The 41541-nt window shown below is 66.6% G+C and carries 47 protein-coding genes and 2 tRNA genes; 41 read left to right on the forward strand and 8 right to left on the reverse strand.

The genetic code is table 11. The features are described 5' to 3' along the window. Positions 1-101 precede the first annotated feature (101 nt). The gene (locus RDU24_RS12605; RefSeq protein WP_308736124.1) at positions 102-686 is read right to left on the reverse strand and encodes a TIGR00730 family Rossman fold protein; all 585 of its coding nucleotides are present in this window, start codon (positions 684-686) and stop codon (positions 102-104) included. A gap of 168 nt (positions 687-854) precedes the next feature. Between RDU24_RS12605 and xseA the strand changes: the two genes are divergently transcribed. The 4 genes from xseA (at position 855) to dxs (ending at position 5665) form a co-directional block, all read left to right on the forward strand. Next, positions 855-2372 (forward strand): exodeoxyribonuclease VII large subunit, encoded by a 1518-nt coding sequence (gene xseA, locus RDU24_RS12610; protein WP_308736125.1) that lies wholly within the window; start codon positions 855-857, stop codon positions 2370-2372. 101 nt (positions 2373-2473) lie between these two features. Then, entirely contained in the window at positions 2474-2731 is a 258-nt protein-coding gene (gene xseB / locus RDU24_RS12615; protein ID WP_308736126.1) for an exodeoxyribonuclease VII small subunit, read from the forward strand. Next, positions 2728-3672: a polyprenyl synthetase family protein gene (locus RDU24_RS12620; protein WP_308736127.1), complete on the forward strand. Its 945-nt coding sequence runs from the start codon at positions 2728-2730 to the stop codon at positions 3670-3672. Before xseB ends, RDU24_RS12620 begins: the two co-directional genes overlap by 4 nt. A 79-nt stretch (positions 3673-3751) precedes the next feature. After that, a complete protein-coding gene (dxs, locus tag RDU24_RS12625) occupies positions 3752-5665 on the forward strand; it encodes a 1-deoxy-D-xylulose-5-phosphate synthase (RefSeq protein ID WP_308736128.1) in 1914 nt (637 codons plus the stop codon). A 163-nt stretch (positions 5666-5828) separates the two neighbouring features. Here dxs and RDU24_RS12630 read toward each other — a convergent pair whose 3' ends face one another. Continuing rightward, a complete protein-coding gene (locus RDU24_RS12630) occupies positions 5829-6569 on the reverse strand; it encodes a phosphoadenosine phosphosulfate reductase family protein (RefSeq protein ID WP_308736129.1) in 741 nt (246 codons plus the stop codon). 93 nt (positions 6570-6662) lie between these two features. Between RDU24_RS12630 and RDU24_RS12635 the strand changes: the two genes are divergently transcribed. From RDU24_RS12635 to RDU24_RS12655, 5 genes are all read left to right on the forward strand, one after another. Further along, the gene (locus RDU24_RS12635; RefSeq protein WP_308736130.1) at positions 6663-7166 is read left to right on the forward strand and encodes a pyridoxamine 5'-phosphate oxidase family protein; all 504 of its coding nucleotides are present in this window, start codon (positions 6663-6665) and stop codon (positions 7164-7166) included. A 17-nt stretch (positions 7167-7183) separates the two neighbouring features. Continuing rightward, positions 7184-7259: transfer RNA gene (locus tag RDU24_RS12640), tRNA-Arg, on the forward strand. Between the two features lie 149 nt (positions 7260-7408). Continuing rightward, the gene (locus RDU24_RS12645) at positions 7409-7810 is read left to right on the forward strand and encodes a surface-adhesin E family protein (protein WP_308736131.1); all 402 of its coding nucleotides are present in this window, start codon (positions 7409-7411) and stop codon (positions 7808-7810) included. A gap of 51 nt (positions 7811-7861) precedes the next feature. Beyond that, positions 7862-8053 carry a hypothetical protein gene (locus RDU24_RS12650; RefSeq protein WP_308736132.1) on the forward strand — a complete coding sequence of 64 codons (192 nt, stop codon included), beginning with the start codon at positions 7862-7864 and terminating at the stop codon, positions 8051-8053. Between the two features lie 216 nt (positions 8054-8269). Further along, positions 8270-8668 carry a bacteriohemerythrin gene (locus RDU24_RS12655; RefSeq protein WP_308736133.1) on the forward strand — a complete coding sequence of 133 codons (399 nt, stop codon included), beginning with the start codon at positions 8270-8272 and terminating at the stop codon, positions 8666-8668. Positions 8669-8749: 81 nt separating this feature from the next. Here the strand turns inward: RDU24_RS12655 and RDU24_RS12660 are convergent, their stop codons facing one another. Further along, entirely contained in the window at positions 8750-9949 is a 1200-nt protein-coding gene (locus tag RDU24_RS12660; protein ID WP_308736134.1) for an aminopeptidase, read from the reverse strand. 336 nt (positions 9950-10285) lie between these two features. Between RDU24_RS12660 and RDU24_RS12665 the strand changes: the two genes are divergently transcribed. The 12 genes from RDU24_RS12665 to pheT all read left to right on the forward strand — a co-directional run bounded on the left by RDU24_RS12665 (position 10286) and on the right by pheT (position 20550). Beyond that, a complete protein-coding gene (locus tag RDU24_RS12665) occupies positions 10286-10474 on the forward strand; it encodes a ferredoxin (protein WP_308736135.1) in 189 nt (62 codons plus the stop codon). 283 nt (positions 10475-10757) lie between these two features. Further along, entirely contained in the window at positions 10758-11741 is a 984-nt protein-coding gene (locus RDU24_RS12670) for a YkgJ family cysteine cluster protein (RefSeq protein WP_308736136.1), read from the forward strand. Positions 11742-11744: 3 nt separating this feature from the next. Next, positions 11745-12125 (forward strand): hypothetical protein, encoded by a 381-nt coding sequence (locus RDU24_RS12675; RefSeq protein ID WP_308736137.1) that lies wholly within the window; start codon positions 11745-11747, stop codon positions 12123-12125. Between the two features lie 4 nt (positions 12126-12129). Then, positions 12130-12762: a tetratricopeptide repeat protein gene (locus tag RDU24_RS12680; protein WP_308736138.1), complete on the forward strand. Its 633-nt coding sequence runs from the start codon at positions 12130-12132 to the stop codon at positions 12760-12762. Positions 12763-12780: 18 nt separating this feature from the next. Next, positions 12781-13509, forward strand: coding sequence for a DVU0298 family protein (locus RDU24_RS12685; RefSeq protein WP_308736139.1), 729 nt, complete (start codon positions 12781-12783; stop codon positions 13507-13509). A gap of 67 nt (positions 13510-13576) precedes the next feature. Next, positions 13577-13653: transfer RNA gene (locus RDU24_RS12690), tRNA-Val, on the forward strand. Between the two features lie 125 nt (positions 13654-13778). Continuing rightward, positions 13779-15713 (forward strand): threonine--tRNA ligase, encoded by a 1935-nt coding sequence (gene thrS, locus RDU24_RS12695; RefSeq protein WP_308736140.1) that lies wholly within the window; start codon positions 13779-13781, stop codon positions 15711-15713. Next, positions 15700-16245 (forward strand): translation initiation factor IF-3, encoded by a 546-nt coding sequence (gene infC / locus RDU24_RS12700; protein WP_308736170.1) that lies wholly within the window; start codon positions 15700-15702, stop codon positions 16243-16245. Before thrS ends, infC begins: the two co-directional genes overlap by 14 nt. Positions 16246-16309: 64 nt before the next feature. Further along, complete coding sequence (gene rpmI, locus RDU24_RS12705) at positions 16310-16507, forward strand: 50S ribosomal protein L35 (protein WP_308736141.1); 198 nt, start codon at positions 16310-16312, stop codon at positions 16505-16507. A gap of 86 nt (positions 16508-16593) precedes the next feature. Further along, positions 16594-16938 carry a 50S ribosomal protein L20 gene (gene rplT, locus RDU24_RS12710; RefSeq protein WP_308736142.1) on the forward strand — a complete coding sequence of 115 codons (345 nt, stop codon included), beginning with the start codon at positions 16594-16596 and terminating at the stop codon, positions 16936-16938. Positions 16939-16951: 13 nt separating this feature from the next. Then, positions 16952-17995, forward strand: a complete 1044-nt coding sequence (gene pheS / locus RDU24_RS12715) for a phenylalanine--tRNA ligase subunit alpha (protein ID WP_374989775.1) — start codon at positions 16952-16954, stop codon at positions 17993-17995. A 128-nt stretch (positions 17996-18123) separates the two neighbouring features. Beyond that, positions 18124-20550, forward strand: a complete 2427-nt coding sequence (gene pheT, locus RDU24_RS12720; protein WP_308736144.1) for a phenylalanine--tRNA ligase subunit beta — start codon at positions 18124-18126, stop codon at positions 20548-20550. 105 nt (positions 20551-20655) lie between these two features. Here the strand turns inward: pheT and RDU24_RS12725 are convergent, their stop codons facing one another. Continuing rightward, positions 20656-21480 (reverse strand): mechanosensitive ion channel family protein, encoded by an 825-nt coding sequence (locus RDU24_RS12725; RefSeq protein ID WP_308736145.1) that lies wholly within the window; start codon positions 21478-21480, stop codon positions 20656-20658. 208 nt (positions 21481-21688) lie between these two features. Here RDU24_RS12725 and RDU24_RS12730 point away from each other — a divergent pair, with 208 nt between their 5' ends. The 9 genes from RDU24_RS12730 (at position 21689) to RDU24_RS12770 (ending at position 29276) form a co-directional block, all read left to right on the forward strand. Next, positions 21689-22294 (forward strand): hypothetical protein, encoded by a 606-nt coding sequence (locus RDU24_RS12730; protein WP_308736146.1) that lies wholly within the window; start codon positions 21689-21691, stop codon positions 22292-22294. A 104-nt stretch (positions 22295-22398) separates the two neighbouring features. Next, positions 22399-22887, forward strand: coding sequence for a MerR family transcriptional regulator (locus tag RDU24_RS12735; RefSeq protein ID WP_308736147.1), 489 nt, complete (start codon positions 22399-22401; stop codon positions 22885-22887). A 32-nt stretch (positions 22888-22919) separates the two neighbouring features. Next, the gene (locus RDU24_RS12740) at positions 22920-25058 is read left to right on the forward strand and encodes an AsmA family protein (RefSeq protein ID WP_308736148.1); all 2139 of its coding nucleotides are present in this window, start codon (positions 22920-22922) and stop codon (positions 25056-25058) included. A 39-nt stretch (positions 25059-25097) separates the two neighbouring features. Further along, on the forward strand, positions 25098-25895 hold the full coding sequence (locus RDU24_RS12745; protein WP_308736149.1) for an NYN domain-containing protein: 798 nt from the start codon (positions 25098-25100) through the stop codon (positions 25893-25895). Positions 25896-25919: 24 nt separating this feature from the next. Further along, positions 25920-26450 carry a GNAT family N-acetyltransferase gene (locus tag RDU24_RS12750; RefSeq protein WP_308736150.1) on the forward strand — a complete coding sequence of 177 codons (531 nt, stop codon included), beginning with the start codon at positions 25920-25922 and terminating at the stop codon, positions 26448-26450. A 59-nt stretch (positions 26451-26509) separates the two neighbouring features. Beyond that, a complete protein-coding gene (gene cysK / locus RDU24_RS12755; RefSeq protein ID WP_308736151.1) occupies positions 26510-27439 on the forward strand; it encodes a cysteine synthase A in 930 nt (309 codons plus the stop codon). Positions 27440-27454: 15 nt separating this feature from the next. After that, positions 27455-28417 (forward strand): serine O-acetyltransferase EpsC, encoded by a 963-nt coding sequence (gene epsC, locus RDU24_RS12760; protein WP_308736152.1) that lies wholly within the window; start codon positions 27455-27457, stop codon positions 28415-28417. Between the two features lie 119 nt (positions 28418-28536). Further along, on the forward strand, positions 28537-28953 hold the full coding sequence (locus tag RDU24_RS12765) for an HIT family protein (RefSeq protein WP_308736153.1): 417 nt from the start codon (positions 28537-28539) through the stop codon (positions 28951-28953). A gap of 26 nt (positions 28954-28979) precedes the next feature. Then, a complete protein-coding gene (locus tag RDU24_RS12770; protein WP_308736154.1) occupies positions 28980-29276 on the forward strand; it encodes an integration host factor subunit alpha in 297 nt (98 codons plus the stop codon). Here RDU24_RS12770 and RDU24_RS12775 read toward each other — a convergent pair. The 4 genes from RDU24_RS12775 to RDU24_RS12790 form a co-directional block, all read right to left on the reverse strand. Continuing rightward, entirely contained in the window at positions 29260-29805 is a 546-nt protein-coding gene (locus RDU24_RS12775; RefSeq protein ID WP_308736155.1) for an SPOR domain-containing protein, read from the reverse strand. The genes RDU24_RS12770 and RDU24_RS12775 overlap by 17 nt on opposite strands. A gap of 184 nt (positions 29806-29989) precedes the next feature. After that, positions 29990-30454 carry a LysM peptidoglycan-binding domain-containing protein gene (locus RDU24_RS12780; protein ID WP_308736156.1) on the reverse strand — a complete coding sequence of 155 codons (465 nt, stop codon included), beginning with the start codon at positions 30452-30454 and terminating at the stop codon, positions 29990-29992. 61 nt (positions 30455-30515) lie between these two features. Beyond that, a complete protein-coding gene (locus RDU24_RS12785; protein WP_308736157.1) occupies positions 30516-31286 on the reverse strand; it encodes a hypothetical protein in 771 nt (256 codons plus the stop codon). Between the two features lie 3 nt (positions 31287-31289). Then, positions 31290-33785, reverse strand: coding sequence for a Lon protease family protein (locus RDU24_RS12790; protein ID WP_308736158.1), 2496 nt, complete (start codon positions 33783-33785; stop codon positions 31290-31292). A 235-nt stretch (positions 33786-34020) separates the two neighbouring features. Between RDU24_RS12790 and RDU24_RS12795 the strand changes: the two genes are divergently transcribed. The 11 genes from RDU24_RS12795 (at position 34021) to phoU (ending at position 41458) form a co-directional block, all read left to right on the forward strand. After that, positions 34021-34290: an AtpZ/AtpI family protein gene (locus RDU24_RS12795; protein ID WP_308736159.1), complete on the forward strand. Its 270-nt coding sequence runs from the start codon at positions 34021-34023 to the stop codon at positions 34288-34290. Positions 34291-34328: 38 nt separating this feature from the next. Next, on the forward strand, positions 34329-34769 hold the full coding sequence (locus tag RDU24_RS12800; protein ID WP_308736160.1) for an ATP synthase subunit I: 441 nt from the start codon (positions 34329-34331) through the stop codon (positions 34767-34769). 3 nt (positions 34770-34772) lie between these two features. Next, entirely contained in the window at positions 34773-35459 is a 687-nt protein-coding gene (atpB, locus tag RDU24_RS12805) for a F0F1 ATP synthase subunit A (protein WP_308736161.1), read from the forward strand. Positions 35460-35514: 55 nt separating this feature from the next. After that, positions 35515-35841, forward strand: a complete 327-nt coding sequence (locus RDU24_RS12810; RefSeq protein WP_308736162.1) for an ATP synthase F0 subunit C — start codon at positions 35515-35517, stop codon at positions 35839-35841. A gap of 97 nt (positions 35842-35938) precedes the next feature. After that, positions 35939-36577 carry a redox-sensing transcriptional repressor Rex gene (locus RDU24_RS12815; protein WP_308736163.1) on the forward strand — a complete coding sequence of 213 codons (639 nt, stop codon included), beginning with the start codon at positions 35939-35941 and terminating at the stop codon, positions 36575-36577. Positions 36578-36670: 93 nt separating this feature from the next. After that, a complete protein-coding gene (locus RDU24_RS12820; protein ID WP_308736164.1) occupies positions 36671-37183 on the forward strand; it encodes a chemotaxis protein CheD in 513 nt (170 codons plus the stop codon). Beyond that, the gene (budA, locus tag RDU24_RS12825) at positions 37180-37974 is read left to right on the forward strand and encodes an acetolactate decarboxylase (RefSeq protein ID WP_308736165.1); all 795 of its coding nucleotides are present in this window, start codon (positions 37180-37182) and stop codon (positions 37972-37974) included. The genes RDU24_RS12820 and budA overlap by 4 nt, the downstream gene beginning before the upstream one ends. Then, the gene (locus RDU24_RS12830) at positions 37971-38960 is read left to right on the forward strand and encodes a glycosyltransferase family 1 protein (RefSeq protein WP_308736166.1); all 990 of its coding nucleotides are present in this window, start codon (positions 37971-37973) and stop codon (positions 38958-38960) included. The genes budA and RDU24_RS12830 overlap by 4 nt, the downstream gene beginning before the upstream one ends. A gap of 71 nt (positions 38961-39031) precedes the next feature. Next, the gene (locus RDU24_RS12835) at positions 39032-39859 is read left to right on the forward strand and encodes a hypothetical protein (RefSeq protein WP_308736167.1); all 828 of its coding nucleotides are present in this window, start codon (positions 39032-39034) and stop codon (positions 39857-39859) included. A gap of 165 nt (positions 39860-40024) precedes the next feature. Then, complete coding sequence (gene pstB, locus RDU24_RS12840; protein ID WP_308736168.1) at positions 40025-40783, forward strand: phosphate ABC transporter ATP-binding protein PstB; 759 nt, start codon at positions 40025-40027, stop codon at positions 40781-40783. A 9-nt stretch (positions 40784-40792) separates the two neighbouring features. After that, on the forward strand, positions 40793-41458 hold the full coding sequence (gene phoU, locus RDU24_RS12845; protein WP_308736169.1) for a phosphate signaling complex protein PhoU: 666 nt from the start codon (positions 40793-40795) through the stop codon (positions 41456-41458). Positions 41459-41541: the final 83 nt, after the last annotated feature.

Here is a 41541-nt window from a genome sequence, read left to right on the forward strand (position 1 = left end):
CCTGAAACAGCCCTTTCGGCGCAAAATGGGGGTTCGGGGGCCGCTGGCCCCGACCGCCGGGGGCTCGTCTCGCGGCGGCGGGCGCTGTTCGTGGTCGTCGACTAGAGCGCCTGGGGCTTCGTCACCCACTTGGTGACGGTGGGGGCCTGGTAGTTGGCGAAACGGTCGAGCAGGGCTGCGGGGTCGGCATCGGAGAGCAGCATGCCCCGGTGCGCGGCCATGACGAAGCCCTCGACGACGGCGTGGTCGAGAAACGCGCAGAGCGGGGCGTAGTAGCCGTCAACGTCCAGCAGCCCGCAGGGCTTCTTGTGGAAGCCGAGCTGCGCCCAGGTCAGCACCTCGCACAACTCCTCCAGCGTGCCCAGGCCGCCCGGCAGGGCGATGAAACCGTCGGCCAGCTCGGCCATGAGCGCCTTTCGCTCGTGCATGGACGACACGACCTTGAGGCTGGTCAGGCCTTGGTGGGCCAGCTCCTTGTCGCGCAGGGCCTCGGGGATGATGCCGATGACCTCGCCCCCGGCCTTGAGGGCGCTGTCGGCCAGCTGGCCCATGAGGCCCACGTTGGAACCGCCGTAGACGGTGGTCAGGCCCCGGCGGGCGATTTCCGTCCCGAGGGCGCGGGTGGCGGCCAGGTAGTGCGGGTTGGTGCCGGGGTTTGACCCGAGGAAGACGCAGATGCGGCGCATGGGGAGCTCCTGGTGGAAATGGTGGCGCGAGCGTGGTGGGCGGCGCGTTGCCCCGGATGATTAGGGCGCGGCGCGGATTATTGCAAGTCCGCACGGAGGCGGAGCGTTTGCCCGCCGCCCTGCCCCGGTTTTGGACAGCCGGGAAGTTTCGGGGTATGGGTCCTGACCATGTCGCACATCCTCTCCGTCACCGATCTCACCCAGGCCCTCAAGGACGTGCTTGAGGCCGAGTTCCCCTTCGTGTGGGTGCGCGGTCAGGTGACGAACCTCGCTCGACCGGCCTCCGGGCACATGTATTTCACCCTGTCGGATTCCGGCGCGGCGTTGCCGGTGGTCTGGTTCAAGAACAGCCAGGGGCGCGGGAGCAAGGGAGCCGGGGGAGCGCAGGGCGAGGAGGCCATCGACCCGCTCACCGGCGAGGTGCTGGAGCCGGGGCGCGACGTGGCGGCGAGCCTGGACGACGGCCAGGAGGTGCTGGTGGCGGGCCGCATCACGGTCTACGCCGCGCGCGGGGCGTACCAGCTGGTGGCCGAGCTGGTGCAGCCAAGCGGCGTCAGCGACCTGGCCCTGGCCTTTGAGGCGCTGAAGCGCAAGCTTTCCGACAAGGGATATTTCGACGAGGCGCGCAAGAGGCCCATCCCGGCCAACCCGGCGCGGGTGGCGCTGGTCACCTCGCCCCAGGGCGCGGCGGTGCGCGACTTCCTGCGCCTGGCCGAGGCGCGCGGCACGGGAACCTCGCTGCGCATCTACCCGACCCTCGTGCAGGGCGACGCCGCTCCGGCCCAGATCGCCGCGGCGCTCGACGCGGCCAACGCCGATGTCTGGCCCGGGGGCGGCACGGCGGAGGTCATCGCGCTCATCCGCGGCGGCGGCAGCCTGGAGGACCTCTGGGCCTTCAACACCGAGCCCGTGGCCGAGGCCATGGTGCGCTCGAAGATCCCGGTGGTGACCGGGGTGGGGCATGAGCCCGACGTGAGCATCGCCGACTTCGTGGCCGACAAGCGCTTTCCCACGCCCTCTGCCGTGGCCTCGGGGCTGTGGCCCCTGCGCGCGGACCTCATGCAGGCCGTGGACGGGCTTGAGGGCGAGCTGTCGCGGGCCTTCGAGGCGCTTCTGGAGCGCAAGGCCGGGCGGCTCTCCGAGCTGCGGCGCGGCCTGTCCTGGCTTTCGCCCGCGCGGCGGCTGGAGCGCCTGGAGGAGTCCTGGCGCGAGACCTCGCGGCGGCTGGAGGCGGCTGGCGGGCGCATGCTCGGCGCGCGCCGGGAGCAGCTTGCCGGGGCCGTGCGCGATCTTTCCCGCGCCTTTGGGCCTGTCGCGGTGGAGGCCCGGCAGGAGCGCCTGGCAGCCACCCTGCGCGACCTGGCCCGCGCCTTCGGGCCTGCGGAGCTCTCCGCGCGGCAGGACCAGGTGCTCGCCCTGCGAGAGCGGGCGGCCCTGGCCGTGGACATGGCCCTGGGGCAGGCCGGGCGGCGGGTGGAGGTGCTCTCTGCGCGGCTGGCCGGGCTCGACCCCGAGGGGCCGCTGGCGCGCGGGTACAGCCTGGTGCGCATCGAGCGCACGGGCCGGTTCCTGCGCTCCACGGCGGAAGTGGTGCCCGGCGACCGCCTGGGCGTGCGCACGGCCGACGGCGAGGTGGCGGCGGTGGTGTCGACGGTGGTTTCTGGCGAGCCCGGCGGCGAAGCCTGAGTTCCGACGTTTGGGAGCGCGGCTGGCCTGTGGACCCCGCGCCGCTCTTTCTGTATGATGCGATCCCATAAGCTGCGGCAAACGCCACGGGAGCGATGAAGATGGCCAAGGACAAGAGCAAGGAAAGTTTCGAGAAGCGCCTGGAGCGCCTGCGCGGCATCGTGGACGCCCTGGAGCGCGGCGACCTGCCCCTGGAAGAGGGCCTGGCCCTGTACAAGGAGGGGCTGGTGCTGGCCGGGGATTGCGGACGCCAGTTGGAGAGCGCCAGGAACGAGGTCAAGCTCGTGCAGGAGGGGTTGCTCAAGGAGTTCGCCGCACTGGACGCCGCCAGGGATATCCCCGGAGGAGACGGCCAATGAGCGGGACCGCCGCAGCCAAGCCCTCCAAGGGCGGCGTCGACGTGAAGGCCGCCTTGCGCCAGCGCGCGGCGGAGGTGGAGGCGCATCTTGCCGACTGCCTGAAGGACCGGGACATTCCCGAGCGCCTGCTCGCCAGCATGGAGTACAGCCTGCACGCCGGGGGCAAGCGCCTGCGGCCGGTGCTGCTGCTCACCTTCGCGCGGCTGTTTGCCGGAACCGGCACGGGGCTTGGCAAGCGGGTGCTGCCCTTTGCCGCGGCGCTGGAGCTCATCCACACCTATTCGCTCATCCACGACGACCTGCCCGCCATGGACGACGACGACCTGCGGCGCGGCAAGCCCTCCAACCACAAGAAGTTCGACGAGGCCACGGCCATCCTGGCGGGCGACGGCCTGCTCACCGAGGCCTTCACCCTCATGCTGTCCTGCGCGGACGACGGCGCCATCCCGGCGGAACGGGTGGCCCGCGCGGCCCGCGCCGTGGCCGTTGCCGCCGGAGCGGGCGGCATGGTCGGCGGCCAGGCGCTGGACATGGAATACACCGCCAAGCAGGGCGTGAGCTTCGAGGAGCTGCGCGGCATGCACGCCATGAAGACCGGCGCGCTCATCACCGTGGCCTGCGTGGCCGGGGCCGTGCTGGCCGGGGCGGGGCTGCCCGACGTGCACCGCGCCCGCGAGTTTGGGGCGGCCGTGGGCCAGGCCTTCCAGATCGCCGACGACATTTTGGACGTGACCAGCGACACCGAGACCCTGGGCAAGCCCGCGGGCAGCGACGAACGCCAGGGCAAGACCACCTATCCGTCGCTGCTTGGCCTGGACAAGAGCCGCCGGATGGCGCATGAGCGCGCCGCCGAGGCCGTCTCGAACCTGACGCCCTACACCGGCGCCGAGGCGGACTTTCTGCGCGCCCTGGCCCGGTATATCGTCGAGCGGGTCAACTGAAACCATGCCCGGAATCGTGGCGCCAGCCGTGGCGAAAGCCATGGAGACCCAGCGCACCTGCGCTTAAGGACCCTCGCACATGACAGACATCCTCCCCACCTCCCTTCTGGCGCAGGTCAGCCGCCCGTCCGACGTGGCCCGCATGAGCCTGGACGAACTGGCGCACCTGGCCGTGGATCTGCGCCGGGTCATCATCGACCAGTGCTCCGAGGGCGGCGGGCACCTGGCGCCGTCGCTGGGCGTGGTGGAGCTGACCCTGGCGCTCTACAAGGCCTTCGACTTCGAGCGCGACAAGCTCATCTGGGACGTGGGACACCAGGCCTACGCCCACAAGCTGCTCACCGGGCGGCTGCCGCGCTTCCACACCCTGCGCCGCCTGGACGGCGTGAGCGGGTTCCCGCGCATGAGCGAGAGCCCCTATGACCACTTCGGCGTGGGCCATTCCAGCACGTCCATCTCCGCCGGGCTTGGCATGGCCATGGGCCGCGACCTGGCCGGACTGGACCACCGTGTCGTCTCGGTCATCGGCGACGGCTCAATGACCGCCGGACTGGCCTACGAGGGGCTGAACCAGGCGGGCGACATGGGCCGCAAGATGGTGGTGGTCTTGAACGACAACGAGATGAGCATCTCGAAGAACGTGGGCGCGCTCTCGCGCTTCCTCTCGCGCAGGCTCTCCCGGCCCGCGCCCCAGCGCTTCAAGCGCGAGTTCGAGTCCTGGCTCAAGAGCATTCCGCGCATCGGCAAGGACCTGGCCATGTATGCCCGCCGCAGCGAGGACTCGCTGAAAAGCTTCTTCACGCCGGGCATGCTGTTCGAGGCCTTCCGCTTCACCTACGTCGGACCCATCGACGGGCACGACACCGCCAGCCTCATCGACGTGTTCGAGCAGACCAAGGGCATGGACCGCCCGGCGCTGGTGCACGTGCTGACCAAGAAGGGCATGGGCTACAAGCCCGCCGAGACCAACCCCACCTACTTCCACGGGGTGGGCAGCTTCGAGCCCGAGACCGGGCTGGCCCCGGCCAAGCTCGGCGTGGGGCGCAAGTCCTACACCGAGGTGCTGGGCGAGACGCTGTGCCGCCTGGCCGCCGCCGACGACAAGATGGTCGCCATCACCGCGGCCATGCCCGAAGGCACCGGCACCGACTGCTTCCGCCAGAATTACCCGGAGCGCTTCGTTGACGTGGGCATCTGCGAGCCCCACGCCGTGACCTTCGCCGCCGGGTTGGCCACCCAGGGCTTCAAGCCCGCCGTGTGCATCTACTCCACCTTCCTGCAGCGGTCCTACGACCAGATAGTGCACGACGTGTGCCTGCAGAACCTGAACGTGAATTTCTTCCTCGACCGCGCCGGGCTGGTGGGCGAGGACGGCGCCACGCACCACGGCGTGTACGACATCGCCTACCTGCGCCACGTGCCGAACCTGACCCTCATGGCCCCCAAGGACGAAGGCGAGCTGGCCCGCATGGTGGCCACGGCCCTGGATCTGCCCGGTCCGGCGGCGGTGCGCTACCCGCGCGGCGTCGGCCCCGGCGTGGCCGTGCCCGAGACCCCGGAGGGAGTGGAGCCGCTGGCCGTGGGGCAGGGCGAGCTCTTGCGCGACGGCGCCGACGCGGTGATCATCGCCCTGGGCTCGCGCGTGTACCCGGCGCTGGAAGGCGCGCAGGAGCTGGAGGCCGAGCATGGCCTGTCCGTGGCGGTGTTCAACGCCCGGTTCGTCAAGCCCCTGCCCGAGGCGCAGATACTGGAGCTTTCGCAGCGCTTCGACCGCATCGTGACGGCGGAGGAGGGCTGCCTGGCGGGCGGCTTCGGCTCGGCGGTGGTGGAGCTGTTGGCCGACCGCGGCCTCCTTGCGGGCCGCACGGTCAAGCGCGTGGGCATCCCCGACGCGTTCATCGAGCACGGCACCTCAAAAGAGCTGCGCGCCAAGGTCGGCATCGACAAGGCCGGGATCAAGGCCGCGGTGCTGGCGGCGGTGGGCAAGGCCTAGCAGGCTGTTGAAAAACGGCAATCTGCTGCGTCGCCGCAAAAAGTTCGAACCCTCACGTACGAGAAGTGCGCTTCGGCCTTGAACTTTTTTTGCTCCTTGCATCTCACCATTTTTGAGCAGCCTGTCTTTCCGCCATTCCCGACGGGCTGTTGAGCGGAGCGCCCTAAAAATACCCCAGGCTCTTCAGCGTCTCCAACTGCCGCTCCTTGTCCGGGTCGCGGCCCGCGCGCTCGCCCGAGTCCGCACCCGCAGGCTTCGTGCAGGGCACGCAGCCGAGCGACCGGTAGCCCTCCAGGTACAGCTCGCAGAACGGCAGCCCCTCCCCCGTGATGAACGCCCAGATGTCCATTTCCGTCCAGTCCAGGATGGGGTTCACCTGCCAGTGCTCCGGGCAGCCGCCTGAGGCGGCCCGCAATTCTGCGTATTGCCGCGCCTGGCGCGAGGGGTGCTCGTCGCGCCGGATGCCCGTCAGCAGCGCCTGCGTGCCGGTGTCCGCCAGGGCTTGGCAGAGCGGGAGGATTTTGAGGTCGCGGCAGCAGGAGACCTTGTCCACGGCCACGGGGTAGGCCCCCAGGTCCACCCCGGACGGGCCGCCTTGGGGCCGGGCGATGGTCAGCTCAACGTTCCAGTCCGCGCAGAGTTTGTCGCGGAAGGCCATGACCTGCGGGAACTTGTGGCCTGTGTCGATGGATATGGCCCGCGGCGGGCCGCTTCCGGCCAGCGCCTCCTTCCATAGATACAGCGCCACCCCGGAGTCCTTGCCGCCGGTGTAGGCCACGGCGATCCGGGCCGGGTCGAGGCGCGGGGCCAGGGCGGCCAGGAGCTGGCGGCTGCGGGAGAGCTTGTCCGCCAGGGGCGCGGCGGGTGGCAGGGGGCAGTGGGCGTTCAGTTCGGCGAGGGGCACGGCGTCTCCTTGTGCGCAACGGGCGGCTTGCCGGGTCGGTCGGGAATCCGGTACAGTGGGCCGGACGCTGAACCCCGGAGGCTTAAAAAGCGCATGCCCATGCTGAAGAATATCGCCGAACTTGTCCAGGCCCAGGGCCACCTTGTGCTGGCCACCTGCGCTCCTGGCGGCAGGGGCGGCCAGCCCCACGCCTCGCTCATGGCCTATTGCCCGTCGCCGGACGGGGGCGAGTTCTGGCTGGCGACGCTTAAGGAGACGCGGAAATACGCCAACCTGCGGGCCAACCCGCGCGCCAGCCTGCTGCTTGATGACAGGGTGGGCGACAGGGTGGGCGACAGGGGCGGCCAGGGGGGCGGGGCGCCCGGCCAGGCCCTGACCGTGGACGTGGAACTGGCTGCTTTCGCCGACGCGCAGGCCGAGGCCTCGGCGCGCCGGGCGCTGCTGGCGCGTCACCCGGAACTGGCGGATTTCATGGCGCTTCCGGGGGCCGTGGTGCTGCGCCTGGTGGGCTTGCGCTACCAGCTTCTGCACGGCCTCACCGAGGTTTTCGTGTGGAGCCCGCAGAAAAACCTTGACGGCGCTGGTCGTACCGCTTAAATGTTCCTTCCTCGCGTGGGCTCGTAGCTCAGTGGATAGAGCGCCGGACTACGAATCCGTAGGTCGCAGGTTCAAATCCTGCCGGGCCCACCACGCATGACCAAGGGGTTGCTGTCGAAAGACGCAGCCCCTTTTTTTGCGCCGCGCTCCCAAAGGGCGGGGCCGAGGCGCGTGGGCATATGGCCCGCCTCTTGCGCCGCCCGCCGCTTCGGGTGTATGGCGGGACAAAGAGAGGTACCCTTATGCGCCACCTGACCGCCCTTGCCATCGCGCTGTGCGTGCTCGCCAGTCCGGCCGTGTCCGCCGGGGAATCGTGGAAGCAGCTCTCCGGCGACATGTTCATCGACACCAGCTCCATCGTCCGCAGCTTCAAGTCCGTGCACGCGGACGTGAAATACCTCTACGACAAGGCTGACGGCGCGCGCCTGCAGAAAACCTTCAGGTCCAAGCTCATGCCGCAGCACTCGATCCAGCGGAAAAACTTCTACTGCAACAACCGGGAGGTCTCCACCTCCGCCTACAAGTATTTCGCGGCGGACGGCACGGTGCTGGCCACCGGGTCCATCAGCGAGCAGAAGAAGACGCCGGTGGTGCCGGAATCGCGCATCGAGGTCGTGTTCGACTACGTGTGCCAGCAGCGCTAGGGCATGAGCCTGCGCCTGGACATCCTGCCACGGCGCTGCTAGGGGGTGCGCATGAAAACAATCACCGGCTCCCTGGTCCCCGGCAAGGGCGGCATGCTGCGCCCCATTTTCACCTGCGGCTGCAAGCAGGTCATGGAAGACTACACGATGGCCCCGGTGGTCGAGGTGACCTGCCCCAAATGCCAGGCCACCAAGACCTTCCGCATCGCCGAGTTCGCCCCGAGGCAGTGGCGCATCAAATAGCCCCGCCGCTTTCCACTCTGTCCTGAAGCGCGTTCTGGCGCGCACGCCGTTCCCGGCCCGCCATGCGGAGCCGGGCTTTTGGCATTGGTGCGCGGCGGCAATCGTGGGGCTTGCGCTTCTGTTTGCGTTGTCGCTTGCTTCTGGCTGCAAACTTCTGGTATGCTCATCCTGCCGGGCACTGCCCGGCAGATGGCGCAACATCTCAAGGGAGGGACCATGCCGCTTTTCGAATGGGACGGATCATTGGCTTTAGGGCATGAACTCATCGACGCACAGCACAAGAGCCTCGTCGAACTCGTTGACCAGTTGCACGGCGCCTGCCTCGACGGGGCTGAGGGCAGCGATCCCCGGTCCGTGCTGATGGCGCTCTACAAATACACCATGTTCCACTTCAGCGAGGAAGAGCGGCTCATGAAGCAGGCGAACTACGCGGAGTATGCCGAGCACAAGGCGGAACACGACACGTTCGTGAGCAAGCTGGACGCTCTGGCCGTTCAGGCCAAGCAGGGCCGCGCCGACATCGGGCAGGAGACTCTCAAATGGCTTGTGGCCTGGCTGCTGAACCATATCTCTGTCGTGGACAAGCGGCTGGCGGCCTGTCTGCCCAAGGGGTGACCGGCCCCGCCGAGGCCACAAGGAAAGGGCTGCCGTCTTGCGATGGCAGCCCTTTTGCGTTGGCGTGTTAAGCCGCCCGGCTTACAGGTCGAACTCGCCGCTCTTGTAGATGACCTTCTTGCCGCCGCCGCCGAGCGTGGCGGTGACGGTCTTGTCCTCGGTGTTCACCAGGTCCCAGTGCAGGGCCGAATCGTTGAAGCCGAGCTGCTTCTTGAGGTCGGCGTCGAGCTTCGACTGGTCGCCGGAGTAGGTGTCGGAGTAGCTGGCGCCCACGGCCACGTGGCAGTTGCCGAAAGGCCCGCCGAAGTTCTCGTCGAAGAGCGTGTTGGCCATGAAGGCGTCGATGCGCGAGTGGCGGCGGTCGGTGAGGGAGAACTCGCCCAGCTGGGCAGCGCCCTCGTCCATGGCCAGCTGCTTCTGCACGAACTCCTGGCCCTCCTTGGCGGTGACGGAGACCGCGCGGCCGGTCTTGAACTCCAGGCGCACGCCCTCCACCCGGTTGCCCGAGCGGTAGCTCGGCTGGTCGGCGAAGTACACGCCCTCGGTGCCGCGCCAGTCGGGCGAGAGGAAGATCTCGAAGCTCGGGATGTTGTGGCCCGACACGCCCAGCCAGCGGCGCGACTCGCCGGGGCACACGGTGAGGTCGCAGTTGGCGGACTCCACGCGCAGGCTCTGGATGTTCAGCGCGGCCAGGGACTGCTTCACGCGCTGCACGTCGGCGAAGACCTCGCTCCACCGCGCGACCGGGTCGGCGTCGTCCAGGAAGCAGGCGCGCTTGATGACCCGGGCGTATTCCTCGACGCTGACGCCCGCGCACCGGGCCTGCTCCGGGGTGGGGAAGGCGCACAGCGTCCAGCCGAAGTCGCCCGTCTGCTCGCGGCCTTCCATGATCTCGCGCAGGAACTTGCGGGCCACGGCGGCCTGGCCGATCTTGGACGGGTCCGTGCCGGCCAGGTGCGTGAGCGAGGCCGGGGCGATGAGCGAGATGAGTCCCGAGAGGTTCTGCATCAGCTCACGGTCGCCGGGGGGCACGGTCTTGATCTGCGCCTCGGAGCCTTTGCCGTAGAACGAGAGCTCCATGTTGCTGGTGAGGTTCTGGCGTACCACGGGCACCATGCCTTCCTCCATGAGCAGGTCGAACACGGCTTCGGCGAGCGGGGTGGCCAGCTGGTCGAAGCGCAGCAGGATGAGGTCGCCCGGCTTGTAGGGGCTGGTGCGGGCGGTGGTGAGGCCCCACCAGAGGGTGCGGGCGTATTTCTTGAGTTCGTCGGTGCTGAACATGGGGACTCTCTTTGGTGCGGAATTTCCGGGCTGGCGTTCCCCTGGGCCGAGGCGGAACCTGGGCGGAGGCGGGGCCGGAGCGGATGAACCCAGCATAGCCCATGCTTGCTGGAAGCTCAACCGGTGCAGTTTTTACGAGTTCTCACAGAGAGCTGCGCTTTGGCTTGACACCAAGCGTGAGGTAGCGCTATCAGCAACCCCGGAGCCTGTGCGCTCGGTTGCTTGCCTACATTGTGCGAGGAGAACGGCGCCTGGCCCTTCGGACCTCTTCCCAGTCGGGGAAAAGGCCGGAATGGGCTGACGATAAATCCTATTTTTACACACTTGGAGGGTACAATGGGCTACAAGGTTACTGTCGACAACGACAAGTGCATCGGCGACGGCGAGTGCGTGGACGTTTGCCCCGTCGAGGTCTACGAGCTGCAGGACGGCAAAGCCGTTCCCGTCAACATGGAAGAGTGCCTGGGCTGCGAGTCCTGCGTTGAAGTTTGCGAGCAGGACGCCATCGTCATCGAAGAAGAATAGCATTTTTAAGCTTCGGCTTGATCGGGCGGGGGCGGCCACACGCCGCTCCCGTCCCTTTTTCGCACCGCACCACCTGCCCGCCCTTTACGGGGCCGAAGCCCTGGTGCAGCGCGCCCGCCTGCTGGTGGCGGCCCTGGCGCCGGGTGAACCCCGGTTTTTTTGTATGCGCCGGACCCCTTTACTAATCCCCCGCGCGTACCCATATTTCCAAGACGCTTCCGGCCCGAAGGCTGCCCGCCGTGGCAGCGTGCCCGCACGGCGAAATCTTTTGAGGAGTCCTTGAATGGCCTTTGACTTCAGCGAATTTTTCACAAAATACGAATCCATCATCTCCGAGGCCGACCAGGTCTTCAACACCGTGCGCGCGCGTTTCTCCGAGAATGTGCGCTGCGAAAAGGGCTGCTCCGACTGCTGCCACGCCCTGTTCGACCTGACCCTGGTGGAGGCCATGCGCGTCAACGCCGCCTTCAACGCCCGCTTCAAGGGCAGGGACCGCACCAGGATCCTCAAGCGCGCCGACGATGCCGACAGGCTGGTGCATCGCCTCAAGCGCGACGCCTTCAAGGCCGTTAAGGATGGGCAGAACGCCCAGGAGATTCTGCTGGAGATGGCCAAGGTGCGCGTGCGCTGCCCGCTTCTGGACGACGACGGCCTGTGCGAGATGTACGACGTGCGGCCCGTCACCTGCCGCATCTACGGCGTGCCCACGGCCATCGGCGGGGAGGCCCACACCTGCGGCAAGTCCGCCTTCGAGAAGGGCAAGCCCTATCCCACGGTCTACCTGGACCGCATCCAGGACCGCCTCTACGCCCTGAGCCACGAGATGGCCTCAAGCATCCCCACGCGCTTCAAGGGCCTGGGCGAGGTGCTGGTGCCGCTCTCCCTGGCGCTGTTGACCGAGTATACCGAGGACTACCTGGGCATAAAGAAGCCCAAGGAAGAGGCCAAGGCCGCCCCGGCCGGGAAATCCGCCGGCATGGCCGCCAGACTCGCGGCAGGCAAGGCCAAGGGCAAGGGCCTGGCCGAGTGCTCCGGCTGCTCGCCCGAGACCAAGCAGGGCGGCTGCTCCGGCTGCGCGCCCAAGAGCTTCACCATCGGCCAGGCGCCCGAGCGCCCTGCCAGGAAGCCCGCCGCCAAGAAGCCCGCAGCCGCCAAGAAACCCGCCGCGACAAAGGCCGCAGCCGGCGAAACGGCCAAGCCCGCCGCGAAGCCCGCCGCCGCCAAGAAGCCTGCGGCCAAGAAAACGGCCAAGCCGTCCAAGGACTAGTCAATGGAGCAGATGTACACCCCGGCCCAGGTCGAGGAGCAGAAGAAGGCCATGTACGAGCGCATGACGCCCCGGCGTCGGCGCTTCGTGGACCGCATCGGCTACGAGAACTGGGACCCCTTCCAGGCCCCGTTCGATCCCATCGACATCCGCACAGACGCCATGGGCTTTACCTCCCATGACCTTTTGAACAAGTATTTCAAGACGCTGCCGAGCATTCCGGACCCGGACTACATGCAGACCCTGTCCGAATTCATGGTCATGCTGGTCATGAACATCGAGAAGGTCCGGCCCATCCTGGAGTTCAGCGACTGGTACAACAGCATGCTGAGAGAGCGCGGCATATCCTTAACCAACAGCGCCCAGGCGCAGTCCGGAGAATAAAGCCATGAGCGAAGAGAAGAAGTTCAACAACGTCGACGAGTACATTGCCGACCTGAAGCAGAAGCTGGTCAGCGCCCCGGAGTGCGGCAACACCCACTACAACCTCGGCGTGGCCTATCTGTCCAAGCGCGAGTACATGGACGCCGAGCACTGCTTCCGCGAGGCCATGGCCAACTCGCCCAAGATGGCCGAGGCCTATGTGCAGATGGGAGGCATCTGCCTGGAGCGCGGCGACCTGGAAGGCTGCCTGAACTTCAACCGCATCGCCACCCAGCAGCGCCCGTTCTTCGCGGTGCCCTGGGGCAACATCGGCTTCGTGCTCATGCAGCTGGGCGACTCCGAGAAGGCCATCCCGGCCCTGCAGAAGGCCATCAAGTATGATCCGGGCTTCGTGCAGGCCCTGGCCACCCTGGGCAGCGCCTTCTTCTCGCGCGGTCAGCTCGACGACGCCCTCGCCAACCTCAAGAAGGCCGTGGAGCTGCAGCCCATGTTCGGTCCGGCCTGGAACAACCTGGCCCTGGTGCAGGCCGAGATGGGCGATTGGGCCGCCGCGGCCGCATCCGTGAAGAAGGCCCAGGACACCGGCTACGAAGTGCCCCAGGCCTTCCTGGACGAGATCGCCCAGAACAACAAGTAGGCCGGACCGGAGGGGGACATGCCCCGCTACCGCGACCTCAAGCGCGACCTGCGCGACCTCCTGGCCGATGACGGCTGGGCCGCGCGGTTGCGGGAACTCGACGCCGTTCCGGCGCGCCGTCTCATCGGCCCGCTGTTCTCCCTCTTGCTCGACAAGTCCGAGGCCGTGCGCTGGCGCGCGGTCTCGGCTTTTGGGCGCACCGTGGCCCGCATGGCCGACGGCCAAGAGCCCGGCGAGGGCCTGGAGGCCGCCCGGGTGGTGCTGCGCCAGTGCCTTTGGCGGCTGAACGAGGAGTCCGGAGGCGTGGGCTGGGGCGTGCCGGAGGCCCTGGGCGAGACGCTTTTTCAGCACCGGCGGCTGGCCACCGAGTTCCACCGCGTGCTGGCCTCCTATGTGCGCGAGGAGCAGCACGGCGAGGGCAACAGCCTGGACCATGTGCCCCTGCGCCGGGGCGTGTATTGGGCGCTTGGGCGGCTGGCCCAGGCCCACCCGGACCTGCTGGCCAATGAGGTCTCGACCTTGCTGGCCGGGCTGGCCGAGGACGACGGGGCCTGCCGGGGGCTGGCGGCCTGGGCGCTGGGCATCCTGGGAAGCAAGGGCGGCGCCGGGGTCGGGCAAGCGGTGGCGGCGCTCGCCGCGCTTGAGTCCGACGCCACGGAGATCGTGCTCTTCCACGACGGGGGCTTGCGCCACGCCACTGCCGGGGCCCTGGCGAGCGAGGCCCTGCAAGGCCTGCCCGGCATTTGAAATTTGGTGCAATTCTTTGTTGACAACCAGGATGCCCTGGCTTAAATGAATCTCCCTTGAGCAATTTAGGCGCGTAGCTCAGTTGGTTAGAGCACTTGCTCGACACGCAAGGGGTCAGGAGTTCAAGTCTCCTCGTGCCTACCATAATTACCGGGAAGGGAGGCCACAGCCTCCCTTTCCACTTTTCGCCGTCCGACGGGTTTCGCTCTGGCGGGCCAGGCGGAGGGCAGAAGGCCTTTACCCAAGGCAAGTCTAAAGGAGAGTTCGCCGTGCAAGTCACCGTGGCCGGTCAGGACATTTCCGCCGAAGCAGGCGCCACCATCGCCGAAGTCTTCAAGCAGGCCCTCTCGGGCAAGCAGTTCAAGAACACCGTGCTCGCCCGCTGCGGCGAGACCCTGCTCGACCTCACCGCCGCCGTCCCGGCGGACTGCACCGCCCTTGAGCCCATCTCCGCCGACTCCCCCGAGGGGCTGGTGGTCATTCGCCACTCCACCGCCCACCTCATGGCCGAGGCGGTCAAGAAGCTGTTCCCCACCGCCAAGGTCACCATCGGCCCGGCCGTGGAGCACGGCTTTTACTACGATTTCGACTTCGAGCGCCCGTTCACGCCCGAGGACCTGGAGGCCATCGAGGCCGAGATGGTCCGGAGCGTCGGCGCGGACAAGCCCTTCGCCTGCGAGGTGGTCACCAGCGCCGCCGCGCGCGAGCGCTTCGCCAAGGAGGGCGAGACCTACAAGGTCGAGCTCATCGACGACCTGGGCGTGCCCGAGGTCTCCATCTACACCCACGGCAGCTTCTCCGACCTCTGCCGCGGGCCCCACGTGCCGCGCACCGGCCTGCTCAAGGCCTTCAAGCTGACCAGCGTTGCCGGGGCCTACTGGCGCGGCGACGAGAAGAACCCGCAGCTCCAGCGCATCTACGGCACCGCCTGGGCCAACCCCAAGGACCTGAAGCAGTACCTGGACCGCCTGGAGGAAGCGCGCAAGCGCGACCACCGCAAGCTCGGCGTGGCGCTCGACCTGTTCAGCTTCCACGAGGACGTGGGCGGCGGCATGGTCTTGTGGCACCCCAACGGCGCCCTGGTGCGCGCCATCCTCGAGGACTTCGAGCGCAAGGAGCACCTGAAGCGCGGCTACAAGTTCGTGCAGGGCCCGCTGATCCTCAAGCGCGAGCTGTGGGAGAGAAGCGGCCACTACGACAACTACCGCGAGAACATGTACTTCACCGAGATCGACGAGCAGGCCTACGGCATCAAGCCCATGAACTGCCTGTCGCACATGCTCATCTACAAGAGCAGGCTCAAGAGCTACCGCGACCTGCCCCAGCGCTACTTCGAGCTGGGCGTGGTGCACCGCCACGAGAAGAGCGGCGTGCTGCACGGCCTGCTGCGCGTGCGTTCCTTCACCCAGGACGACGCCCACATCCTCTGCCGCCCGGACCAGCTGCGCGAGGAGATCATCGGCGTGGTCAAGTTCGTGCGCGACATCATGGACATCTTCGGCTTCAATTTCACCGCCGAGATAAGCACCCGGCCCGAGAAGAGCATCGGCAGCGACGAGGACTGGGAGCGCGCCACGGACTCGCTGAAGGACGCCCTGGACCACATGGGCATGGCCTATGAGATCAACGCTGGCGACGGCGCGTTCTACGGCCCCAAGATCGACATCAAGATCAAGGACGCCCTGGAGCGCAGCTGGCAGTGCGCCACCGTGCAGTGCGATTTCACCCTGCCCGAGCGCTTCGACCTCTCCTACATCGGCGAGGACGGCAACAAACATCGCCCGGTCATGCTGCACCGCGTGATCCTGGGCTCCATCGAACGCTTCATGGGCGTGCTCATTGAGCATTTTGCCGGGGCGTTCCCCGTGTGGCTCGCGCCGATCCAGGCGCGCATCCTCACCGTGACCGATGCCCAGAACGCTCATGCCGAAAAAGTCTTGCGGTTTTTGCAGGAACAGGGCATACGCGCCGAAGCGGATCTACGGAATGAGAAGCTCGGGTACAAAGTGCGCGAGGCGCAGCTTGAGCGAATTCCGTTCATGTTCGTCATTGGAGACAAGGAAGTGGAAGCCGACAGCGTCAACGTGCGCGTGCGCGCAGGCGCTGATGTCGGGCTTGTGCCGCTTGCCGAGGCTGCCCGGATTGTCCGTGAGGCGGCCCAAGAACCTTTCAAGCGCGGAGGGATGAGCTATAGCTTTTCCTAGAAGGCAGGACCAGCATCCCAAGGATGATGGCGTCCGCCGCAACGAGCGGATACGTATACCTCAGGTGCGCGTCGTCGACGACGAAGGCACGCAGTTGGGGATCATGGCGACTTCTGAGGCCTTGGCCCTGGCTATGGGCAAGGGTTTCGACCTTGTCGAGGTCTCGCCCAACGCCGACCCGCCCGTCTGCCGCATCATGGACTATGGCAGGTTCAAGTACGAGCAGCAGAAGCGACAGCAAGAAGCGAAGAAGAAGCAGACGGTCATTCAGATCAAGGAAGTCAAGTTCCGGCCCAAGACCGATGAGCATGACTACCAGACCAAGCTGAAGCACATCCGCCGCTTCCTCGAGGAGGGCGACCGCTGCAAGGTGGCCGTGTTCTTCCGGGGCCGCGAGATAGTGCACAAGGACCGCGGACAGATCATGCTTGACCGGGTGGTGGTCGACACGGCGGACATCGCCAAGGTCGAGCAGCCGTCCCTGGCCGAAGGCCGTACCCTGGTGATGATGCTGACTCCGGTCAGGAAATAGCGCCAGTCGGAAATAATGACAGACACCGCGCCCGCAAAGCGCGTGTTGATTTCAGGAGGAAACCATGCCCAAGATGAAGACCAACCGCAGCGCCGCCAAGCGTTTTGTCAGCAACGGCGCCGGCAAGTTCAAGCGTCGCCGCCAGAACCTGCGCCACATCCTGACCAAGAAGAGTGCCAAGCGCAAGCGCCGCCTCGGTCAGGGCGCCATGGTCGACGCTTCCAACCTCGACGCCGTCAAGCGTCTGCTGCCCTACGGCTAGCCTCAACCATTAACCGTTTTACGCCAACGAGCGTGCCGCGCGGACATTGAGCCGGGCGGCCTGAAACGATTCGGAGGGACCTAGATATGAGAGTTAAGCGCGGAGTTGCCGGCCACCGTCGGCACAAGAAATTCCTGAAGATGGCCAAGGGCTACATCGGCGCGGGCTCCCGCCTGTACCGCACCGCTCGCGAACGCGTCGAGCGCGCCCTGTGCTTCGCCTTCCGCGACCGCAAGCAGAAGAAGCGCGACTTCCGCCGCCTGTGGATCGTGCGCATCAACGCCGGCGCGCGCCTGAACGGCATGTCCTATTCCAAGCTCATCAACGGCCTGTCCAAGGCCGAGATCGGCATCAACCGCAAGATGCTGGCTGACCTGGCGGTGCGCGAGCCCGCCGTGTTCGCCCAGATCGTCCAGGCGGCAAAGGCGTAGGTCTGTGAACGAGATGCTGAAGTCCTTCCTGGAAGGACTCGATGGCCTGACCCTGGAGTGCGAAGCGCGCCGGGGTCAGGCTTGCAGTTTAAAGGATCTGGAAGCCCTGCGCGTGGAGTTCCTTGGCCGCAAGGGCAAGCTCGCCGGGGCCATGGTCGCCCTGGCGCAGATGGGGCCAGAGGACAAGCCCGCCGCCGGCAAGAAGGCCAACGAGGTCAAGACCGCGCTCACCGCGCTGCTTGAGTCCCGCCAGGCCGAGCTGGAGGCCGAGAGCGCCCAGGGCGCGCTCGCCGGGTTCGACCCCTCGCTGCCCGGCCGCCGCCCGGCCCCGGGATCGCTGCATCCTGTCACCCTGGCCATGCAGGAGATCTGCGAGGTCCTGACCGGCCTCGGGTTCGAGGTCGTGGCAGGCCCGGAGGTCGAGAACGACTGGAACAACTTCGAGGCCCTGAACATGCCGCCGGACCATCCGGCCCGCGACATGCAGGACACCCTCTACGTGTCCGAGAACATCGTCCTGCGCACGCACACCTCGCCCCTGCAGGTACGCACCATGATGAGCCGCAAGCCTCCGGTGGCGGTCATCGCGCCGGGCAAGGTCTATCGCCGCGACTCGGACATCACCCACACGCCCATGTTTCACCAGATCGAGGCGCTGCTGGTCGACACGAACGTTAGCATGGCCGACCTGCGCGGCACCCTGACCGCCTTCGTGCGGCAGCTCTTCAGCCCCGACACCAAGGTGCGCTTCCGCCCCAGCTTCTTCCCGTTCACGGAGCCCAGCGCCGAGCTCGACATCTCCTGCGTGCTCTGCGGTGGCGAGGGCCACGTCGCGGGGGCGCCCTGCCGCGTGTGCAAGCGCACCGGCTGGGTGGAGATCGGGGGCTGCGGCATGGTGGACCCCAACGTGTTCCGCCAGGTGGGCTACGACCCCGAGACCGTGACCGGCTTCGCCTTCGGGCTGGGCGTGGAGCGTGTGGCCATGCTCAAGTACGGCATCGGCGACCTGCGCATGTTCTTCGAAAACGACGTTCGCTTCCTCGAACAGTTTTCGTAAATCGCTGCCCCGCCCCAGGTCAGTGAGGCCCGGCACAGCCGAGCGCAGCAGTGACCTGGGAGCGGGGCGTTTTTCCATCACCGGGGCACCCCATCCGGGGCAGGCCCGCAAGGTTTGGCGAGGCGGATATGTTCATCAGCTTGCAGTGGCTCCGAGAGTTCGTGCCCTACACCGGCACAGTCCAGGATCTGGCCGATCGCCTGACCATGCAGGGCCTGGAGGTCGAGGCCATCCTCGATCCCTTCGCGTCCATCGCCAAGATCGTGGTCGGGCATGTGGTCGACCGCGCGCAGCACCCCGAGGCGGACAAGCTCTCGGTCTGCACCGTGGACGTGGGCGGGCCTGAGGCGCTTCAGATCGTCTGCGGCGCGCCCAACGTGGCCAAGGGCCAGAACGTGCCCGTGGCGCTGATGGGCACCACCATGCCCGGCGGCATGGAGATCAAGAAGGCCAAGCTGCGCGGGGTCGTGTCCTGCGGCATGATCTGCTCCGAGCGCGAGCTGGGGCTCTCCGAAGAGCACGCGGGCATCATGGTCCTGCCCGCCGAGTTCAAGCCCGGACAGTTGCTCGTCGATGCCCTCAAGCTGGAGCGCGAGGTCATCGAGGTGTCCATCACCCCGAACCGCGCCGACTGCCTGTCCGTGCTCGGCATCGCGCGGGAGGCGGCGCTGGGCTTCGGCCTGCCCCTGTCCATGCCCAAGCTGAACCTGGTCGAGGACGAGGGCGCTGGCGACGCGACGAAGGTTGTCCGCATCGACATCGCCGACGGCGAGCTGTGCCCGGTGTACCGCGCGCGCGTGCTGACCGGCGCCAGCATCGGCAAAAGCCCGGACTGGATGCGCTACCGCCTGCTGGCCATCGGCCAGCGGCCCATCAGCAACATCGTGGACGTGACCAACTACATTTTGATGGAGCTGGGCCAGCCCCTGCACGCCTTTGACCGCACCCTGCTGAAGGGCGACGTCATCCGCGTGGCTCCGGCAAAGGACGGCCAGAGCATCACCACCCTGGACGGGGCGGAGCGCAAGCTGCTGGGCAGCGACCTGCTCATCTGGGACGCCGAGCGCCCGGTGGCCCTGGCCGGCGTCATGGGCGGCGCCAACTCCAGCATCTCCGACGCCTCCACCGAGGTGCTGCTGGAATGCGCCATCTTCCGCCCCGGCACCATCCGCAAGACCGCCCGCCGCCTGGCCCTGCCCAGCGAGGCCTCCTACCGCTTCGAACGCGGCGTGGACCAGGTGGGCTCGCTGTTCGCGCTCAACCGCGCGGCGCAGCTCATGGCCGAGGTCTCCGGCGCCAGGGTGCTCAAGGGCATCGCCTGCGCCGAGCCCAAGCCCTGGGCCGACCGCTCGCACATCTTCCGCATCGACCGCTGCAACGCGCTGCTGGGCCTCAACCTGACGCCAGAGTTCTGCCGCACCACGCTGACCGGCCTTGGCTGCGGCGTCGATTTTCCCAATGAAGGCGCCGACCCCGCCTGCTGGCAGGTGAGCTCGCCCTCGCACCGCCTGGACCTGGAGCGCGAGGTGGACCTGTTCGAGGAATGCGGACGCGTGCACGGGCTCGACCGCATCCCGGCGGTGCTGCCCAAGATCTCCAAGGCGCTCGATTCCGTGCAGCTCTCCGACACCGAGTTCGGCTTCCTGCAGGGCCTCAAGGCCTGGGCCGTGGGCGCGGGCCTGCGCGAGGCCGTGAACTACAGCTTCGTCGGCACCGATGACCTGGACCGCCTGAACCTGCCGGTGGAAGGCCGCATCATGATCGCCAACCCGCTGTCCGAGGACCAGAACGTGCTGCGTCTGGAGATCGCGCCGGGCCTGCTCAACAACGTTCGCCACAACCTGAGCCAGGGCAACGCGAGCCTGCGCCTGTTCGAGGTGGCCAAGGCCTTTGTCGCCGACCCGGCCTCCGACACCAGCGCCCGCGAGAACTCGCGCCTGGGCCTGCTGGTGCACGGCGCCCGCCACAGCCAGGAATGGCCGTGGGAGCAGGGCGAGGCCGACTACCTGGACGCGAAGGGGCTGGTGGAGAACCTGCTCACGCACTACCGCCTCGGCAGCGCGGACTACGTGCTGGAGCCTGGACACGCCTATCTGGAGCCCTGCGTGCGCGTGGAGCTTCCGGGCAAGAACGGCCCGACCCTGATTGGCCGCATCGGCCGGGTTCAGCCCAAGATCGCCGACGCCTACCACGCCCGCAAGGACATCTGGCTGGCGGACCTGGACGCGGATCTGCTGCGCTCGCTCACCCGCGCCACCAAGCCGGTGTTCAAGAGCCTGCCCAAGTTCCCGCCCGTGCGCCGCGACGTGACGGTCATCTGCCCGGCCACGCTCAAGGCCAGTGAGGTGGAGGCGGCCATCCGCGAGCTCAAGCCCAAGCTGCTGGAGAGCCTGGCGCTGGTGGCGGTTTACGCGCCGGAGGGCTCGCCGGAGCGCAACCTGACCTTCCGCCTGACCTACCGCCACGCCGAGCGCACCCTGGTGGACAAGGAAGTGGACAAGGAGCACGGCAAGGTGCTCGGCGGCCTGCCGCAGAAGCTGCCGGTCAGGATCTAGCAGAAGGCACAGCGCAGCCCGCAAAGGGCAAGAAGAAGGGGAGTCCGGTGGGGCTCCCCTTTTTTGTGGCGCCCGGCTCAGGCGACGGTCTCAGGCGCGCGGGGATCAGGTGTTGGTGAGCATCCGCACCTCCCGCTGGGGGAAGGGGATGGCGATGCCGCGCGCGCGGAAAGTCTCCAGGATCGCCTTGTTCAGCTCACCCGTGGCGTCCACGTAGTCCGGCACCTTGACCCACGGAGCAGCGCGCAGGGTTACGCCGGAATCCGCCAGGCGCGACACGCCCGTCACCGGCGCGGGGTCCTGCAGCACGCGCGGATTGGCGCGCAGGATGCCGTCCACGATGGCCAGGGCGTTGTCCACGTCGGTGTCGTAGGCCACGTCCACGGCCAGGTTCAGCTGGCGTATCTTGCCGCAGTTGTGGAGGATTTCGCCCACGATCTTGCGGTTGGGGATCACCACCATGGAGCGGTCCGCGTGGCCGAGCGTGGTGCTGAACAGGCTGATGTCGAGGATTTCGCCTTCCTCGCTGGCGATGGAGATGTAGTCGCCCACGTTGAAGGGCCGGGTGAAGATGATGGTCAGGCCCGCCGCCACGTTGCCGAGGATGCCCTGCATGGCCAGGGCGACGCCCGCGCCGGCGACGCCGAGGCCGGCGACCAGGGGCAGCAGCTCCACGCCGAGGTTTTGCAGCGCCATGATGACGAACATGCCCACCACCAGGACGCGGGCGGCGCGCACCAGGAGCGTGCGGATCGGCAGTTCCAGGTTCAGGCGCAGGAGCAGGTGGTCGAGCAGTCGGCCCACCCAGCGGCCGACCATGTAGCCGATGCCGATGATGACGAGCGCGACGAAGAGCTTGGGGCCGAAGCGGACGGCCATGTCCAGGGCCGAGGCCCGCACCTGGTCGATGGATTGCAGCGATGGTTCCATGGCGGCGTGTGCTCCTTTGGTGGCGATGCTGCTGGAAATGTTAGGTCAGATGCGGGCAGGATGTCCAGCCTTGGGCGTCGAAAGCCAGAGCCCGGCGGCAGATTCTGGAAGATCGACCTGTACTCGTTCCCAAGCCCATCCGCAGTATGTTACCCTCAACCCGACGGCAGCCCGCCGCACAACGGCCACCAACGCACCGGGGCGGAGCATGAGCAGAGTTGACGACATCCTGAACAGGATCGAGGCGTTGGAAAAGGAGCTGGTGGAGGAACTGCGGCAGGTCGAGCCCAAGCTGCGCTACACCATCCAAGACAAGAAGGTGCGCTTCAGCGCCGAGGTGAAAAAGCGCCAGAAGCTCCTGGTCAAGCGCTGGTTCAACTACGTCTACGACTCCGGGTTCATGATCGTGCTGACCGTCCCCATCGTCTGGTCGGCCCTGCTGCCCACGCTGGTGCTGGACGCGGCCATCTGTCTGTACCAGCTCATCTGCTTCCCGGTGTACGGCATCCCCTTCGTCAAGCGCCGCGAGTACATCGTGCTCGACCGCCATTATCTGCCCTACCTCAACATCATCGAGAAGGTGAACTGCACCTACTGCGCCTATTTCAACGGCGTCCTGGGCTACCTGCGCGAGGTGGCCGCCCGCACCGAGCAGTACTGGTGCCCCATCCGCCATGCCCGGTCCATCAAGCCCACCCACAGCCGCTACCGGCATTTCTTCCGCTACGGCGACGCCGAGGGCTATCGCAACGGCCTTAAGGACGCGCGCAAGCGCTTCGACGACGTGCGGCCCAAGGACGATGCCGACGTGTAGGCTCGGGCCCAACCGCGTGGCCGCGCCCCTGCCCGGGCCGCCTCTTCCCCCCGCAGAAAAGCTCTGCTATAGCTTTAAAAATGGAGACAGGCACGCGAGAAAAAATGTATAAAATCGGGCAGGCTGCGAAACTGCTTGATGTGAAGCCCTTTGTGCTGCGCTTCTGGGAGAGCGAGTTCAAGGACGTGCTGGTGCCCGTGCGCACGCCCGCGGGCCAGCGCGCCTACACCGAGCAGAACGTTAACACCGTGCGCGAGATCAAGCGCCTGCTCTACGACGAGGGCCTGACCATCGAGGGCGCCAAGAAGCGCCTGAGCCAATTGCACGGGCCCGTGGTGCGCACGTCCATCGGCAGCCCCGCGCCGGCCAGCCCGGAGCAGTCCGGCATCGCCTTCACAAGTGTTGGGGCGGCCGCCAAGCCTGCTCAGACCGTCAAGCCTGCTCTGGCCACCGACCCGTCCTCCCCCCTGCTGGCGTTCGAGGCCGCCCCCGAGGTCGCCACCAAGGCCAGCGCCGAAGCAAACGCCCTGCGCGGCATCCTGCGCGACGTCGAGCGCGAACTCCTGCGCATCCGCGATCTCCTGGGCGCCTGACGCCCGGCCACCTCAGCCAAACTGGAGGGCTCATGCGCTATCTGGTCATCATCGGCGGCATCGTCGTCGCCTTGTTTGTCATCGCCGCCGTGCTGCTGGCCGTCATGGTGGATCCCAACAAGTACAAGGGCGACATCGCCAAGCTGGTGAAGGAGAAGACCGGGCGCGAGCTGGTGTTCGAGGGCGACGTGAAGCTCTCGTTCTTCCCGCGCCTGGGCGTGCAGACCGGCGGCGTGCGCCTGAGCAACCCGCCGGGCTTCGGCGACAAGCCGTTCTCGCGCCTGGATGCCGCAAGCGTCAGCATCAAGCTCCTGCCGCTGCTGACAGGGCGCGTCGAGGTGGGCCGCGTGGCGCTGGATGGCCTGGAGCTCTTCATGGTGCGCGACGAGCAGGGCCGCGCCAGCTGGGCCGACTTCACCGGTCCGGACGAGACTGCGGCCGAGGCCCGGAAGCCCGCCGACTCCGGCCCGTCGAGCCTCACGGACCTGACCCTGGACGGCCTGGTGGTCAAGGACGCGCACGTCTATTGGGAGGACCGCCAGACGAACAAGAGCGTCAACGTCAGCGACCTGAGCGTGGACGTGAAGGCCATTCACCCTGGCGAGCCCTTCGACTTCACGGGGCATTGCAGCCTGGAGTCCTCTGCGCCGGAGTTCAAGGCGGCTTTGAAGATTTCCGGCACGGCCATCCTGAACCTGCCAGGGCAGCGGCATGCGCTGTCGAAGCTGCTGGTGGCGGCCTCGGCCCAGGGCAAGGGCGTGCCCGGCGGGCGCGGCGAGTTCTCCCTCGGCCTTGCGGAGCTCAAGCTCGACATGGAGAAGCAGACCGCCCAGGGCATCGGGCTGGTGCTCGCGGCATATGGGGCCAAGGCCACAGGGCAGTTCCAGGCGACGAACCTGACCGCCGGACCGGAGACCAAGGGCCGCATCGAGATCGCGGACTTCAACGGGCGGGAGCTGACCACGGCCCTCACGGGCAAGGCCCCGGACACGGCGGACGCCGGAGCCTACCAGCATATCAGCGGCGTGATCGAGTTCAAGCATGGCCGGGGCTACACCGAGATTCCGGAGTTCAAGGCCAGCCTGGACGAGGCCCGGGTGGAAGGCCGCCTGCGCCTCACCGGCATCGAGAAGAAGTCGGTGAATTTCAACGTGCGCATCAACGGCCTGGACGCCGACCGCTTCCTCCCCGCCAAGGAGGACGGCGAGGCCGCTGCCAAGGAAGAGGCCAAGGGCACCGAGTTGGACCCCGCAACGGGCCTGCCCCGGAAGGACGAGCTGTTTGCGGTGGACACGCTGCGCGGCTTGAGCCTGGAAGGCCAGTTCATGGCGGAGCGCTTCAAGATCAAGGGCCTGCGCTTCGCGTCGCTCAAGGTGCCCATGGCCGCGCAGAACGGCGTGCTGGAGGTGGGCCAGGTGGAGGCGCGGCTGTACGAAGGCTCGCTCAAGACCTCCCTGCGCGTGGACGTGCAGGGCGGGGAGCCCGTGGTCACGCTGCACGCGGTGGCGGAGAGCGTCCAGGCGAGGCCGCTGTTCACCGACCTGAACGGCAAGCCCAGCGGGCTGGCGGGCGCGCTGTTCCTCGACACCGTCTCGCCGCTGGTGTGCCGGGGCAACAGCGCCCTGGCGCTCAAGCGCTCGCTGCTTGGCCGGGCCACCTTCGCCATCAAGGACGGCGTGTTCCCCGGCGTCAACGTCATCGCCAGCGTGAACGAGGCCACCGAGAAGGCCAAGCAGGCTTCCACAGGCGTGGAGGCGGGCTCGGAAAAATCAACCAAGTTCGGCAGCATCACCGGCACGGCGGTCATCACCAACGGGGTGGCGACCATCAACGACCTGGACGTGAAGGCACCGTTCCTGCGGGCCGCTGGCGCCGGCACGGTGAACCTGGTCAGCAAGGAAGTGGACTACACCCTGAATGCCCGCGTGGTGCCGAGCAGCGAGGGCCAGGGCGGCAGCTCGGGGCTCATCGGGCTTGTGGTGCCCATCCGCGTCACCGGGCCGTACGACAATCCCTCCTACGGCACGGACTACCTGCGCGCCCTGGGCAAGGGCGCCCTCAACGCCGTGGGCGGCGTTGTCACGGGCGTGGGCAACGTCATCACCGGCAAGAAGGACAAGACCGGCAAGCGCTCAGGCGGCCTGCTGCAAGGGGTCAAGAATCTGTTCTGATGAGTGTGCTAATTCATATCGCTAAAAAATGAGGTACTCATGCAACGTTTCGCCTTCTTTGTCGACGGCTCGAACCTCTACGGTTCGCTGCGCACCATGAACCTTGAGATCAACAACTACTCGCAGCTTTACGCGCACATCTACCGCGAGGCGGTGAAGACCTGGCATGAGGTGACCCTGCAGGACTCCCCGGCCTGTGCGCAGCTTCGGCGCGTGTATTGGTACGCCGTGGGCGGCATCGACGACTGGGACCTGCAGAACCCGCAGTCGCGCTCGGCCCTGCGCCAGGCCTTTGCGCGCGATGCAGAGATCCGCGCCCTGTGGATGACCCGGGTTGCCGCGGGCAATCAGGCCATGTCCGAGGGCGAGCTGGAGGAGGAGGCCTGGCAGTCCTGCTACTCCGACTTTCGCGACTGGTACCACGCCAAGATCCGCGCCATCGACGGCATGCGCCGGTTCTACGCCGGGGTGCGCGCCTCCTCGGACCTGATCGACATCCGCGAGGCCGGGCACTGGAAGGTCAACTTCCTGCACAAGTGGGTGGAGGAGAAGGGCCTGGACACCGCCCTGGCCGTGGACATGGTGGCCCTGCAGGACAACTACGACGTGGCCGTGGTGCTCACCGGCGACGCCGACGCCATCCCCTCCATCCGCCACCTGAAGGAGCGCGGCAAGCACATCGCCGCGGTGGAGTTCGTGGGCGGCGGCGCGGCGGATACGCGCGGCCGGGCGTTCTCCTCCCGGCTCAAGGTTCACGCGGACTTTGTGCTGCGCGTTTTCGAGAAGGACCTGGTGCACCTGGACCACCGCAACAAGGGCATGAACGGGTCCGCGTAGGGCGCCGCCGGGCTGGGCAGGGACATGAGCCAGGGCGCCGCCGTACCCGAAGTCGAGCTGGCGGGCTACGTGCCCGGGGCCATCGGCCGCCTGGCCGAGCTGCACGCGCGCTACTACAGCCGCCACTGGGGCTTCGGGCTTGAGTTCGAGGCCCTGGTGGCCGCAGGGCTGGCGGAATTCCTGCCGAGGCTCGACCCGGCGCGCGACGGCTTCTGGACCGTGAGCCGTGGCGGGCGCGTCCTGGGCGGCCTGGCGATTGACGGTGGCAAGGGCGGCGGAAAGGGCCAGGGCGCGCACCTGCGCTGGTTCATCGTCTCTGAAGAGCTGCGCGGCCAGGGCTATGGCGACCGGCTCCTGCGCGAGGCCGTGGCCTTTTGCCGCAGCGTCGGCCATCCGTCCGTATTTCTCTGGACCTTCAAGGGGTTGGACGCGGCCCGGCATCTTTACGAGAAGCACGGATTCCGGCTGGCGGAGGAACGCGAGGGCCGCCAGTGGGGAAATCTTGTGCTGGAGCAGAAGTTTGTGCTTGCCCTGGACGGAATCCGCCTTATCTGATTAAGATTGTTCACCACCACCAGATCAGCCCGCCTGATGAGAGCGGCAAGGAGCAGCACATGGCGATCGCAGCAAGCATGGCCGAACTCATCGGCAAGACCCCGCTGGTGCGGCTGAACGCGCTTTCCCAGGGCCTTGGCGCCACCCTTGTGGCCAAGCTGGAGTCCATGAACCCCGGCGGGTCCGTGAAGGACCGCATCGGCCGGAGCATGATCGAGGCGGCCCTGGCCGATGGCCGCATCACCAAGGGCAGCGTCATCATCGAGCCCACCAGCGGCAACACGGGCATCGGCCTGGCGCTCCTTTGCGCCATCAACGGCCTGCGCCTCATCCTGACCATGCCCGACTCCATGAGCGTGGAGCGCCGCAAGCTGCTCCACGGCTACGGGGCCGAGCTGGAACTCACCCCGGCCACCCTGGGCATGAAGGGCGCCATCGCGCGCGCGCTGGAGCTCGTGGCCGCGACGCCGGGGGCCTACATGCCCATGCAGTTTGAGAACCCGGCAAATCCAGAGGCGCACCGCGCCACCACGGCGCTGGAGATCTGGGGCGACACCGCCGGGCAGGTGGACTGCTTCGTGGCGGGCGTGGGCACGGGCGGCACCGTCACCGGCGTGGGCCAGGTGCTCAAGGCCAGGAAGCCCGGCGTGCGCATCGTGGCGGTGGAGCCTGCGGACTCCCCGGTGCTCTCCGGCGGCGCGCCCGGTCCGCACAAGATCCAGGGAATCGGCGCGGGCTTTGTGCCCGGCGTGCTCGACACCGGCATTTACGACGAGATCATCAAGGTCGGGGCCGAGGACGCCTTTGCCACGGCCCGCCGCCTCATGCGCGAGGAGGGCATCTCCTGCGGCATCTCCTCCGGGGCCAACGCCTTCGCCGCCATGCAACTGGCCGCGCGCCCAGAGATGGCGGGCAAGATGATCGTGTTCATCGTCTGCGACACTGGCGAGCGCTACCTTTCCACTCCGCTGTTCGCTGAAGCCGACTAGGCCGGGAGGGCCGCCATGATAGACCAGACGCCGGTTCTTGTGAGCCTTGACCGCGACGCCGTGCTGACCGAGACAGTGGAGAACCTCTGCGCCCAGGACGCCTGCGAGGCCTCCTGGCATCGCGTCAGCCGCGACCAGCCCCTGCCGTCGCTGGACGCCCTGGCCGAGGTGGTGAGCCTGCTGCGCGCGGTGCTGTTCCCCGGCTTCTTCGGCCCGCAGGACGTGAGCCAGCGTACCATGCCCTTTTACGCGGGCAGCGCGCTGGACCGGGTGGTCAAGCTTTTGTCCGAGCAGATCAACCGGGGCTACTGCTTCGTCTGCGCCAAGGAGAACCGCGCCCCCTGCAACGACTGCGAGAAGCGCTCGGAGTCCGTGGCGCTGGAGTTCATCCGCAGGCTGCCCAGGGTGCGCGAGCTGCTGGCCACGGACGTTCAGGCGGCCTTCGACGGCGACCCGGCGGCCAAGAGCCCGGGCGAGACCATCTTCTGCTACCCGTCCATCAAGGCCCTGACAAACCACCGCATCGCGCACCAGCTGCACCACCTGGGCGTGGACATCATCCCGCGCATCATCGGCGAGATGGCGCACTCGGACACCGGCATCGACATCCACCCCGGCGCGCACATCGGCGAGCGCTTCTTCATCGACCACGGCACGGGCACGGTCATCGGCGAGACCTGCGTCATCGGCAAAAACGTGCGCCTTTACCAGGGCGTGACGCTGGGCGCCAAGAGCTTCCCCAAGGACAAGACCGGGGACGGCGCGGGCAACCGCCTGGTCAAGGGCCTGGCGCGCCACCCCATCGTGGAGGACGACGTGACCATCTACGCCGGGGCGACCATCCTGGGCCGGGTGACCATCGGCCAGGGCGCGGTCATCGGCGGCAACGTGTGGGTGACCCAGGACGTGCCGCAGGGCGCGCGCATCGTGCAGGCCAGGGCCTCGGAGCAGGTGCTTCTGGGCGGGGCGGGGATTTGAGGGCGACGCGGAAGGGTGTCAAGAATTATTCCGATGATCGGGCAAAAGCCCTTGTATTTCTTTTTTCGTCGGTATAATGATAGGGCAATGTTGACTTTTTTCAATGCCTGGAGAGAGCTGTGAGCGACGACTGCATTTTCTGCAAGATCATTGAGGGCAAGATTCCCTGCGCCAAGGTCTATGACCGGGGCGGCATCTTCGCCTTTCTGGACATCGCTCCGGTGAACAAAGGGCACGCTCTGGTGGTGCCGAAAGCCCACCACGCCACGCTTTTCGACCTGCCGCCGGACCTGGGGCGCGAGTTGTTGACCGCGCTCAAGCTGGTGGGACAGGCGGTGATGCAGGCCACGGGAGCAGCCGGGCTCAACGTTGGCATGAACAATTTCGAGGTGGCCGGGCAGTTGGTGCATCACGCCCACTTCCACCTCATTCCCCGCCACGAGGGCGACGGGCTCAAGCTCTGGACCCAGCACGCCTACGAATCCGGCGAAGAGATGCAGAAGCTGGCCCAGGCCGTGAAACAGGCCATCGGCTAAGAACCGCAACGAAGGAGGCCCCCAATATGAGCGGTCAAACCTTGACCAAGGCCCACATCGTCGACGCCATCTACAAGAAAACCGACCGCAACCGCGCGGAGATCAAGGACCTTGTGGAGTCCGCCCTGGACCTCATGAAGCAGGCCATCAAGAAGGACCACGCCATGCTGGTGAGCGGGTTCGGCAAGTTTGAGGCCTACGACAAGAACTCGCGTCGCGGCCGCAACCCGCAGACCAACGAGAGCATCACCCTGCCGCCGCGCAAGGTGGTCGTGTTCCGCCTGTCCCGCAAGTTCCGCGCCGAGCTTAATCCAGAGGAATAAACGCCTGTGGCCACTCCGGCTTGAGAGCCTCCAGGGCCTTGTGTGCAGACGCAAGGTCCTGGAAGGGTCCGGCCTGGACCCGGAACAGCGTCCCCTGTCCCTGCTCCACGCGCACCATCCGCGAATTCTCGTATCCCTTGCCCTTGAGCCAGGCCACCGCGCCCAGGGCGTTCATGGCCGTGCCGAAAGCGCCCACCTGCACGTAGGCCGGGCGCTCGGCCACAGGAGCGTTGTGCCCTGTCGCCGCCTCCGGCGTGAGCGAGTCCAGGATCACCGGGGCCAGCGTGACCGGAGCCTCGGTCTTGGCGGGCGCGGCCTTCTCCGTCACCTTGACCTGTGTCGGCGCGCGCTTGGCGGCCGCAGGAGCCTTGGCTGGCGCCTCGGCCGGGGCCTTGGTGGCCAGGCGCGGCTGGTCGAGCGGGATGGGCTGGCGCGGGGCGCAGCCGTTGAGCGTGAGGAGCGCAGTCAGGGCTGCCAGGGCCAGGGCGGCCATAACTCCATGACTTTTGGGCATGGTTGTGCCGGGCATAACGGCCTCCGGAACGGTTTGAGCTTAGGGCCTTGGTCGGCCTAGATTTTCTCTAGATAGTGCAGACGAGGGGCGATGGCAAGGGGGATTGAGAGGTGGCGGGTATTGGGCTGGACGTAGGGCCGAAAAAAAGCGCCCGGTCTCGCAACCGGGCGCCTCATCCATTGCCAGTAGCGGGGGCTTCTTAGAAGCCGTAGCCCAGAGCTTCGCGCAGGTCAGCAGGCAGATTGGCGCTGGCCTCGGGAGCGGACTTCTTCTTGGACTTGCCGGCCTTGTGGCGGGCAGCCTTGACGTCGTCCAGCGCGAAGGCGCGCGGAATCTCGAAGTTCTGGCCGGGGTAGATCAGGTTGGCGTTCTTGATCTTGCTGCGGTTGGCCTTGAAGATCAGGGGCCACATGAAGGGATCGTTGTAGATCTGCTTGAACTCGGAGATCCACCACAGGCAGTTGCCCTTCACGACAGTGTACGAGGTGGGCAGCTTGGCGTAGTCAGCCTCGTAGATCTGGCGGGGGGACATGGGGGCCGGAGCCATCTCGCGAGTCTCGACCACGGGGGCCGGTGCGGGGGCAGGAGCCGGTTCAACCTTCTTGGCGCAGCCAAGGGCAAAGACAACACAGCAGGCAATCGTCAACAGCATGAGTTTTTTCATAAGATTTTCCCTCCTCCGGTTGGGAATTGAAAGATATTCCTGGCGCTTTAGCGTGTCAAGCCTAAGGTACCATGCGAGCGCTCCAATTATCTAATATTTTTTTCTCCTGGAGCACAAGACGATCCGTCGCATTGATTGCAAATGCGTTCTGCACCGCCTGGGAGGCCTCGGCCACCCAGCCGCCCAGGCGCAGGCTTTGGGCCGCCAGGATGTACATGCGTTCTGGATGCTCGCCGTAGACGCTTGTCAGCAGCAGCTCGTAGTCATTGCCGAAAACCTCGCGCACCAGCGCGTTTTGCGAGAACATGTAGCGTGCCAGCAGCGCGTTTTCCCGGTGCCGCGCCAGGTAGATGGGCAGCAGCCTGCGGCACTGGCTCATGATGAAGCGGATGCGGTCGATCTCTCGGCGCATGCTTTCCTCGGTCTGCTTGAGCACGTGGAAGAGTTCCTCCACCACCACGCGCTCGTCTTCGGGCAGGTCGCGCCCGCGCAGGGCCAGGAACCACGGCGCGTAGGTCAGGGCCTGGTAGGCGTCCTCCTTGAGCTTGATGGTCTCGTGGAAGATGTAGCCCAGGCCCCAGTCCAGGAACTGTCCCGTGAGCGAGGTCTCCGGGTCGTTGCGGAACACGTGGTGGGCGGTGTCCTTCATGCGCCAGAGCAGGCCCTTGTCCATCTCCTGGCCCACCAGGTCGCGCAGGGTGGTGAAGGTCACCGCGCCTTCGCGGTCAAAGGAGGTGAACTGCTCCTCCAGCGACTTGCAGGCCATGCAGAAGGTGCGGAACATGTCGCGCACGAATTCCGGCAGTTTGGCCCTGATCCAGGCTTTGGACATGGCTCAGCTCCTCCTCTTGCGGGGGTGTTCGGCGCTGGCTGCCAGGCGCGTCAGCTCGGCCAGGCGCGCGTCCACCATCTGGTAGAGCGACCCCGGGGGGTAGCGGCCGTCCTTGCGAAGCGCCCCGGCGGGCCGTCCGGTCAGGATGGTCATGGCCTGCTCGATGGTGGCCACGGGGTAGAGGTGGAAGCGGCCCTCGGCCACGGCCTCCACCACCTCGTCCTTGAGCATCAGGTGCACGGCGTTGTCCGCAGGGAAGAGCACGCCCTGCCTGCCGGTGAGCCCGCGCCTGCGGCAGACCTCGAAGAAGCCCTCGACCTTGCGGCTGACGCCGCCCACGGCCATGATGGCACCGCTTTGGCTCACCGCGCCGGTGAAGGCCAGGGAGAGGTCGATGGGCGCGCCGGACAGCGCCGAGAGCAGCGCCGCCAGCTCCGCGCCCGAGGCCGAGTCGCCCTCGACCCCGGCGTAGTTCTGCTCGAAGCAGAGGCTGCCGGTGAGCACGATGGGCTTGTCCTGGGCGAACAGGCGCACCAGGTAGCTCTTGATGATCATCATGCCCTTCGTGTGGATGGGGCCGCCCAACTGGGCCTCGCGCTCCAGGTCGAGGATGCCGCCGTGGCCAACGCCCACGGTGCAGGAGATCTGGTGCGGCAGGCCGAACTCGTAGTCGCCGAAGAGCGTCACCGAGAGGCCGTTGGCCCGGCCCACAGCGCTGCCGCCCGTGGCGACCTTGATGATCTCGCGGTCGTAGTCGGCCATGAACTCTTCCTCGAAGAGGTTGGCGCGGAAGTCGTGGTCGGCCACGGCCTTGGCCAGGTCGGCGGCCTCCACCAGCTCGCGCCCGTCCATGCGGGCGATGGCGGCGGCCTCCACCATGCGCGCGCGCACCTGGGTGAAGGAGAGTGACAGGCGCTTCTGATCCTCGGCCAGGCGGCTGGCGTGGTCCACCAGCCCGGCCAGGGCCTCGCGGCTGAAGGGCGGCAGCCCGGCCTTGTCGATGATGCCGCATAGGGTCGACAGGAAGTGGCGGATGCTCCCCGCGTTGCGATCGGCCGTGCCCTGCAGGTGGGCCTTGAGCTTGAAGTGCTTGCGGAAGCGGTCGTCGGCGGTCAGCAGGGCCTCGTAGGCCTCGTCCGTGCCGACCAGGATGATGCGCAGGGACAGCGGAATGGGCTCGGGCTCGATGGTGCGCACGCGGACCTGCTCGGCGTCGCCGGGGTCCTCCATGCGCAGCTTGCCCAGGCGCAGGGCGCGCAGCAGGCCCTCCCAGGAGCCCTGGTTGCCCATGAGGTCTTCTACATTAATAATGAGGAACCCGCCGTTGGCACGGTGCAGGCTGCCGGAGCGCACCAGGGTGAAGTCCGTGTAGACGGCGCCCATTTCGCTCTCGCGCTCGATGCTGCCCAGGAGGTTGAAGGCCGTGGGGTGGTCCTCGATGACCACCGGCGCGCCGAGCTTGCCCTGGGCGCTCTTGCCGTTGTCCACGAAGAGGTTCACCTCGTGGCGGAAGCTCGAGTCCTCCGGCGGGGAGTGGGCCTGGCCGTGGAAGTCCTGGTGCGGACCCGGCGGCGTCGGGTTGGGCGTGGGCAGGGGCAGGGTGTCTTCGGTCTCGCGCGGGAGGTAGGCGTCCACATTCTCGAGGACGTCCTTCTCCACCGCGGCCATGTGCTCCACCAGGCGGGGAATCGCGGCGAAGTCGCGGCGCAGGGAGGCGAGGTGCTCGGTGAGCGCGGCCTGGGCGATCTCGCGGTGCAGCTTGAGTTCGCCCTGGCGGAAGCCCTGCTCGCTCAGGGTGAGCTTGCGCAGGAACACGCCGATCTCCTGGAGCAGGCGTTCGCCCTTGCTCTTGAGCATCTTGCGGCGGGCCGGGGCCAGGCGTCCGTACTCGTCGTCGCCCATGACCTTGCCGCCCACAAGCGGCATGATGGTCAGGCCGCCGGCGTCGTCCATCTCAAGGGCGAAGCCCTTGCCGCGCGCGGTCGCCTCCATCTTGCTGAAGATGCTGTCGCGCTTGGCCGAGAAGCGCTTGAACAGGGTCTCGTGCTTGCGGCGGTAGGCGTCCTGGTCGAAGCGCGCGGCGATGGCCGAACGCACGTCGGTGAGGGCCTTGGCCAGCCCGGTCTTGAAGATCCGGCCCTGTCCGGCGGGCAGGCTCACCGCCAGGGGGCGGTCGGGGTCGTCGAAATTATGGAGGTACAGCCAGTCCGGCGGGACGGGGCGCTTGGCGGCCTCCGGAGCCAGAAACTGCCGCACGAAATGCGTGCGTCCGTGGCCGGGCTCGCCCGCGAGGAACACGTTGTACTCGTTGCCGGGAATCTCAAGGGCCATGCGCAGGGCCTGCATGGCGCGGGGCTGAAAGGCCGCCTGGCCGTTCTTGCGGGAGATGCCGGAGCTGTCGGCCTGGCGGATGCTGGCCGGGTCCATGCGGTTGCGAAGTTTTTCCGGCGGCAGGGGCCGTGCGGCACGGCGGGGAATCAGGTCGTTCTTGTCGGTCATGTGCGGTCCAGTGTAGGGTTTCAGGCACGAGCGCGTTCAGGATTCTATGTACGTGCTTCCGCTCCGAATGTCACTAGAAGCGGGGGAGACGCGGCGGGCGGTTAAAATGGAGAAAATGATGCGCCTTGGGCCGCAACCGCATTGACGGGCAGGGGGGCTTGTGCTAGGTGTTCCTCCTTGTGAAGAAATGAACGTCCGGCATGGCGACCGGCACACGAGTCGTCCGGGGTTCCCAATGTTCTTTTCCAGGCAGGACAAGTCTTCGGGCCACATGGGGGTCCTCGGAACGGTTGGCACCATCGGGATGCAGCTCGTGGCGGCCACCTTCGTCGGACTTGCCATGGGGTATTTTCTTGATAAGTGGCTGGGCACAGACCCGTGGCTGCTCATCATTTTTCTTCTGCTGGGAATCGTCACCGGCTTTCGCGATGTCTATCGCGAGGCCATGCGGCTCCAACGGCGCAGCGAAGAAGAAGGTTCCGGCCCTGGCGCCGGAACGCGATGACTCCAGGGACGGTTGCGGGCCGTTAGAGGAAATGAGGCATGACGACGCTTGTCCAGAAGATCGATGCCGTGCTGTATCGCCGCGGGTTTGCCCTGGCGGACGCGCGCAAGCTCATGCGCAACCAGATTCTGCTGGCGGCGTGCGGGTCGGCGCTTGTCTGTCTGGCAACGGGCTTCTCCCCTTGGGGGCTGTCTTTCGCCGCGGGGACGCTGATCATCACCATGAATTTCTGGTGGCTTTCAAAGGCCGCTCAGGAGTTGGTGAAGGTTCAAAACGGTGCCGTGTTCACGCTTTTGACGCTCTTTTATGGTAGGCTGGTATTGACCGGGGTCGCCATCGCCGCATTGGTGGCATGGCTTGGGGCATCGGTTTTTGGACTTTTGGCCGGGCTCTCCACGGTGGTCGTCAACGCCACCCTCTGGGGGGTTCTCCAGATCAGGCACAAGGTTCCCGCCACAGGGAATGGGAAGGAGGCTTAACAAATGGCTGCAGGACTCGCGCATCCGCTGACCTATTCGGTCCTCATCGACCAGCAACTTGGACTTCACCTCCCGCCGCACGTTTACTACATGTGGCTGGCCATGATCATTCTGTTCAGCTGCGCCTTCATCCTCCGCGGCCGCCTGACGCTGGTGCCCGGTGGCTTGCAGAATGTCTTCGAGACCGTGATCGGCGGACTGGAGGACTTTGTCGTCCTAAACATAGGTGAAGAAGGACGCAGGGTTTTCCCGTTCCTGTGCGGCATGTTCATCTTCATCCTGGTGATGAACTACATCGGCCTGATTCCCGGTTGCGACGCCGCCACCGCCAACGTGAACACCAACGCGGCCATGGCCATCACGGTGTTCGTGTACTACAACTACATCGGCATCAAGAAATGGGGCTTCGGCTACATCAAGCATTTCATGGGCCCGGTGGCCTTCCTGGCTCCGCTCATGCTCATCCTTGAAACCGTCAGCCACATCGCGCGCCCCCTTTCGCTGACGCTGCGACTCTTCGGCAACATCCGCGGCGAGGAAATCGTTCTGGTGCTGCTGTTCATCCTGGCTCCGGTCGCCGGAACCATCCCGATGTACTTCCTGTTCATTCTGGGCAAGACCATCCAGGCCTTCATCTTCTTCATGCTGACCATGATCTACTTGAAGGGTTCTCTGGAGCACGCCCACTAAACTTGGGGAAATGGTCGTCTGACCAACACATAAATACCTTAAGGAGTTCACTGTTATGCGTAAATCTCTGCTGATGACCCTGGCTATGGTTCTGGTTGCTTCCGCCGCCTACGCTTCTGATGCTCCCGCCGCCGCCGGCGCCGCTGTCGGCCCCGTCGCCGCTTGGGCCACCGCCATTGGCATGGCTGTCGCCGCCGGTCTGTGCGGTCTCGGCCAGGGCATGGGCCTCAAGGCCGCTTGCGAAGGCACCGCCCGCAACCCCGAAGCCGGTGGCAAGCTGACCGTCACCCTGATCCTGGGCCTGGCCTTCATCGAGTCCCTGGCCATTTACGCCCTGGTCGTCAACCTGATCCTGCTCTTCGTGAAGCCCCTGGGCGCCTAATTCCCAAGGTTTGTTTCTGGAATCAAGGAGGCCGCAAGGCCTCCTTTTTTCCGGGAAGTTTTGTTAAAAAATTCACATTCACAATCGGTGCAGGGCCATGAAGAGCGAGCATATTCCCAAAGCTACAATCGCCCGTCTGGCCACCTATATCCAGGTGCTCTCCGAGTTCAAGCGCGAGGGCACGGATGTGGTCTCCTCCGAACGTCTTGCCGAGGCGTGCTCCGTCAATTCCTCACAGATACGCAAGGACCTCGCCTACTTCGGTGAATTCGGCGTTCGCGGCGTCGGGTATTACGTTCAGGATCTCATCACCTCCATCAAGCGTTCGCTCGGCATCGACCGCGCCTGGAACTGCGGTCTGGTGGGTGTGGGCAACCTTGGGCGCGCCCTGCTGCGCCATCGCGAGTTTTCGCGCAAGGGATTCAACATACGCGGGGCCTTCGATTGCGATCCCTACAAGATCGGCGAGATCGTGGAAGGCATGGAGATCGTCTGCTCGCGCCAGCTTCCCGCCAAGGTCAAAGAGTTGTCCCTCGAGATCGGCATCATCACCACCCCGCCCGAGCGCGCACAGCGCGCCGCCAATTATCTCGTTGGAGCTGGCATCAAGGGAATCATCAACTTCGCTCCCTCAAGAATTTCCGTGCCGAGCCATATCCACCTGGAATACGTCGACTTCTTCCACCATTTCTACGCGGCCGCCTTTCACATCCGCTTCGCCGAACATCAGGAATAGCGCGCGACGGCGCTCAGCCGAAGCAGTTGACAGTGCCCTCTGTTGTCCCGATGATGTGGGACGCTATAGAACTGGCTACCGGGGTGCATTTCCGTGCGTGATTTCGACCGCTATCCAAAAGTGTTCCTGCAGACGGGCGACTGCTTCCTCGGAGTGCGCCCAACCCTGGTGACGACGGTGCTTGGTTCCTGCGTGGGCATCACCTTGTGCGCGCCACGCAAAAAGGTCGGTGCCATCTGCCACGCGTTTTTGCCAGACAGCACCAAGTTCAACTCCAACGGCAAGGACCCGCAGGTGTGCCGTTTTGTGGACACCGCACTGGAAAGCATGTTCTCAAGCCTCATGCGCCTCAAGATTTCGCCGGAGGAACTTGTGGTGAAGGTTTTCGGAGGCGCCTCGGGCATCATGAGCCGGAACCGTTGCGACCAGTATGACATCGGGGGACGCAACCTCGCATCCGTGCGTGAGCGCTTGGCCACTTACGGTATCAAGGTCGCGCGCTCCGCGACCGGGGGCAGCCAGGGGCGCAAGCTCCTTTTTCTGACCCACACCGGCGACGTTTGGGTCAAGACACTGCACAAGAACAACGAGGAGATACGCCCATGAAGACTTGGCGCACCGCTTTTCTCTGGCTTCTGCTCTGCGCGCTGCTGGGTGCAGGGCTTCCTGCCCAGGCCGCAGAGCCCTCTGCCAAGTCCTCCATGACGCAGATCGGAGTCATCGACGCCCTCCTGGCCGGTGGGTACGATGGCTCCGTGGCTGTGCGTGGGCTGCCGAGGTTTGGCGACATTGGCCTGGGCACCTTCGACGCCCTGGACGGCGAGATGGTGATCCTCGACGGTGTCGTCTATCAGGTTCCGTCGACCGGAGTGGTGCGCCGCGCCGACCCGCGCGGGACCACGCCCTTCGCCCAGGTGGTGCGCTTCAAGCCCGGGCGGGCCCAGCCGACACCGGAAAACGTCGGCCTGAAGGATCTGGAGTCCTGGCTCGACAAGACCCTCGGCGACACCAACGTATTCGGAGCGGTCCGCATCGAGGGCGTCTTCACCGCGCTCAAGGCCCGCAGCGTCCCGCGCCAGCAGAAGCCCTACCAGCCCCTCGCCGTCGTGGCCAAGTCGCAGTCGGTGTTTGAGTTCGCGCAAGTGCGCGGCACCCTGGTGGGCCTGCGCGGGCCTGACTATGTCCGCGGCCTGGGCGTGCCCGGCTGGCACCTGCATTTCCTCACCCAGGACCGCGCGCGCGGCGGGCATGTGCTCGACCTGACCCTGGGCTCGGGCACGGTGCGCATGGCCAGCCTGCGCCGCTTCGAGCTGCTGTTGCCCGAGGCTGGGCTGGGCGGGCTCGATCTGGCCAAGGATCGCGCGGGCGAGCTCAAGGCAGTGGAGTCCTCGCGTTGAAAATCCTGATGATCGCGGTGAACGATCCCGCAGGAACCGGCATAGCCTTTTGCCGGGCGGTGAACCGCCTGGACCGGAAGAACAGGCACACCGCGCGCATCGTGACCCTGGAGACGCGCTACACGCACGCCTGGGGCAAGGACCTGCACGTGCCCGACCTCCTTGGTCCTGACGGCGACGAGGCCGGGCTTGCGGAGCTGGAGCACCTGCTCAAGACCAGTGACGTGCTGCATTTCCACATGACCGCGGACGAGCACCTGCGGCTGGGGCCGTTCCTTCCGGCGGACTACCTTGCTGGCAAGGCCGTGGTGCATCACGAGCACGGGCACCACGACTTCCGCAGCGACCCGGAGCGCTTCCGCGCCAAGTACCGGGCCTTGGGCCGCAAGAACCTGCTGGTGAGCACCCCGGACCTGCTGCGCATGATGCCCGAGGCCCGCTGGCAGCCCAACCTCGTGCACGAGCACGAGCCGCTGTTCCGGCCCGTCGAGCGCGTCTGGACCGGCCCGCTCAAGGTGGCGCACTCGCCCACGCGCAAGGACCTCAAGAACACCGACGACCTGCTGGCCGTTGTGGACGAGCTGGGCCGCGAAGGCCTAAACGTCGACCTGGACCTCATCGACAACGTGCCCAACAGCGAGTGCCTGGCGCGCAAGCAGCAGGCCCACGTGCTCTTTGACCACATGCAGGGCTACTACGGCGTCAGCAGCCTGGAAGGCCTGAGCCAAGGGCTGGCGGTCATCGCCGGCTTGGACGAGTGGAACCGGTCGCACGTGGCGGAATTCGCGGGGGTGTCCTCGGAAGGGGGCGACTTGCCCTGGGTTGTGGCGCGCGGGCGCGACGAGTTGGCCAGGCGCCTGCGCGAGCTGGCCGGGGACTTGCCGCGCTGTCGCGAGATCGGCGCGGCCTCCCGCCGTTTCGTGGAGGAGCGCTGGTCCGAGGCCAAGGTGGCCGGGCGTCTGGCGGAATTTTGGGACGCTCTGTAGCCCGGCTTTGCCAAGCGCCGGGAGATCGTGTAGGGTTCCAGAAAATGCGAAGAGTGCGGGGGATGCGCGGGATGGTGAATCATTTCGGATGCAAGGGGCTGATCCTGGGGGCCATGATGGGCGTGCTGGTCTGGACCGGAAGCGCCCAGGCGGCAAGCTACGAGGTGCGGATGCCGGTGGAGAAGACCGTGCGCCTGACTCCGCCGAAGGACGCGCCCGCCGAGCCCGAGAAGCCCGCAAAGCCCGAAGCCGCGAAGCCTGTTGCCGCAAAGGCCGAGTCCGTCAAGCCCGAGCCAGCCAAGCCCGAGCCGGTCAAGCCCGAGCCGGTCAAGCCCGCCACCCCGAAGCCGGAGGCCGCGAAGCCCGCTCCCACCAAGCCGGAAGGACAGAAGGCCGAGGCGCCCAAGCCCGCGCCCGAACCCAAGCCCGCACCGGAGCAGCCCGAGCCCGCGCCCAAGCCTGTTCCCAAGCCCAAGCCGGAGCCCAGAGTCGACCCGCTGGCCCTGGAGACCCCGCCCGCGCCCGCGCCCCACGAGCCCATCGCGCTGCCGGAAAAGGGAAGCTACGTCGGCGACATGGAGATTGAGTTCCAGTCCGACCGCATCATCCTGCGCGCCGCGGCCAACGGGCAGGTGGAGCGCGTGACCTACTTCGGCGTGAAGTCGCCGCGCAAGCTGGCGCTTGACCTGCGCGGCCCCTGGCGCAAGAAGGGGCCCTTCGTGCTGCGCTACGCCACCGGCCCGGTGAAGGACGTCGTGGTTGGCGAGCATCCCGACCGCCTGCGCCTGGTGCTGGAGTTCCGCGAGGGCGCGGTCGAGCCGGACATGCAGCCCACGATCGAGATCGACGCCAAGGGCGTCACCGCAACCATCCCGCTGGCCCTGCATCTGCGCCGATAGCGGCGTTTGGCGCCCCTGGGCCGGGGGTGCTCAAAAGGGTGTCGTCACCGAATCGTCACATTTCCGTGGCCCAGACGTTGCGTCTCGGGCATTATTGAAGCAGGTCGGCAGCAGAATGACGGGGAAGCGTCCCGTTTGGCGGCACCGGCAGAGCACGGAGAGACAATGCCCAACATCAAGATTTCTTCGCAATCCCTCGACTTCCACTACGGGGCCTTTCACGCCCTGCACCAGGTGAGCCTGAACTTCGAGGAGCACCAGGTCACGGCGCTCATCGGGCCTTCCGGCTGCGGCAAGAGCACCTATCTGCGCTGCATCAACCGCATGAACGACCTCATCCCCGGCGCGCGCGTCGACGGCGAGCTCACCCTCGACGGCGAGGACATCTACGCCTCCGGCGTTGACGTGGTGGCGCTCCGGCGGCGCATCGGCATGGTCTTCCAGAAGCCCAACCCCTTCCCCAAGACCATCTACGAGAACGTGGCCTACGGCCTGCGCGTCAACGGCGTGAAGGACAAGCGCGTCCTCGATCAGAGCGTGGAGTCCTCCCTGCGCGGCGCGGCCCTCTGGGACGAGGTCAAGGACCGCCTGGAGTCCTCGGCGCTGGGACTGTCCGGCGGCCAGCAGCAGCGCCTGTGCATCGCCCGCGCCCTGGCCGTGCGGCCCGAGGTGCTGCTCATGGACGAGCCCGCCAGCGCGCTCGACCCCATCGCCACCCAGAAGATCGAGGACCTGATCCACGAGCTCAAGCGCGACCTCACCATCATCATCGTCACCCACAGCATGCAGCAGGCCGCCCGCGTGTCCGACCGCACGGCCTTCTTCTACCTCGGGAAGCTCATCGAAGAGGGCGACACCCGCACCATCTTCACGCACCCGCGCAACAAGCAGACGGAAGACTACATCACCGGCCGGTTCGGCTAGGGAGAGAACATGCAGCAGCGCATCCATTTCACCCAGAAGCTCGAAGAGCTGCGCATGCAGCTCATCCGCATGGCCGCGCTCACCGAGAAGGCCGTGCAGGATGCCACCCGCGCCTATCTGGAGAACGACACCGACCTTGCCGAAAGCGTCATCATGAACGACACCGCCGTCAACGACATGGAAGACGCCATCGACGCCTTCAACCTGGAGCTCCTGGCTCTGGACCAGCCCATAGCCTGCGACCTGCGCTTCATCATCGGCTCCATGCGCCTCACCGTGAACCTGGAGCGCATCGGCGACGAATGCGTGAACCTGGCCCACCGCACCCTGTTCCTGTCCACCCGGCCCCCCCTGCCGCCCAACGCCCGCATGGAGCGGCTCTGCGCCCACGTGCGGGACATGCTGTCCAAGGCCGTGCGCGCCTTCATGGACGAGGACACGGCCCTGGCCGGGGAAATCTGCGCCATGGACCACACCGCTGACGAGCTCTCCCTCAAGGTGCTCAAGGAGGCCATCAACACCATGGTCGACGAGACGCGCATCGTGGAGCGCAGCGTGCACGTCATCATGGCCTCCCGGCACCTGGAGCGCATCGGCGACCTGGCCACCAACCTGGCCGAGGCCGTCATCTTCATCAAGGATGGCCAGAACGTGAAGCACAGGTGCAAGGGGTAGAATGCCTCCGGCGGCCAAAGGGCCTGAGGCCCTTTGGAATCCCCATCAAGCGGACGGGCTGCGCGGCGAAGAGACCGCGCAGC

The sequence above is a fragment of the Humidesulfovibrio sp. genome (assembly GCF_031082295.1).
Lineage (GTDB): Bacteria > Desulfobacterota > Desulfovibrionia > Desulfovibrionales > Desulfovibrionaceae > Humidesulfovibrio.

Excerpts from the sequence above, each read along its gene's own strand:
- RDU24_RS12750 (WP_308736150.1), top strand. The coding sequence starts at position 25,920 with ATGAGCCAGGGCGCCGCCGTACCCGAAGTCGAGCTGGCGGGCTACGTG.
- RDU24_RS12790 (WP_308736158.1), bottom strand. The coding sequence starts at position 33,785 with ATGACCGACAAGAACGACCTGATTCCCCGCCGTGCCGCACGGCCCCTG.
- RDU24_RS12770 (WP_308736154.1), top strand. The coding sequence starts at position 28,980 with ATGAGCGGTCAAACCTTGACCAAGGCCCACATCGTCGACGCCATCTAC.
- RDU24_RS12735 (WP_308736147.1), top strand. The coding sequence starts at position 22,399 with ATGTATAAAATCGGGCAGGCTGCGAAACTGCTTGATGTGAAGCCCTTT.
- RDU24_RS12650 (WP_308736132.1), top strand. The coding sequence starts at position 7,862 with ATGAAAACAATCACCGGCTCCCTGGTCCCCGGCAAGGGCGGCATGCTG.
- RDU24_RS12785 (WP_308736157.1), bottom strand. The coding sequence starts at position 31,286 with ATGTCCAAAGCCTGGATCAGGGCCAAACTGCCGGAATTCGTGCGCGAC.
- xseA (WP_308736125.1), top strand. The coding sequence starts at position 855 with ATGTCGCACATCCTCTCCGTCACCGATCTCACCCAGGCCCTCAAGGAC.
- RDU24_RS12635 (WP_308736130.1), top strand. The coding sequence starts at position 6,663 with ATGCCCATGCTGAAGAATATCGCCGAACTTGTCCAGGCCCAGGGCCAC.
- rplT (WP_308736142.1), top strand. The coding sequence starts at position 16,594 with ATGAGAGTTAAGCGCGGAGTTGCCGGCCACCGTCGGCACAAGAAATTC.
- RDU24_RS12745 (WP_308736149.1), top strand. The coding sequence starts at position 25,098 with ATGCAACGTTTCGCCTTCTTTGTCGACGGCTCGAACCTCTACGGTTCG.
- RDU24_RS12810 (WP_308736162.1), top strand. The coding sequence starts at position 35,515 with ATGCGTAAATCTCTGCTGATGACCCTGGCTATGGTTCTGGTTGCTTCC.
- RDU24_RS12660 (WP_308736134.1), bottom strand. The coding sequence starts at position 9,949 with ATGTTCAGCACCGACGAACTCAAGAAATACGCCCGCACCCTCTGGTGG.
- cysK (WP_308736151.1), top strand. The coding sequence starts at position 26,510 with ATGGCGATCGCAGCAAGCATGGCCGAACTCATCGGCAAGACCCCGCTG.
- dxs (WP_308736128.1), top strand. The coding sequence starts at position 3,752 with ATGACAGACATCCTCCCCACCTCCCTTCTGGCGCAGGTCAGCCGCCCG.
- RDU24_RS12605 (WP_308736124.1), bottom strand. The coding sequence starts at position 686 with ATGCGCCGCATCTGCGTCTTCCTCGGGTCAAACCCCGGCACCAACCCG.
- xseB (WP_308736126.1), top strand. The coding sequence starts at position 2,474 with ATGGCCAAGGACAAGAGCAAGGAAAGTTTCGAGAAGCGCCTGGAGCGC.
- budA (WP_308736165.1), top strand. The coding sequence starts at position 37,180 with ATGAAGACTTGGCGCACCGCTTTTCTCTGGCTTCTGCTCTGCGCGCTG.
- RDU24_RS12780 (WP_308736156.1), bottom strand. The coding sequence starts at position 30,454 with ATGAAAAAACTCATGCTGTTGACGATTGCCTGCTGTGTTGTCTTTGCC.
- RDU24_RS12800 (WP_308736160.1), top strand. The coding sequence starts at position 34,329 with ATGACGACGCTTGTCCAGAAGATCGATGCCGTGCTGTATCGCCGCGGG.
- RDU24_RS12680 (WP_308736138.1), top strand. The coding sequence starts at position 12,130 with ATGAGCGAAGAGAAGAAGTTCAACAACGTCGACGAGTACATTGCCGAC.
- RDU24_RS12665 (WP_308736135.1), top strand. The coding sequence starts at position 10,286 with ATGGGCTACAAGGTTACTGTCGACAACGACAAGTGCATCGGCGACGGC.
- RDU24_RS12775 (WP_308736155.1), bottom strand. The coding sequence starts at position 29,805 with ATGCCCGGCACAACCATGCCCAAAAGTCATGGAGTTATGGCCGCCCTG.
- RDU24_RS12835 (WP_308736167.1), top strand. The coding sequence starts at position 39,032 with ATGGTGAATCATTTCGGATGCAAGGGGCTGATCCTGGGGGCCATGATG.
- pstB (WP_308736168.1), top strand. The coding sequence starts at position 40,025 with ATGCCCAACATCAAGATTTCTTCGCAATCCCTCGACTTCCACTACGGG.
- RDU24_RS12645 (WP_308736131.1), top strand. The coding sequence starts at position 7,409 with ATGCGCCACCTGACCGCCCTTGCCATCGCGCTGTGCGTGCTCGCCAGT.
- RDU24_RS12795 (WP_308736159.1), top strand. The coding sequence starts at position 34,021 with ATGTTCTTTTCCAGGCAGGACAAGTCTTCGGGCCACATGGGGGTCCTC.
- RDU24_RS12740 (WP_308736148.1), top strand. The coding sequence starts at position 22,920 with ATGCGCTATCTGGTCATCATCGGCGGCATCGTCGTCGCCTTGTTTGTC.
- pheT (WP_308736144.1), top strand. The coding sequence starts at position 18,124 with ATGTTCATCAGCTTGCAGTGGCTCCGAGAGTTCGTGCCCTACACCGGC.
- phoU (WP_308736169.1), top strand. The coding sequence starts at position 40,793 with ATGCAGCAGCGCATCCATTTCACCCAGAAGCTCGAAGAGCTGCGCATG.
- RDU24_RS12685 (WP_308736139.1), top strand. The coding sequence starts at position 12,781 with ATGCCCCGCTACCGCGACCTCAAGCGCGACCTGCGCGACCTCCTGGCC.
- epsC (WP_308736152.1), top strand. The coding sequence starts at position 27,455 with ATGATAGACCAGACGCCGGTTCTTGTGAGCCTTGACCGCGACGCCGTG.
- RDU24_RS12620 (WP_308736127.1), top strand. The coding sequence starts at position 2,728 with ATGAGCGGGACCGCCGCAGCCAAGCCCTCCAAGGGCGGCGTCGACGTG.
- rpmI (WP_308736141.1), top strand. The coding sequence starts at position 16,310 with ATGCCCAAGATGAAGACCAACCGCAGCGCCGCCAAGCGTTTTGTCAGC.
- RDU24_RS12655 (WP_308736133.1), top strand. The coding sequence starts at position 8,270 with ATGCCGCTTTTCGAATGGGACGGATCATTGGCTTTAGGGCATGAACTC.
- RDU24_RS12675 (WP_308736137.1), top strand. The coding sequence starts at position 11,745 with ATGGAGCAGATGTACACCCCGGCCCAGGTCGAGGAGCAGAAGAAGGCC.
- RDU24_RS12815 (WP_308736163.1), top strand. The coding sequence starts at position 35,939 with ATGAAGAGCGAGCATATTCCCAAAGCTACAATCGCCCGTCTGGCCACC.
- RDU24_RS12670 (WP_308736136.1), top strand. The coding sequence starts at position 10,758 with ATGGCCTTTGACTTCAGCGAATTTTTCACAAAATACGAATCCATCATC.
- RDU24_RS12730 (WP_308736146.1), top strand. The coding sequence starts at position 21,689 with ATGAGCAGAGTTGACGACATCCTGAACAGGATCGAGGCGTTGGAAAAG.
- RDU24_RS12725 (WP_308736145.1), bottom strand. The coding sequence starts at position 21,480 with ATGGAACCATCGCTGCAATCCATCGACCAGGTGCGGGCCTCGGCCCTG.
- pheS (WP_374989775.1), top strand. The coding sequence starts at position 16,952 with ATGCTGAAGTCCTTCCTGGAAGGACTCGATGGCCTGACCCTGGAGTGC.
- atpB (WP_308736161.1), top strand. The coding sequence starts at position 34,773 with ATGGCTGCAGGACTCGCGCATCCGCTGACCTATTCGGTCCTCATCGAC.